Below are 46877 nucleotides of genomic sequence, written 5' to 3' on the forward strand. Positions count from 1 at the left end.
GGCAGCCTGAATTTATTGCACTGGGAGGAGACTTTGAAGGAACTCAAGCTGGACAAGGAAGTCAGGTCTCTTCTCACCACACAGATCCGGAACTACATGGACGAGGAACTCGAGATCGAAGTCGGCAACATGGATGCGGAGTTCCTGATCGACTTCCTGAGCGGCTCGCTCGGCGCACACTTCTACAATCTCGGCCTGAAGGACGCGCAGGCACTCTTCTCCCGCAAGGCCGACGACATCACCGACGAAATTTACGCTTTGGAACGCAAGGTCGAAGACCGGCAGTGAGACATCAGGCGGCGGCCTGCTTTCTTTTCTGCTTCGGAGGATAGCCGAAGCGTCTGGAAAAGGCCCTTGAAAACGCTGCCGGGCTCGAAAAGCCGCAAATCGTTGCGACCGATTTGACCTGACGGCCCCCTTCAAGTTCCGCTCGGGCAATGTCCAGCCGCCAGTTTGACAGGTATCCCATCGGAGTTGCGCCAACCAGGTCCTTGAATGTCACGGCGAACTGGGTCCGGGACATGCCTGCCGTTTCCGCCAGCCTTTCAAGTGTCCAGGCCTCGCCCGGCGCTTCATGGATTGCCACCAGGGCTGCGGCCACCCGCGGATGCGCCAGCCCGTTCAACAGTCCCGAATTGGCCTTGCCCTCTTCCATGGCGTGCCGCAACAACCGGATCACCACCACCTCGCACAGGCGTTGGAAAGCCGCCTGTCCACCGCAGCGGGGCATGGTGGCTTCTTCGATCAAGGGCGTCACTACGGCTGTCAGATAAGGCTCTTCCGATAGGGGAACGGAAATACAGGCCGGCAGCGCGTTGATCAGTTGCTTGCCGATCCCCGATATCGCGATGTTGGCGGCCACCAAGGGTGCTTCGCCCATAACGGGCGCGGTTTCGGGAAAATGCTGTGTTTCCTCTTCTTCCAGCAAGGGGCAATACACCAGCCTGTGTTCGCCTGAAGGGTCTGCATAGATGACCAGATTGGCCATGCCCCCACCCGGTTCGTCCGTCATTGCATTGGCGACCTGCACCCGCAGTCTGTCGATGAGGGAGGACAACCGGTCGAGTTTACCGCTGAATGACGTTCGATAGGCAACCGGCACTTCCGTACTCCTGATCATCTTTTCGGGATGTTTCTTCTTCGTTCGTTCGCTATTTTAAGCGCATCGAAAGGCAAAAGTGAAGCCTTGCTCCAATCAGTATGAGGAAAAAGATGCTAGTCCCACGCCAGCAGGTTCCCGGCCTGACCGTTGAAACCCTTGATTCAGGCACATTTGATCTCGCACAGGACGGCGCGGAGTTTGCCACGCTCGTCGTGTTTTATCGCGGCCTGCATTGCCCGATCTGTGCCACATACCTGAAAGAACTCGGCCGGCTGACACCGGATTTTGCAGCCAAGGGTGTCAAGACGGTCGCAATTTCTTCCGACACCAAGGATCGCGCCCAGCAGATGGCCGAGAAGGTCGGACACGAAGCGCTGCGCTTCGGATATGGTCTGTCCCTTTCGGCCGCCAAGGAATGGGGCCTTTACATTTCGACGAGCCGTGGCACCACGTCCATCGGTATCGAGGAACCTGCCCTCTTCTCAGAACCGGGTGTTTTCCTGGTGAGGGGTGACGGCACTCTTTACTTCGCTTCCGTACAAACGATGCCTTTCGTCCGCCCGCATTTCCAGGAAATGATCGGTGCGCTCGACTTCGTCCAAAAGAACGACTACCCGGCCCGCGGCGAATATACCGGCGCGGTCTGAGTATCGTATCCCGGACCGGGATCCCACTCCCGGTCCGGGAAATGAAAATACCGGCTTGAAGCAGATTTTTTGCAGAGATCAGAACATTTCCGGCCTTGGCACACCACCGACACAGGTCAGCGGCTACTGTCCCAGAACGGCCGGCAGCCTTCCCGGCGCGCTGCCTCCAGTGTCAGATTGAGATCATCCAGTTCCCTGTCCGTCAATTCCAGCAGTTGCCTGCGCGTCCGGTACAATTGTGCCCAGGACACCAGCTTGTTCCAGACAATCCGGCCAAATCGGCGCCGCCGCCGCTGCACAGGAAACTCGCTGACTCGTATTGTCACCATTGAATTCATTTTGACACCTGATTTTCGGGTACAATTTGCTTAAATTGAAGAATTGTTGCGGCTCAATTATATGAATTGACTCTTGAACGGGTGCAATATACTAAATTGTCACCATGACAAATTGGTTGCCGAGCATCCCCGAGGGCCACGGCCCGCTCTACATTCGTCTTGCCGACTGCATCGCCGAGGAAATCGCGACAGGTAAACTCGCTGCAGGTGCAAAGCTGCCGCCCCAGCGAAACCTGGCGTATGATCTTGGTGTAACCGTCGGCACAGTCGGCCGCGCCTATGCGGTCGTTCGTCAACGTGGACTGGTCAGCGGAGAAGTCGGCCGGGGTACATACGTCCTCGGCACCCATGAAGGTGAAGCGCTCGCAGAAGAGACCAAGCCTGCGGTCAACTCCCTTTCAAACCCGGGCAACGGCACCGGATCTGCCGTGCCGGCAGAGGTTTCCTGGGTTCAGGGCGCGATGAAAACTCCCAAGGACATTGCGTTCGCAGGTACACGTGTTTCGGTGCCGTCCCCAGAAGCCATCCGTTTTGACAGTACATCCGCACCGGAGGTCGGTCAGGCACGGGCGATCCGTGAACTGACTGCCGAGATCACCCGCGATGCGCCTTATGATATTGCCAGTTACACGCGGTCCGTACCTGAACGCTGGCGGGAGGCTGGACGTGTCTGGTTGTCCCGGGGCGACTGGCAGCCACCGGAAGGCTCTATCGTGCCGACAACGGGCGCCCAGGCGGCGATCATGGCGATCATAACGGCCACAACAGCACCTGGAGACCAGGTCGCCTTCGAAGACCTTACCTACAGCTCGATTGCCCGTGGTTCGGCACTTACCGGACGCAGACCCGTGCAGATCACAAGTGATGAGGAGGGTCCTCTTCCGGATGATCTCGCCAGCGTCTGCGCACAGCGCCACCCGAAGATACTGTTCGTCATGCCGACAATGCACAATCCGACAACCAGGCTGATGGGCGTTGAAAGACGCATCGAACTGGTGGAGGTCGCCCGCCGGCACAATCTCTGGATCATCGAGGACGAAGTCTACGGATCATTGCGCAATACCGGACTGGCTCCATTTGCGGAACTCGCTCCGGAGCGCACTTTTCATGTCGGGTCCCTGTCCAAGGCCGTCACGGCAGGAGTGCGCGGCGGCTGGGTCTCCAGTCCCGTTTCTCACGCCCAGCGGATCTACACGGCGCACAAGATGCTGACAGGCGGCATATCGTTTCTGCTCTCGGAACTGTCAGCGCGCCTTGTCCTCAGCGGAACCGCCGACACCTTGCGCAAGGGCGTGCTGGAGGAAATTGCCGCCCGTCACGGTCTGGTTCAGCAACTACTTGATCCATTCGAGCATGCTTCGGCGGCCGATGCCCCGTTTTTCTGGCTCAAGGTTCCCGAGCCCTGGCTTTCGGGTACCTTCAAGGCTGCGGCCGCAGCCTTCAACACGCTTGTTGACGACGAGGACGAATTCAAGTCGGGACGCTCCGGCAGGGTCTATCATCGTGTGCGGGTCGGCATTACAAATCCACTCACTCGGGAAGAAACGGCCAAGGGCCTTGAAATACTGAGAAATCTTCTGGAAGACAGCGGTGCCGGTTACGACAGTTTTGAATAGACAGGCCCTTCACCGCGTCCTGGTCGCATTCAGCTCTTCGCTGTTCTTGAGCCGCAGACGCGTCTGATTTCCGATCAAACTACATCGCCGTCAAACCCCGAATATCCGGTCATTGGACAATTCCCGGAGCCAACCGACTACCGCTACGTGCCCCTGTTCTTAAGCATAGTTAAACTTTTAGTTATTTTGACAATGATTACCTTTACAACCCAGATACAACCAATTACTCTACGCCAAGTTAATTTTGAAAAACTTATTTCGACAAACTTATCAAAACAGCGCCATGTGAATACAATGGAACCCCATGATGAAGTCATTGTTTTATTTAAGAAAATACTCAGCTCTCAAGGCAAGAATTTAGAGAAACGAAGTTCTCCTATGCAACCGAATGATCAAATTTCAGCATCAAAAGAATTGACGGCGGAACGGTTACTGCTGCGCATCATGAAGCTTGAGCACACCGTTCAGGAACTCAGGCAGCAAAGCACCTTCAAGGACAAGGAAATCAGGCGACTTGAAAGCCGCGTCCGCGAATGGCAGCAGATCACCTTGAAAATCCAGTCGCGGGTTTCCAATCAACCCTGACATACCTCGACGAAAGCGGTTTTCACCGTTGGCTGGCTGCTCGGAAGATCGAAGCGGCCTGTTCGCGTATTCTTTGAGACAAACTTTCCCCGTTCCTCTCCCAATTCGGCACGCAATCTGCTAAACGGCGGCAACATTGCCCGACCGCGGCTGCTCGGCCCTGAGACAGCAGCCCAAAACACTGGAACGTCATGATCCCGAACGACATCAAGATCACGCCCGACCTGATTGCTTCCCATGGCCTGAAACCGGATGAATACGAGCGCATTCTGGAATTGATCGGCAGGGAGCCGACCTTTACCGAACTCGGTATATTCTCCGCCATGTGGAACGAGCACTGCTCGTATAAATCTTCCAAGAAATGGCTGAAAACCTTGCCTACTGAGGGACCGCGCGTGCTGCAGGGACCGGGCGAGAATGCCGGTGTCGTCGACATCGGAGACGGCCAGGCAGTCGTCTTCAAGATGGAGAGCCACAACCACCCGTCCTATATCGAGCCATACCAGGGTGCAGCGACCGGTGTCGGTGGCATCCTTCGCGATGTCTTCACAATGGGCGCCAGACCGGTTGCGGCAATGAACGCTTTGCGATTCGGCGAGCCGGATCATCCTCGCACACGGCATCTCGTTTCCGGCGTCGTTTCCGGCGTCGGTGGTTATGGCAATTCCTTTGGTGTTCCGACCGTCGGCGGCGAAGTCGAGTTTCATGCCCGCTACAACGGCAACTGCCTGGTGAATGCCTTTGCTGCCGGACTTGCCAAATCGGACGCCATCTTCCTGTCGGAGGCAAAGGGCATCGGCCTGCCGGTGGTTTACCTCGGCGCAAAGACCGGCCGTGATGGTGTCGGCGGCGCGACCATGGCCTCCGCCGAATTCGACGACACGATCGAGGAAAAACGCCCCACGGTTCAGGTTGGCGATCCTTTCACGGAAAAATGCCTTCTTGAAGCCTGCCTGGAACTGATGGAGACAGGCGCCGTAATCGCGATCCAGGACATGGGTGCTGCCGGCCTCACCTGCTCCGCTGTCGAGATGGGTGCAAAGGGTGGCCTTGGCATAGAGCTCGACCTCGACAAGGTCCCGGTCCGCGAGGATCACATGAGCGCCTACGAGATGATGCTGTCCGAAAGCCAGGAACGCATGCTGATGGTGCTGCGTCCGGCCATGGAAAACGAGGCGGAAGCAATCTTCAGGAAATGGGGCCTCGACTTCGCCATCGTCGGCGTGACCACGGACACACTTCAGTTCGTCGTCAAACATCAGGGCGATGTCGTCGCCGACCTGCCGATCAAGAAACTCGGAGACGAGGCGCCCGAATACGACCGGCCGTGGACAGAACCCCGGAAATTGCCCGTTCTTGCTGCGAGCGACGTTGAAGAGCCTGCCGACTACGCCAATGCGCTGAAAACGCTTGTCAGCAGCGCAAATGGCGCGTCCCGCCGCTGGGTCTATGAACAATATGACACGCTGATCCAGGGTAACTCCGCAGCGACACCAGGCGGCGACGCCGGTGTCATTCGCGTTGACGGCACGCGCAAGGGCCTCGCCTTTTCCGTTGACGTGACACCGCGTTACTGCGAAGCAGATCCGTTCGAGGGCGGCAAACAGGCGGTTGCCGAGGTTTGGCGCAACCTGACAGCCGTGGGATCGGAACCGCTTGCGGCAACCGACAACCTCAACTTCGGCAACCCTGAAAAACCCGAGATCATGGGTCAGTTCGTCGGCTGTATCAAAGGCATCGGTGAAGCCTGCAGCGCGCTCGATTTCCCGATCGTGTCAGGCAATGTGTCGCTTTACAATGAGACACACGGCGAAGCGATCCTGCCGACCCCTGCGATCGGCGGCGTCGGGTTGCTTCCGGATGTGACGGTGCGCGCGGGCGCGGCCTTTGCACAGGAAGGTGATGCGATCTTGCTGATCGGCGGTCCTGGTACACATCTGGGTGCGTCCCAGTATCTTGTCGATATCCTCGGCCGCGAGGAAGGTGCCCCGCCGCCGGTTGATCTGGCTGCCGAAAAACGCCGGGGAACAATCGTGCGTCAGTTGATCGGCGCAGCCCGGCTAACCGGTGTCCACGACATATCCTCCGGTGGTCTGGGCGTTGCCCTGGCTGAAATGGCAATGGCAGGCGATATCGGCGCGCATGTCGCAATCGACGGCCCGGCCCATGCAGCTCTCTTCGGCGAAGATCAGGGCCGCTATGTTCTGACCGTTTCTCCGGACAAGGTCGATGCCGTGATGGAAGACGTTCTGGATGCCGGAATCGACGTTCAACAAATTGGCAAAACGGGCGGCAAGGATTTGAATGTTGAAGGCATTCTCACCATATCCGTTGCAAACTTGCGCAAAGCACACGAAGATTGGTTCCCGAGTTATATGGCTGTTGCCTGAGGCAGGTGCCTTCGAGGAACTTGAAATGAGGACTGACGTACAATGCCAATGAACGCGAACGAGATCGAGACCCTGATCAAGGAGGCGCTGCCCGACGCTCAGGTGGAGATCCGGGATTTGGCTGGCGACGGCGATCACTATGCGGCGAATGTCGTCTCGGAATCCTTCCGTGGCAAAAGCCGCGTGCAGCAGCATCAGATGGTTTATGAAGCCTTGAAGGGCAACATGGGTGGCGCCCTGCACGCGCTTGCCCTGCAGACAAAGGCCCCTGACTGATCTGACACGATTGTCACATTGCCGCGCATATCGCACGGCCTCTTGAACTTCCGCCGCTTTGAAACACATATGCGGTCAAAGAAACAGGAAATTGGATGGTTTGGCTTCTCTTCACGGTTTTGGTGATCATGCTGGTCATGGAACTGCGCATCTGGAGGGCTGTGGCAAACCTGATTTATCGCACCGGCCGCAACTCACTCGCGCCCGCGAAACACAAGGACAGAAATCCATGAGCATCCAGGACTGGATCAAGAACGAAGTCGACACCAACGACGTGGTGCTGTTCATGAAGGGCACACCGAATTTTCCGCAATGCGGGTTCTCCGGACAGGTAATCCAGATACTCGACTATGTCGGCGCGCCCTATAAGGGTATCAACGTCCTGGAAGACGACGAGTTGCGCAATGGCATCAAGGAATTCACCAACTGGCCGACCATTCCCCAGCTATACGTGAAGGGCGAGTTTGTCGGCGGCTGTGACATCATCCGCGAAATGTTCCAGAACAAGGAATTGCAGGGCCTGCTCACCGACAAGGGTATCGAGACCGCTCAGCAATCCGCCTGACGCGCGGACTCAATTTCTGAACTTTTGACGTTAAGGGGCGGTTTTTCCGCCCCTTTTCGGTTTTCAGATGAACATCTTCACAACAGCAGGCATGCAGCAATCCCAAACAGGTGTTCCAAAGGAACAGATTTCAAAGTCCTGCCCCCAGGCCCGGGATACGCGTGGCCGGCACAGCAGTCGAAAACAGGCACGGGATATTTGAATGCTGTGGCTGATTTGACCCGAACCGAAGATCAAATGCCTCGTTCCCGCCCTGCCTCGTGGTCCTGGGCACCCGGACTTTGACACTCTCTGTTTCCGCGTGATCACGAGCGAACGAGATACTCGCGATGTCAAAATCGGCCAGAATTTGCGGTTATCCAACGCTAAGCCGAATCAATTCTGGCTGAAATGGGGCACGGGCTCGGCAATTCACTGCGAATCGCCTAACATGAATAGCAGGTGAATGCGGATTTCAGAGTCAGTACAGGTGCGTTCCGCCATTCTCCGACCATATCGCAGGGCCCGACATGAAGACGGGCCGGGAAATGGGACCGGGGACAATGAACAAGTTTGCTATTGCAACCACCTCTACTTTCGCTCTGGCTCTGGCCGGTTTTGGAATCGTCGTATCCGGCGGCCCCGGAACCGACAGCGAATTGCGCCGCGTCGATTGTCAGGCGATCACCATGTTCACACCAGCCCAGAGAAAGAGTGCCGAAGAGCTTTGCGCCAACTATGGCGGCGTGGCCGAAACCGGAGCTGAGCCGAGCAAGTCCGGCCTGGTGATTCTGGTTCGAAATCAGCCCATGGGTGGTTTTCTGGGAGAAAAAACTGTTCGCTAGGCTTGCTGTCTTGCCAGCGCTTATTGACGCTCGGTCGTTTCCGGAGTGATTGCGAACGCTTCGACCGGCTCCGATACATTGCGCAGACTTAAACTGCCGAGGCTCTCCGCGGGAAAATCGGTAACCTTTGCCACCTCTTCGGAGACGACAATTGATTTGCCGTTGATCTTGCCGTGGTCGCCCAGACGGGCGGCAACGTTGGCGGCACTGCCGATCACCGTAAAATCCAGCCTCTCCTTAGAGCCGACATTGCCGTAGGTCACGTCGCCGTAAGCAACGCCGATCGCGCAGGAGAGCGACGTGTCCTCCATTTCCGGGTCAGGCTCCGCCAGCGCAGCGACAATTTCCTCCGCGCTCGCAACCGCCTGACTGCAGGCCTGCGCATGCCCTGCACTGGCAGGGAATATGGCGAGCACCGCATCACCGATAAATTTCAGGACTTCACCATCGTGAGCATTGACGATATCGGTCGAAGTTTCAAAGAAGCGGTTGAGCACGGCGACATACCTGTCCCGCCCGAGTTCGGTTTCCAGCCGCGTTGAATGGCGCAGATCGCAAAACAGGATCGCCGCATCGATGACATCCCCGTCACCGCGACGGATTTCGCCGCCCAGGACACGTGCGCCGGTGCGCTTGCCAAGATAGGTCTCCAGCAGCGTCGTTGCGTTGGAGGTCAGCGCGAAAACCTCAAACAATCGGCTGATCAGCGCGGAGCATTCGAATATCAGGCCGAGATTGGCCGTGGTAAACCCGTTGGGGTGATCGGAGGCCAGCGTCAATACGTTAATGCGTCCGTCGGAAAAGGGCAGCGGCATCGCTACATAGTCGGTGACACCCTGCTCCTTCAGATCTTCCATGATCGGGAAATTGAACTCATCCGGATTGGTATCGAGTTTCTGCCGCACACCTCCCAGTCCGTCGGCAACATGCTGGAATGGGCTTTCCTTGAAGATCGGGCTTTCCAGGATTTCATAAGAGGGGTAGCGGCTGGTTACCTCGTCCTCGTCCCGGAGCCAGAGGCAGTTCTGTCCGGCAATCATCGGATGAAGGGACCAGATGAGAATGCTCATCCGGCTGACCGCAATGCCGTCTTCAACCAGCTTGCTCCCCAGAGCGGCCAAAAGCTCTTCGGGAGATTTTGCCAACCAGGCTTCCCGAAGCAGCCAGTCGACGACCGGTCCGGAAATATTGCCGGCGGGAAGATCATCGATCGCGGCGCCCTGATGCTCGATCCGCGTCGCGACCCCCGGCATGAAAGCAAAGCACCCATCAACGGCCTGCCCTTCCGGCAAGGCCTTGGGATAATGCCAGGCGCCGTTTTCCGACAGGTCTTCGCCAAGGCGAACATGGCTATAAGAAGCCGTCCCCTTGAACGGGCAGAAGGTTTTGTGCGCCGGGGCCGGTTCAAGTTCGGCCAGAATGTCTTCTACTGGAAAATAGACCACAGGGGAGAGCCGGGTCTCGTACATGACACGCGCTCTCGTTGAGCGTGCAATCATCTGGTCGCCCCGCCAGGCGATCACTTCGCCCGACAGTGGCTCCACCACGATCCCGTAGTCGTTCGAGGTCTGTTGTACGCGCACGGTCATGGCGAAGAGATAGGTAAACGGACGGCAACTGTCCAGCCGATTGACATCGATGCCGGATCGAAAGGCTTTCGGCGGTTGAAGGGCCTATTCGGAAAACCAGCCGTCCCAAGCCTCCCAGTTATTGACAAGATTGGCAATCATCGCATACCCGGTTCCGTCGCAGTGCATCCGGTCGCCCCGGGTCAGACTGCTCATGTAATCCCGATTGGCCAGCAGCGGCGCCTGAAGATCGAAATAGGGAACATTCAGTTTTTCGGCACATGTCTTGAACCGTTCGTTCAGTGCTGTGGCGGCATCTTGCGAAAACGAAATCTCCAGCCCCTCACTCGGTTTCATGGGCGAACAAGCCTCGTTTGCCGGAGGCAGACCGACCCACAGGACCGGATAGAGATCTGAAACTTCCTTCAAGAAGGCTTCCGCTTCTTCCACCGTTTCATCTTCCTCGATCTGACGGCCTTCCCCGGTCACAACACCAATATCGTTTATGCCGAACTGGACGACGACCCGGTTGTCGGCAGTCTCGGGAAAGCGGGCTTCACATTCTGCTTTCCAGCGGGCGCGAACCTCCGCCGTCGTTTCTCCGCGGATGCCGAGATCATAGAAGGACAATCGGTAGTCCCAGGAAAACCGTCGCTCGCACAGGCGGCCGGTCCATCCAAGACAGCGTTCATCCCCTGTTCCATTGATGTAGCTGTCGCCAACGAAGCAGATGCGAAGATCCCGCATGAAGTTCTCCCAGAATTCATTCGGTCTAACCTCACCTGATATGAGCGGCAGGTCCAGTCTGCGTGCAAAATTATTGTGTTAGCGCGGCTTTAAAATTTCTGGCAGCATATCTCCTGCAACGCATTCGTTACTCATTTCATCCTGTGATGGACTTCAGTTCGAGGAAGTCCTCCAGGCCGAATTCGCCATATTCGCGTCCATTGCCAGATTGCTTGTATCCGCCGAAGGGAACATCCCAGTCCGGAGCTGCCCCGTTGATGTAAACACTGCCCGCGCGCAGTTTCCGGGAGACGCGTTTGGCACGCTCGGGACTTCCGGTCTGAATATAGGCAGCCAGGCCGTAAGGTGTGTCGTTGGCCATTTCAATGGCCTCATCTTCCGTTTCGAACGGGATCATCACCAGCACTGGTCCGAAGATTTCATTGCGAGCCACGGACATCTGGTTGGTGACATCCGCAAAGACCGTCGGCTTGACGAAGTAACCCTTTTCAAATCCCGCCGGCCTGCCGGGTCCTCCGGCCACAAGACGCGCACCGTCGGCGATGCCTCGTTCGATATGCCCCTGGATACGCTCATATTGCAGGTTGCTGATCACCGGGCCGATATGATCTCCCTCCTCGGCCGGATCGCCGACCGTGGTTTCCGCTGCAATCCGCTCCGCTGCCGTAACCGCGCCCTCATAAGCACTCCTTTCGACCAGCAACCGGGTCGGTGCATCGCAGGATTGGCCGGAATTGGAAAAGCAGCTTTCCAGAGAAAACCGGATCGCCGTTTCAAGATCCGCATCGGCAAAGAGCAGGTTGGGTGACTTGCCTCCAAGTTCCAGCGCCACTCGCTTGACAGTCGCAGCCGCGTTCTGCGTCACTGCAACACCCGCCCGCGTCGACCCGGTAAAGGACATCATGTCAATGCCCGGATGAGCGGACATCGCCGCCCCGACGCCCGGGCCATCACCATTGACCAGATTGAAAACACCCGCGGGGCATCCCGCCTTGTGCAGTATCTCGGCAAAGAGCAACGCTGAAAGAGGAGCGATCTCGCTCGGTTTCAGCACCATGGTGCATCCGGCGGCAAGCGCAGGTGCGACCTTTGCGGCAACCTGGTTGATCGGCCAGTTCCATGGGGTGATCAGACCGCAAACCCCGATAGGCTCGTGCCGGAGCAGACTTCCTCCGCGCGGACTCGGACGCTCGAATTCATGCGTTTTCAATGCTTCAAGTGTCGCCTGCAGATGGCCGGTTCCCGAGGGGGTCTGCTGTTCCCTTGCGAAATCGACAGGCGCCCCCATTTCCAACCGGATGGCTTCGTCCATCTCATCCGAACGGCGTTCGTAGATTTCGATAATCCGCTCAAGCAACGTGGCCCGCTCGTCGACACACGTTTCCGACCACGAGCGAAACGCAGCTGTCGCCGCGTCGACTGCCCTGTCCACATCGGCGGCACTTCCAAGAGAAATGACTGCGACAGGTTCCTCCGTCGCCGGATTGATCACCTGGTGGTCCCGCGCTTCCACCGGATCGACCCAATGTCCGCCGATATGGAATTTGCGTTTTTCGATCATCGGCCTGTCGCTTCCCGAATCCCCGACACGATGTCGTCATCGCGCTTCGGGACGACTTCATATCCGGCTTCTTCCGGTTCGTCGTCAGACATTTCCGGCGGGAAACCGGGCGCACGGACAAGCAGACCGGTCGCTTCCTCAAGCCTTCGGATAATGTTTGGAGACAGCTCACGCGGACCGTAACGCCCGATGGCGTCCGCAAACAGCTTGTTGAGCAAGGGCGATAGTTCCAGCGGAACGTCATGCGCTTCGGCGATTGACTGGAACAGGCCGATGTCCTTGGCGACCAGATCCATCGTGAAGGATATGTCGCGCGAACCGTTGAGGATCACCTGGCTTTCGGTTTCATGGACGAAGGAATTCCCCGACGAAATGCGGATCGCCTCGTAGGAAGTGTTGAGATCCATACCCGCAGCCTTGCAGGTAACCAGCGCTTCGGCGAGCGAAACCAGGTTTGCTGTCGCAAGATAGTTGGTCACCACTTTCAAGACAGAAGCGGAGCCGATTTCCCCGGTGTGCAATACGCGGCGCCCGAGAACCGTCAGCAGTGGCAGGGCCTTTTCGAACGTGCCGCGGGTGCAGCCGGCAAAAATGGAGATGTTGCCGGTTGCCGCGCGATGACAACCGCCCGATACCGGGCATTCGATCGCCTCGCCGCCCCGTGCGATGACAAGCTCGGCCAGCCGCCGCGTTTCGTTTGAATCGGTGGTCGACATTTCAGCCCAGATCTTGCCGGGACCCATGCCTTCCAGGATCCCGTCGTGTCCCTCGACCACGGTCGAACAGGCCGCCGGGCTGGGCAGGCAGGTTATGACGATGTCACAGACCTGCGTCAATTGCCTCGGGCTCTGGCCACGATTGGCACCTGAGGCCACGAATTGGTCCATCAAACCCGGATCGAGATCCAGAACTGTCAGGTCGTAGCCGTTGCGCAGGATGCTGCCCGCCAGTTTTCCGCCGACATTTCCAAGACCGATGAATCCGATATGCATCGCAAGCTCCTCCCGAGACGCGAATTGTTTCACTCACATCACCTTGCGCCTCACTGAAAGAGAAGAGAAACGATATAATTAGTGGACATTACGTAGTTTTTTTTATTAATTGGAGCAATGCAAGCTCTACCCAACCTGCTCTGGCTCAGAAGCTTCGAAGCCTCCAGCCGATTGGGCAGCTTCACCGCTGCCGGCAACGAGCTCGGACTGACCCAGGCAGCCGTCAGCAATCACATCAGCGCACTCGAACAACAACTTGGCCATCAGCTCTTTGAACGAACCACGCGCAAGGTGGATCTGACAGCAAGCGGGCGTGCCTATCTGCCCGCCGTCAGAAAGGCGCTCCAGGACCTGGCTGTCTCGACGGAGGGACTGTTCGGCAACCGCAGCTCAGGATCGGTCACAATCCGCGCACCGATCTCCGAAGGGACGTTGATCATTGGTCCTGCCCTCGCCGATTTTCAGCGGGAGCATCCGGGGGTCAATGTCAGGCTGCTCTCCGCTATCTGGGCCGACACGGTTTTGGAAACAGGGATCGATATCGAAATCCGGCTTGGGTCGGGCAACTGGCCTGGCGCTCGCGCCGAATCTCTCGGATCGGAGTTCATTGTGCCGGTGTGCCATCCCGCTCTCGCGAAGAAACTCAAGAAGCCGAAAGACCTGACTGACGTTGCCCGTATTCACACGCTCGGTTTTGACGACCATTGGGCAAGGTATTTTGAAGCGCTCGGTCTCGATACACCACGCCTGTCCACCAGCATCACTGTTGACACTTCCCTCGCGGCAGTGGAATGGGCATCCTCGCAAGGTGGCGTTGCCTTGCTGCTTGAGCGTGTTGCCTCGAGGCTGGTCTCAAATGGACGCCTGACCATCCCGTTTGAGACGAAAATTCCATCCACCCAGACACACTTTCTTCTGCACCGGGAAGCTTCGGGGCCTCAGAAACCGGCGGCACAGACGGTTGAGGTGTGGCTGAGACAGCTGTTTGCAACCCCCGAATAGCGTTTTGAAGGCGAACCAGTCTCATTCCGCCGCGAACAGCTTCGCCGTCATCGCAAGGCTAGCGCCGCAGGGCTCCTCTGCCTCCCCGCCAGGGTCTTCTGCCGCGCTTTCCGAAGGCCGCAGCTTGGCGAAGTCGTAAAGTGACCTGTCCATGAGATGAGAAGGTCTCGTATGGCCGAGAGCACGCGCCATGACGCCGAGACGTCCGGGCGAAGCCTTTTCCCAGCCCTGGAGCATGCGCTTGACCTCCTCACGCTGCAGCCCGTCCTGGGAACCGCAGAGATTGCAGGGAATGATCGGAAACTGCATACCACTGGCAAAGCGGGCGATGTCACTCTCGGCGCAATAGGCCAGCGGACGCAGCACCAGAAGATCGCCTTCGTCATTGATCAGCTTCGGCGGCATCGACGCCAGACGGCCGCCGTGGAAGAGGTTCATGAAGAAGGTTTCCAGAATGTCTTCCCGGTGATGGCCGAGCACGATCGCCTCGCAGCCCTGCTCCCGGGCAATCCGGTAGAGAATTCCCCGGCGCAACCGAGAACATAGCGAACAATAGGTCCGGTGCTCCGGGATCTTGTCGGTGACGATGGAATAGGTGTCCTCGCGCACAATGATGTGCTCGATGCCGTTGTCTTCGAAGAATTTCGGCAGAATGTCGGTCGGAAAACCCGGTTGTGCCTGGTCCAGATTGCAGGCGATCAGTTCAACCGGCAGAAGCCCGCGCCATTTCAGCTCGATCAGGACCGACAGAAGTGTGTAGCTGTCCTTGCCTCCGGACAGACAGACCAGCCATTTCGGCCTGCTTTCAGGCGACGCATCACCGGGCATCATGCCGTAGTCGCCAATCGCCTCGCGAGATTGCCGCAAAAGACGCTTGCGCAGCTTCTTGAATTCGACGCTGGAAGGCGCATTGCGCAGGAGAGTCGGTACGTCCGTATCGGTGCTGTCGGCGATATCGTTCACACAATTAACCCAGTTCAAATTGTCTTCGCATCGACGCGAGGGTTTAAAGGAACCTAAAGGGTTTGAAAAGGTCTGCCGCCGCACCGGGAACGCACCGTACATCCACCGATCAAACAAATTCGGATGTTTAGCACGGCCACCTGCGGAAACCGGGGCAATACCAAAATCACACGAAGTTGCCCGCAGCGACACAATTAAACCAACCACACATCCAACCATGCACCTTATGATATTGCCAGCTTACATAGGTGCGCTCGTTTTATTGATTGCAATATGATCTGCTTTTCGGAAATCGGCACGAACAGATCAAGCGCCCTTATCTGTTGCTTCACATTGATGGAAGGGGCTGGGATCACCACTGGAGTTTCCTGTCCCTGAACTTCGTTGAGCACGAAGATCCGTGGCTTTTTCGACAAGCGCGAACCTTAAATCGCGATCCGGATACAGATTTCAGATGCGGTTCCGGCTGATCGGCAAGGGGCCACGTCAATCCCCGTCGGTCAACTCAGCCTGCAGCGTGTTGCTGTCTTTGCCGCCCGACAAACACACCAGCTATTTGTGCCTGATTTCGTGTGTCGCACTTTCCGGCAGCATGCCGAAATCTTCAATTGCCTCATGCGCCTGGCACAACAATCGACCAAGCAGTTTCCTGAACTCGACGCTGGAGAATACATTGCGCGGGAGCGCCGGAACATCCCTATCGGTACTGTCGGCAATGTCGTTCACTCGGCGGGTCCGGGTTCGAGAGGTGCTGGTGATTGCCTGCAGCTGAACGGGCCGGAATTGAAAAGACCTGACAGTTTCAGGCGTCCGGTATTTGCTGAAATCTACACCCCCACGCCTTCCCCTTTTACACGACCAAATTTACTGCCTTTCCGCACGCAAGAATCCGGAAATCGGTAGGAACATCGCAAACGCTGAATTTCTTGAACTTTGCTGCTCCAGCAAGACTCGTGACATCTTCACTCGTCAGGGTCGCAAAAGAAGCAATTGTTCACCGTTGGTCATCCCGGACGACCATTGGGAGATCCTGGAACCAGCAAACACTGATGTTTCCACTTGATCTATAGCGCTTGTGTTTCGCCGATCCCGTCCAGGCTCCGCCAAACCGGGATGACAATTCACAATCAGTTCCGAGCCTTTTTCACCAGCCCAGAGCGAAGTTCCAATGAGAGGGGGCGAGCAAAAAAAATGCATTGCGGCTTGCGGCTTGAACCGTATCTTGCACAGGCGCGGCGCGAGTTTCTGGCTTGACAGGTCACCTCGCGCCGCTCCCTTTGCTCAGACCGCGCGATATCGTTGTGCGACCGTGTCAAATGCGAACCGCGTATCGACTCCCCTGATTTCCGCAATCAGATCGAAATTGTCGCTGCCGGTTGAGGAATAGCCTTCATCGACGTAAAGCTGGCCAAGTCCGTCCGCCGCGATGCTGCCCCACCAGCGATATCGTGAGCCGCCAACCGGGCCGGCAATCTCGATTGCCTGACCGGCAAGCGACGAGATGCGGAACATGATCGCCATTTTCGACAAGATCCCGTCCGCATCGGACCTTACCGGCTGCGCCGATACCAGGGCCTGCTGCAAGGTAAATGTCGAATGAGAGGCGACCAGCTCAGGACTGATATCAATGAGTGCCCTGACTTCGAGCGGCCGCCACCGTTCCACTTCGCGCCGGAAGGCAACAGACCGCCTGTTGCCGCCCACTCCGAACAATGCCCCTGACAAAGCCGGTAAGTCCGGCCGATTCCCGATGCGCTGTGTTGCCGGACGACCCGGAGCATCCTGCTGAGGAGAACCGGTCGTTCTGAGCGCGTTGCGCAACTCATCCGGTGTGAAGACAGGCAGGTTGCGGGCGCGCGCCATGCCTTGAAGACAAGCAAGGGCGCCGGTCACGATCGGTGATGCGCTCGAGGTTCCTGAAAAGGTGTCCGTGTACCACAGGTCCTCGTCACCACCTCCCTGCAGGTCGCCGTAGCCGCACGTCGTGACTTCGCGCCCCCACCCCTGGGCATCGACGATCGACCCGTAGTTGGAAAAGCCTAGCCTGGATCTGTCAGGACCGTGGTTGCGCCCGTGTGTGCCGGGAGGAGGTGCACCGGCTCCTACCACAATCGCTCCCGAATCACGATTGGCCCGCCGGAAAGGATTGGTCCATGCTGCCGGAAAACCGAAGCCGGGCGTTTCATAAAGCGCGTCGTCAAGATCTTCGGCCCCGTTCCCGGCCGCTTCCACAATGATGATGCCACGCCTGGAGGCATTCAAAATGGCAGCGAAATCATCCGGCCACCACTCGACCGCGATGTAACCTCGCTGATCAGGCCTCAGCCGGAAATTGTGCCGTGGTCCCGGCCTGTGCATTTCCAGAAGCAGGATATCCCCGGCGTTCAACCGGGCAGCAGCATGATTGATCGCACCCGCCGATCCCAGTGTTCTGTGCGACACCGCCGTACAGATCGCCTCCGGTGAAATGCCTGTCACGCCGAAGGGATTGACGTCACCTCCGTATTCGCCCAGAACTGCCGTCCCGTGGTTACGCCAGCCAACGTCGTTGAATTCCACACCGCCAACAACCCCGCCCTGCCGTTCGATCAGGTCCTCATGGCTGAAGCGCCAGGCGCCTTCGATATCCGTAATGTGAATGCCGGTTCCACGTCCGCCAGCCTGATTCCAGGCCCAGCGCGCATCGATACCCGCAGGTGCGGGATCCAGATAGATCTGCCTTGCGACGAAGTCCGGTGTTGCAGGTGGTGGAACATCCGGCACCGCCACCATCTCATTCAGCGAGGCAACATCGACAGCCTCTTCCGGCAACTCGACCGGGGGTTTCACGAACACACCGTCAAAAAGATCGTTGTCCAGAAGCTCCTTTTGAAGATCTTCAATATCTGCGTCCGGCGCCGACAGCTTGTAAAAACCGGAGAGGTTTTCCAGAGGAGCCATCGCAAAGGGAGCCTGAGCGGCTACTGCTGCTTCCACCCTTTCTTCCGAAGGGCCGAACAGAGGTGTAGCGATGCAATTGTGCTTCTTCAGGGCTTTTTCAGCCTTTGTGGTTTTTGCCCCGGCAAGCGAGCGCATCGCAACGCCTGCCATGCGCAAACCCACATCGGATTTCGCGACAGCGATGAGTTCCGGCTGACGTGATTGTGGTGCAGTTACTTTCCTGGTCTTCCGGGCCATTGGCTTTCCTCCTGAATAGGAGACGCGCCGACCGGTAATATTATGGAAGCCCGAGTTCCGGCTTCACATCAACGGATAAAACTCCATCGATTGACTTAACACTCTCAGCAAATTCACCGGCCCGCTCGTCTAAAATGAACGTCACAAAAAAACTGCCGCTCGCATCGGAATTGGGCGTTGCCAGATCAATATTGGAACGCGCGTTAAAATCCCGGCTTTTTGCTGCCAGCACCGAGCCCGTGCTTTCTGACGGATCGCTTTTTTGCAAGTCGGAAAAAAGCAGGGCAGACATGAGGACAACGACTTCAGTCAATGAAGAAACTTTCTGAAATCAACGAACGACAAGCGCTCAAGTCGGCGTCAACTTTGTGGCGGAAGTTCGATCAACAAGGCAGAAAAATGGCAAAAAAATCAAATTCAACCTAAACAACAACCGGAAGATGACGCAGAGGAATATTAGTTTAATCATCTAAACTTTATAAAACGATAGCCAAAACGTCAATAATAGGAATAACTAGATGGTGTAATAGAAATTCAAATTCGAATTAAACAACGACAGATTGCATAATAAGTTGCAACATTTTTTATCCAGTCAGGACAATGCGGTCTTTAGATAGTCCACCTCGAACTCATATCCGAGGTCGGTCGCGCACAAGAGGACGTTCGCAATGACGGTTACACTGGACATACAGCAGCCCCAGCCTTTCGATCTGGTCGGGTCGACAATCATGATGGCCGGAAACGCTGCAGCATTCGAAGGAACATTGAGCATTCGCGTTTCTGAAGGTCACGATGAATACGCTTCCTTTACAAATGTCGGATCCCTTGGATTGAAGCAATTTCAGGCCTCAATAGATATTCCGGAAACCAACACATTCCAGCTGAATCGGCTATTCCTGACACTGGCAGACGATTCAGGCAACGAGAACGGTCCATCCGTCGTGATCCCGGTTCTCTTTGGTCCCCGGATCCTGTCAGGTTACGGTGGCTGGCAGCCCTACACGGTCAAGTCCGGCGATACTTTGAGCCAGATTGCGCAACAACAATACGGCAACTCAGACTATCAGCCGATTTTCGAGGCCAACCGGCATATCCTGAGTGATCCGAACGTGATCTTCCCCGGCCAACTGCTTCGCATCCCGCGAAACGACATCTGACCTGCTGTTGCGACAGCAACCCGACCGATCTCTATCGGTCGGGCTTCGTCCGTCCGCGTCAGCCGCAGCAGCCACCGCTCTTCGAATTTGAAGCGTCTGCATCTTCCTCGTCTTCATTCGCTCCCCGTCCGAGCCAGGTTCGCTCCGAGAGGTAGAAATCGGAAAACCTTTCGACGAAATCCTCAGGAACGGACTTTTCTGCGATGCCAGTCTTCAGCAGCGCTGTTTGCCAGGCCTTGACCTTCGGAAAACCTTCCAGCATGTCGTAACCGCTGGCCTTTTCCACGATTGCCGAACGGTGCAGCAACGGCAGCCAGGCCAGATCGGCATTTCCCACAGTGTCGCCGGCGAAATAAGGGCCGTCGCTTAACCGCTTTTCCGCACGATCGAATGATTTGTCGAGTTTCGAAATCCGGTCATTCAACACATTCCGGTCGGCGCTCTGCATTGTGCTGCACTGGACCAGATAGTGCTTGGAAGCCTGATAACTCCACGCCCGGTGGATCGCCCGCGTTTCCGGGGAAAGGCCATCCTGCAGCGCTTCGGAGATTTCGTCGATATATTCTACGATTGCATCGGATTCAAAAAGGGGTATCCCCTCCTCCGTAATCAGGAGCGGGACCTGCCCGACCGGCGAAATTTCCAGGAACCAGTCCGGTTTGTTTTTGAGATCTATATATTCAATCTCGTAAGGCATTTCTTTCGCTTCGAGCATGGCAGTGACCCGCTGCACAAAGGGACAGATTTTGAAACTGACAATCTTGATCATGGTGTCGATCCTTTTCTTGAGGTGTTCGACCTGTTAGACGTTGAGAGTGGGAAAAAGACGAAGCTGCCAGGCAAAAAACTTACAACACATTGGAAAACAAAATTAAAATTTGACTTCGGAGATGATCATGACGGCAGTCACGGACCGCGCTGACCCGGAATCCTCCCCGGATTTCAATGCCGTGTGGACCGATTATCGTTCAGTAATTTCCGCATTTCTTCACTCTAGGATTTCAAATCCCTCTGATGCGGAAGAAGTGCTCCAGGAGATCCTTCTCAAGACCCACGGCAGCCTGGGCACACTCAAGGACGGAAGCAGCCTGAAATCCTGGCTGTTCCAGATCGCCAACAACGCCATCATCGATTTTTATCGCATGAAGAAGAACGATCGATCATTGCCGACTGTAGACCTCTGGTACGAAGCCATGGAGGATGACGAACGGCACATTCTTGAAGATTGTGTGGCGCCCTTCATCGACGCGCTGCCCAAAGAGGCGGGACAGCTGCTGCGCAAGATCGAACTGGAAGGCGTTTCCCAGAAGGACACCGCCGAACGGCTCGGGATCAGCTATTCCACTCTCAAGTCCCGCGTTCAAAGCAGCCGTGCCAAGCTTTTGGCATTGTTTCAGAATTGCTGCGACTTTTCACTTGATAGCCGTGGAAACATTGTCGGCTATCAGAGCAAAGCGTCTGTGTGTGGCGATTGTAACTCTGACTGAGACACCGCGTCATCATATTCCAGGAAAACATGATCCTATGCCCCTGCCCCGGATATCTGCCCTGTCCCTCAATGTTTCCGACCCATCAGGTCTTTCCCGGTTCTATTGTGATGTCCTCGGCATGAACTTGCTCGCGAATGCCGGAGGAGCTGTCTCACTTGGATACGCAGGCGAAGACGCTCGACTGGAATTGGTGCGCCGCGACCAGTCCACTCCCTATCAACCGGACCGGAACGACCGCTATTGGAAGATTGCCATCACGCTGCCGGACCTTGACGTTGCATTTGCCCAGCTGCGCAGCGCCGGTATCGACGTCACTGAACCAGCGCAGTTTCGCGACATCGCCTATATGAGCCATCTCGCCGATCCTGAGGGTCATGTCATCGAGCTGATCCAGCACACCTTTCACGGAAAACCAAAGACGAAACAAGGCAATGTGGAACTTCCCCTCGGCGGAGGGGCCCGCATTGGACTGATCACTCTGCGGACTGATGACATCGAGACGGAGCTCATGAACTGCCACGACACTCTCGGCATGAGGTATCTGTCCCGGCAGGACCTGGCCGATCTTGGATTTTGCCTCTATTTCCTTGCCTATACCGAAGACACACCACCGGACACAGACGTCAATGCTGTCGAAAACCGCGAATGGCTCTGGCAACGCCCCTATACGGTTCTTGAATTCCAGCACCTGTTCACTGGCGAAATTCAGCAAAAGAAAGCCGGAGAACGCGGCGCCTCTTCTGTCCTGATTGATGAACCGGGTGGAGAGAGAAAAACAGTTCGCTAGTTGCAAAAAATGACCAGGTGCAAGAAAGTCGGATAGTCGTCTGACCTGAAATGGCGCAGCATTCGCTTACAAAAATACGTGTAACTATCTTTTTTGCAACTTTTCATTCCGGCTGCAGATCCTTTGCAATGCGGAAATGCGCACGTGCCTGAGTACTCTTGATCTCACTCTGTTGAAGGATTTCGCTGCCGCTGATGAGCCTTAATGGTCTGCGCATGCGGTCGGACGAGCTCGGCAACCGTCATCTTCTCAAGCTCGGTATTGAAGACCAGCTTTGCTGCCTCGAGCGCATTGCCGGTTGCCTTGTTGGCCGCCCGTTCCAGCAGACATGACGGATTGTCGGACGACGGCCCGACCGCGAAAAGCTGCGGTGAACCGAGAGCTGCGTAAACATCCGCCAGGGATATCTCCGTGAGCGACCTGACCAGATACCAGCCGCCACCATGTCCCTTGCTTGATGAAACGAGACCGGCCTTTCTGAGCCCTCCCATGACCCGCCGGACCAGTGCTGGATTGGTCATGAGCATCTGTCCGATCTGATCGGAGGTCACTGGGTCTTCGGTCTGGTCAAGGTGCAGAAGGACATGAAGCACTCTTGGCAGGCGGCTGTCGGTCGGCAACGGTTTCTCCTTTTGATCAGCATACACGACACTACAATTTGCAACAAACAAAGTTACAAGATATTGACATTTCATTTCATGAAACTTACCAAGTTACATGAAATGACTCCCATTCCCGTTTTTGGAGTTCCCGATGTCACTTGTTCTCGCAAATCCCGGACATGGCGCGCAGCCTCGGCTCGCGGTCGCTTCCCTGTTTCTGGGAGCTTTCATGAACATACTGGACGTAACTATTGTAAACCTCGCCCTGCCCTCAATCCGAAACGAGTTTGATGCCACAACGTCTCAACTGGAATGGGTATTGATCGCCTACATACTTATGTTTGCATCAGGCCTGTTACCCTTCGGCCGGTTCGGAGATTCCTTTGGCCGCAAGCGAATTTTCAACTTCGGCGTTGCAGGGTTTTTGGTAAGTTCGCTTGCCTGCGGCCTTGCACCTGATATCGAATTGCTAATTGCCGCCCGGGCCCTCCAGGGCCTGACCGCCTCGATGATGGTCCCGCAAGTTCTCGCAATTGTGCACGTAATGTTTGCGCCACAAGAAAAGGCAAAACTCATCGGGTTGTACGGTACGGTCAGTGCCCTCGGCGCGGTTGCGGGTCCCCTGATTGGCGGCACAATGATCTCGGCCAATGTAGCCGGATTGGAGTGGCGACCGATCTTTCTGATGAACGTTCCCTTGGGGCTCGTGTGTCTCGCGGGTGCGTTGCGTTTCGTCCCTGACATCGAACCTTGCGGCTACATCAAACCGGACTGGAGCGGATCACTCCTGTTCGCACTTGCCGTCGCTGCCCTCACATTTCCCCTGACCGAGGGGCGGCAATTTGGATGGCCCTGATGGTGTTTCGCCCTTCTAGGCTTGTCGGTCGTTCTTGCACTGATTTTCATCCAACTGCAATTGCATCGTACCCGCTGTGGGCTTCCGCAAATATTGCCGGCAAACCTCATGAAGGACCGGTTTTTTGTGCGCAGTCTTGTCATTGTCACCATCTTTTTCTCCGGCATAGCCGGAGTTCACTTCATGCTTGCGATATTTCTGCAGTCCGGGGTCGGACTTTCGGCACTCCAATCCGGACTGGCGACGGCACCCCACCCGGTTGGCGTTATGGTCGCCTCCACACTCACCAGCCGGTTAGGTCAAAGATGGCTTGGGGCCCGCATCGCCTTCGGCACCTTCGTGTTGCTCGCAGGCATGATGATGGCAAGAACCGTTCTGGGCACCAATTCGATGTCGATCACAGCCGTTGATCTTTTATTGCCCATGTTGACCGTCGGACTGGGAACGGGCACGGCCATTGCCGCGATGTTCCAAAGTACACTGTCCCGTGTCTCCCCATCTGATGCAGGCGCAGGATCCGGTGTTTTGCAGGCGTTTCAGCAAGTGGGCATCGCAATCGGCATCGGCGCCGTCGGGCAGATCTTCTTTGCGGGTCTCGAGCAGGCCCAGGATCCGGCAGACTATGTCCACGCCGCACAAAACGCCCTCCTGTTCCCGATCGGCATCTACCTGTTGCTTGCCGCCACCTGTCTCTGCATTAAGGAAGACAATACATGATGAAGCCGCAAAACCATCAAACCCCCCAGGACTTCTGGGAAGACCTCTACAAGAGGTCATCCGCCGATACGAAGGGAAATCCGTCTGCGGCGCTGGCCAGATTTGCCGTGGATCGACACCCGGGTACCGCCCTCGATCTCGGCTGCGCCAGGGGAGACGACGCTGTATGGCTGGCAAAACGTGGCTGGAAGGTCATTGCGGTTGATATTTCGGAAACCGTATTGTCTTACGCACGGACGAACGCGAATTCTCAGCAGGTTGGTGACCGGATCGAACTACAGCGTCATGATCTTGCAGTTTCTTTCCCGGAAAACAGGTATGATCTCGTTTCGGCAATGTTTCTGCAGGCGCCATTCGACTTTCCACGAGAACGGGTTCTGAAACACGCGGCACTTTGCTTGAATTCCGGCGGTCTTTTCATCGCTGCCACTCACGGCTCGCGACCATCATGGTCATGGGACAAATCAACCGCGCCCTTCCCCAACCCGCACCAGTGCCTGAAGACACTTGGCCTGAATATGTCCGGTTGGAAGGAGATTTTCGTCGGCAATGAAGACCGCATCGCAACAGGCCCTGAAGGTCAGAAGGGCACAGTAACAGACACGATCGTTTGCCTGGAACGGCGATGAAGGAGAAAGGATGCTCGTCAATCACCAAAGAAAAGGCCCGCCGAATGGCGGGCCTTCCTTGAACAATATTCGACGCTGATTAGCGCGAATAGAACTCGACAACCAGGTTCGGTTCCATCTGTACCGGATAGGGCACATCGGAAAAACCCGGGATACGGTTGTAGGTCGCGGACATTTTGGAATGATCGGCGTCGACATAGTCCGGCACGTCACGTTCTGCTGACTGGATAGCTTCCAGCACCAGTCCGAGCTGCTTGGACTTTTCGCGAACTTCGATGACATCGCCCGGGCGCAACTGGTAGCTCGGGATGTTCACGCGCTTGCCGTTGACCTTGATGTGGCCGTGGTTGATGAACTGACGGGCCGCAAACACGGTCGGAACGAACTTGGCACGGTAGATAACCGCGTCGAGGCGACGCTCCAGCAGGCCGATCAGGTTTTCGGAAGTATCACCTTTCAGGCGCGATGCTTCGGAATAAACCTTGCGGAACTGCTTTTCGGAGATGTTGCCGTAATAACCCTTCAGCTTCTGCTTGGCGCGGAGCTGAACACCGAAGTCGGACAGTTTACCCTTGCGGCGCTGGCCATGCTGGCCCGGGCCGTATTCACGCTTGTTGGCCGGGCTCTTCGGACGACCCCAGATATTTTCGCCCATCCGGCGGTCGATTTTGTACTTAACGCTGTGGCGCTTTGACATCGCGGTTTCCTTTGAATTCGCGTTGTTGTTCTAAAAGGAAACGCGCCCTCCTTTATCGTTGCAGAAGTGATTAAGCTCCTGCTCGGATCGACAGGGACCCAGCTAGACGGCGCCGGCTGAATACCCACGGGTGCGTAGACCCGGAAGGCCTGAGCCTGCCGGATCGCGCGGAGATACAGCGTGCACTTCAGAATGTCAACGCCGGCATCTCCTTTTGCGCCGGCGTCAGCAATAGAAACCAGCCATTTCAGGCAACCGGACGACACAACCAGGTGCCGGACAACTCGTGACGGATCTTATCAGAAACGGGTTTCCGGCAACTCCGCGTGTGTGGCAGTTGCGATTCGGGCTGCTGCGTTTTGCTCGGCACCAGCCCCGTAGCCTAAGTGAAAACACGTAAGAATTGGCTGAAATTCGCCAAATTTGCACGAGATTTGGCGGACTCACTACACGAATTGCTTCAAAAATTCACATTTGCGGAAAAACAATGCATACATTTAGAGAATGTTAATTGCAGCTTTTCACTATGCAATCCGCGCCACAACTATGGATAATAATACCAGTGGCCATAGTGAGCATTATTCCCATCCATTCAGCATCAAAATGGAAGCCCGACTTGGACTAAGGATCAAGCATGTCATCACAACGCAATTCAGAACCAGAGACTGGCAAGGACAGTGTGAAACCGTTTCCGCGGTCTCGCGACGCCATTCTTGAAGGTCTGGATTATGCGCTTCAGCCGATTACCGACATTGGTACAGGCGTCGTCTATGGTTATGAAGCACAGCTTGATAATGGCGACTGTGAAGACGCACCCACGATTGATGAACTGCTTGATGATGCATATGAGGAAGGATTCCTTCCCGATCTCGAAGCAAGTCTGTTCGCAAAGGCTCTGAGCCGTTTCGGGAAGCTCCGCACGGCACAGGGCACCAAGCTTTTTTTCAGAATTGACGGACGCGATCTCGGACTGCAGGCGGATCCACGCATGCACCTGACAGAGCTCGTTGCAGCGGCCGGTTTGCAGAACAACCAGGTCTGCATCGAATTTTCCGAACGCCATCAGCACTCCATCGCCGACGCAACGCAGCACGCCATCAGCGATCTGCGCCAGATGGGTTTTCTCGTCGCATTGGACAATTTCGGACGAGGATCGTCGGAGCTGCGCCTGTTGCACGACGTCTCTCCGGACTACGTCAAGATCGGCCGGTTTTTCCTGAACGGCGTCGACAGCGATCCGCGCCGGAACCTGTTCGTCACAACCGTTGCCAATCTTGCGCATGTTCTTGGTGCACGCGTGATTGCTTCAGGGGTGGAGACCGAGCGGGAATTCAAGGCCTGCAGGAATATTGGCTGTGACCTGGTCCAGGGCTCCTTCGTTGCCCGGCCCTTTCACAAGGCGGCGTCGGCAAAGCTGTTCTACGATCATGTCCGGGAGCCGGGCGCCGGACACAAACGGCGCGCGGAACAGGACAGGATTCGGAACGAATTGCTGCAGCTCCCCACCATCGGGTTCGGCGCAACCATGACCGAACTGCTCGACATGGTCGTTCACAACCAGGAAGGAAACGTCATTCCCGTCCTGGACGAAAACCAGGAACCGCGCGGCCTGATCCACGAACGCGATCTGAAGGCGTATCTTTATGCCGGTGGCAAGGATGACGACACCGATACGCGGATCGCACTCGATTTCCCCCTGCGCTCATTCGTACGCGCCTGCCCGATCGCCGACATAGATTCCAACGCCGACATGCTACTGGTAACCTTTGCCTCCTCGATCAACTCCGATGGCATCATCATCACGGAGAATTTCCGCTACGCCGGTTTCCTTTCAGCCACGTCTCTGCTGAAGATCATTCACGAAAAACGCCTTCAGGAAGCCCAGGACCAGAACCCGCTGACCCGTATGCCGGGCAACGGCGCAATCTCGCGTTATATTTCGGAAACCGCCCGGAAAGGCACACACGACCGTCATCTGTGTTACCTGGACTTCGACAACTTCAAGCCGTTCAACGATACCTACGGCTATCGCCAGGGGGACCGGGCGATTATCCTGTTCAGTGAATTGCTGCAGCGCCATGTCTCCGGGTCCGGAACATTTCACGGGCATATCGGTGGCGACGATTTCTTCGCCGGATTTCAAAACACCGACCAGACGGATGTGGCCACCCGCATGCTCGCCCTCAAACGTGCCTTTCGTGTCGATGTGGAGAGCTTTTACGAAACGGGGCACAGGGAACTGGGTTACATCGAGGCGCAGGACCGCTTCGGAACGACCCGCCAGTTTCCACTGTTGCAATGCTCTATTTCGATCCTGAGCCTGCCAAGAGGCATGGTCATTCACCCCGACACGCTGAACGACGAGATCAGCGAATTGAAACTGGAAGCAAAGCGGGCCGACGACGGAATAGTCGTCAAAAAACTGGCCGCCTAAGCTCCGTTTGCCGCGCTGAGCATCAGGCCGAAACCTGCCAGCAACCGCGAAAGCCCCGGATCATCGGGATTTGATGTGAACAGAGCGCGATCCGGATCACTCGACGGGCTGCTTGCAGCCTTTGCTCCAAGCACACGAACAAGCTGACGCGCGATTGCTTCTGCGGGATCAAGCCAGTCGACCGGCCAGGGCGCGATCCTGCGGAAACGGTTTGCCAGAAACGGATAATGCGTGCAGGCCAGCACGACAATGTCGGTCCGCCGCCCGTCGCGTTCCAGGAAACAACCCGAAATCTCGGTGAGCAGCTCCTCGTTGCAAACAGTCTCGCCGCGCAAATGGCGTTCAGAAAGTTCCGCAAGGTTATCCGAACCGACAAGACGCACGTGGCATTGCTTGGCAAAGCTGTCGATCAGGCTCCTGGTATACGTCCTGCGCACGGTTCCAGGTGTTGCCAGCACCGAAATGAGACCTGAAGACGTTCGTTCTGCCGCCGGCTTGATCGCAGGCACTGTGCCGACAAAGGGCACATCCGGGTAGGCTTTGCGAAGCGCATCACCTGCCAGCGTAAAGGCCGTATTGCAGGCAATGACGATCGCCTTGGGCCGGTGGATGGCGATAAGCTCACCGAAAAGCGACAGCATGCGGTCCCTGAGGTCCGCTTCCGGCCAGCGGCCGATCGGAAAAGCCGCGTCATCGGCGACATAAAGCAGGGTTTCGTAGGGAAGCAGGTAGCGTGCTTCGCGCAGCACCGTGAGCCCGCCAAGGCCGGAATCGAAAATCAGAACCGGACCGTTCGAGCCCAAATGCCTTCTCCTACTCTTCGCCGCCGTCAGTGCTGCGCTCCTTGCGCACCCGGGTTTGCCGTTTTTCCAGGGACGCGACAACACCTCGCAACGCCCGGACCTCCTGTTCCGTCAGCTCCGCCTTCTGGAAAATGTTTCGAAGCGTGCGAACCATATGCGGGCGCCGCTCCGGTGGACGAAAAAATGTCGCTTCGTCGAGCGCACCTTCCAGATGTTCGAAAAACCTCAGGAGATCGTCTTTTTTCGCCGGCGGATGTTCATCCTCCGACAGGATGAAAGGCAACGCACCGGACGTTGCCGTCTTGCGCCATTCGTAGGCGCACACCAGCACAGCCTGGGCAATGTTCAGAGACGCGAAATCGGGGTCAACGGGCAGTGTGACAATCTCGTCGGCCAGCGCAACTTCCTCATTGTTGAGACCCCAACGCTCGCGTCCGAAGAGATAGCCTGTAGCGTGACCCTTTTCTCCGAACTCAACCGATTTCCTTGCAGATTCGTCAGGGCCGCGAACGGGTTTCGGCACTTCGCGAGACCGCGCGGTCGTTGCAAAGACGAACTGCAGGTCCGCGATCGCCGCCTCAACGCTGTCAAACACCTGCACCTTGTCGATCACATGGTCTGCCCGGCTTGCCGCAGCACGCGCCTTTTCACTCGGCCAGCCGTCGCGCGGGTTGACAATCCGAAGGTCGACCAGACCGAAATTTGCCATTGCCCGCGCTGCGGTTCCGATGTTTTCACCCAGCTGCGGCTCGCACAGGATCACTGCAGGCGGCCGGGCAGTCACCGTCCTGGCCTCGTCCCTGATTTTTGCGTTTTTGCTCATAATGCCGGGGTTTAGCCCGTCTTCCTGAAAATGAAAAGCTGGCCGCGTTCGATTTCAACGCCGGAATGAACGCCTTGCCACATCCCGAAACGCTTTCGTCTTGCGCCCCGTCCGGCTTTCCGGCGCAAAGACAAACCAGACAGGTGCTTCGGGAGAATGAAGGCATCCGGGCAGAATTTCGACCAGGATACCCTTGTCGAGTTCGTCCTTGACGGCCATGCGGGATTTGATCGCAAGACCGAGTCCTTCGACCGCACCGGCTGTCAGCATGTCTGAATTGGAAACGGCAACACTCCGGCCAACCGAAAAGGAACGCTTTCGGCCTCTTGCGTCGTTGACATCGAAACGTGTCTGCCAGGGAAGGCAGACCCAGGGTGCATCTTTGAGGTCCTCCACGGATTTCGGGTCTCCCGAACTCGACAAAAGATCCGGGGATGCGCAGATGATCCGCTCGTTGTCGCTGAGCTTCTGGGCAACCAGGGAACTGTCATCCAGCTGGCCAACCCTGATTGCGCAATCCTGACCCTCCTCAACCAGCGGCACAAAACGATCGACCGCCAGGAACTCGATTGTGAGATCAGGATGGTGCTCACGAAATTCGCGCATCTCCGGCATGATGAAGCGCGACAGGATCCAGGGCGACATCGTCACACGCAGATGGCCGCGTAAGGATGCAGTTCCACTGCCGACATCGAGTTCCGCCTGTTGCAGGTCCTCCAATACGGTATCCACGCGCTCCAGGAATACCTGTCCCTCGTCCGTCAGGCGAAACGTGCGGCTGTTGCGGTGAAAGAGGGTCACTTTCAGAACCCGTTCCAGCTTTGCGATCCGGTGACTGGTCGTTGCTGTCGAGATACCGAGATGTCTTGCGGCGGACGTGATGCCACCGGTTTTGGCAACAGAGACAAAGGTCTGCAGATCCGGAATACTGTACATTCGAATTTTTCTAACGCTGCTTTCGAATTTCAGGGAGTTCTGTTCGAAATCTAGAACAACTAAACCCTCCTGATCAACATCCGGAGGACCCCATGAAACGCTTTTTGGCTGCAGTCGGCATCAGCACCGCGCTCGCTTTTCCAGCAACCGCAGACGGACTGGAAACCTATCTCCGCTTTGACAAGTCAATGCCGCCGGGAAACCTGGCGATTGCTCCGGACGGACGCATGTTCATGTCCGTCCATGAATTCTATGGCCCAGAACTGCGCGTCGTCGAAGTCCTGAAGGATGGGTCGACCCGGCCCTATCCAAATGAAAGCTGGGCACATGCGCCAAAGGAAGACGGCAATGGCCTCAACGGGGTTCTCGGCCTGCGTGCGGACCGTGACGGCATTTTATGGATGCTCGACGGTCAGGGCGAGAACCAGACGGGCCGCATCGTCGGCTGGAACACGAAGACTGAACAGCTGCATGCAATCCACTATATCGGTGCACCGGTTTCCCGGCCGACCTCCTTCCTGAACGATCTGGCCGTCGACCGGGATCATGAGGCGATCTACATTTCCGACACCGGAGACGGCGTGAATTCCGCGCTCATCGTCGTCGACCTTGAAACGGGCCGCGCCCGTCGTGTTCTGGAGGGCTCCGAATTCACGACGCCTGAAGACACACCCATGGTGATCGACGGACGTGAAATCCTGCTCGGCGGCAGTCCGGCAAAGATCGGCGTAAATCCGATCACGGTCGACCCGACCAATACCTGGGTCTATTTCGCGCCGATGACCGCAAGTGCGATGTACCGGGTCAGGACATCCGATCTTCTCAATGAAGAGTTGGACGATGAGGAACTTGCCACGCGCGTCGAACGTTATGGTGACAAGCCGATCTCCGATGGCTCCACGGTCGACACCGGAGGCAATGTTTACATCACGGCTATGACCGACAACGCTATCGGCGTGACCAAGCCGGATGGCAGCTACGAGGTACTGTTCCAGTCCGACGAAGACCTGCCCTGGCCGGACGGGTTCTCGATCGGTGCGGACGGCTATGTCTATGCGACCATCAACGAACTGCACCGCTCGCCGGTATTGAACGGCGGCGAGGACGCCTCGCTCGGGACCTACCGGATTGTCCGTTTCCCAGCCCTGAGCGACGCCGTCAGCGGGCGCTAGAACCGGCCGCTTTCCGAACCTTTTGACCGTCCGGCAAGACACCCATACGTCTTGCCGGGCTCGGCTTTCATGATTTCGGCATCTCCCGGACCGGCACGATCACCTGCGTCCTGTCGAAACCCTTTAGTTCGAAGGACGGCACTCCGGCCTTTGATAGTCCGGCCAGATCCGCAACCCGCTCAGAGACAACTGTTTGACCATCGACAAGGACCGCAGAGGCGAGCAAGCGCGCGGCAAGGTTCACCGTCGGCCCTATGGCCGTGAAATCCAGCCGGTCGGACGCTCCGATATTGCCGTATTGCAGCGGTCCGATATGGACGGCAGCCCGGAAAGGAGGAACGGTCTCGGAAAAGACCGGCGTCCACGCACCGCCAGAGGCAACGCTGAGCGCCTCCAGGGCACGTTCGCAAGCCGTTCTCTCGTCAACCTCATCGGAAATCGGAAAAATCGCGAGCAGGCCGTCGCCCATGAATTTCAGGATCTCGCCACCACCTTCGACAATCGGCGGTACAAGACAGTCGTAGAAGAGATTGAGACGTGCAAGGACCTCTTCGGCAGACGCATCGTTGGAGAAACGCGTGAACGAGACCAGGTCGGCAAAGACGACGCAGGCGGAAATCTCCTCTATGTCGCCGCGATGCACGCGGCCCGACAGGATCCTGTTGCCGCTGTCCCGGCCCACATAGGCGGACAGGAGGTTGGCGGCGTTGAGACGCAGCATGTAGGTTTCGGCCAGACGGGCGAGTGGCAGGCGGACCTTTTCGAGCGCCGCTATCATCTCTTCGTCAAAGCCGCCATCGGCCTTCGTCGCCCAGCTGACCAGATGCGTTTCACCGGTCGTGAAGAAGAGCGGCTGAACGACATAGTCGGTAACGCCTTCCTCGCGGAACTGCTTCAGAATGAGAAAATCATCCGGACTGCCCGGATCGCAGAGTTTTCGCCGCAAGGGCTTTCCCGTTCGCAGAACTGTCGGTAGCGGGTTGTCGTGGTATTCGGCCCCGTCAAAGGCCTTGAGGTCCGCATCGGACTGGTCAACCCCCTCGCCTTTCAGCCATCGGAACCGGCGTCCCTGAAGGTTGGGATGGAGCGTATAGATAAAAAGCGCAAACCGCTCGACGGGTACACCGGCCGCCAGCAACCCTTCACAGATCCCGGAGACGATCTCCCGCGCATCCGCACTCGGTCGCGCACCATCGAGCATCCACAAGAACAGATCTTCGAGTTTTTGTGTGTTTGGCACCGACCGCTCCAGGTGACGCAACCTCCGCGAAACTCATTTAGTCATCCCGGCGCAGCGATGCCAAGGCCGAAAACCGAAACGCGCAGCACCCGCCTCTGGCCGCCGACACCGGTATTTCCCGGACCAAGCATCACTGCACTGCTGTGCCCGAAGGGAAAAGGGTCGGCAATTTTGTCTTCAGTTTGATAAAATAACCTTCACCAAGCTTGTCTTCGCCGCGAAGGCTAGGGTCAACTAAATACGGATCCACCGTTTCAATCCGAAACCCCACGGAATACTGGTTCCCGGCTCGCGCTGCGCTTGGCCGGGATGACAACAATCGCGAGGTCGAAATACTCCAGCAAAAAAACAAGATCCTGTCTTGTCACCCCTGCGAAGGCAGGGGTCCAGTAGACGCAGAACCTCCTTTTCAGACCGAAACCTCACGGGTCACTGGTTCCCGGCTTGCGTTGTGATTGGCCAGGACGACCGGGGAAAAAGCCGTTTCCTTGAGTTCAGGAATGCCCCAAGACCCAATCTTGTCACCCCTGCAAAAGCAGGAATCCAGAAGACATGGACCCTTCGTTTCGAACCAAATCCCGTCGATTTACTGGTTCGCACTGCGCCTGGCCCGGATGACAACCCGGGAAGGAGCCGTTCCCTTGAGTTCAGGAATGCCCCAGGACCCAATCTTGTCATCCCTGCGCAGGCAGGGATCCAGTAGACACCAACCTCAAGGCTCATCAAGGATTTGGCCCGATAAAGGACCGCGTCTAAAAAACACTGTTCCCGGTATGACAAGGACTTTCACGAAAGCCCTAATGAAAGATCATCCCAGTTGGGATTGCGTTCTTCGATCAGGCTTATCTTCCAAGCCCGTTTCCAGCGCTTGATCTGCTTTTCACGCTTGATCGCCTGCTCGATCTCCTCATGGATTTCGAAATAAACGAGCCTATGGACACCGTATTTCGCGGTAAACGCGCTGCCTCTTCCTTCACGATGCTCGTAAAGGCGCTTTAACAAGGCATTGGCAACACCAACATAAAGCGTTCCGCCAAGGCCGCTCGCCAGAATGTAAACGTAGTACTGCTGATCGACATGCAAGCCCGCCTCGCCTCTTCGATGGGATGTCTCAGAATACCCAGATTTATCATCCCTGCGAAAGCAGGCATCGAGTGAACACAAATCGCTTCGAACCAAAACTCTGCGGGTTACTGATTACTGGTTCCCGGCTCGCGCTACGCTTGGCCGGGATGACAACAATCGAAAAGACCATTTGCTCCCATTCCAGAGAACAATACTCTCCAATTTGTCATCCCTGCGCAGGCAGGGATCCAGTAGACGCCAAACCATGAAGTTGGCATTGAAAAATCGCGTCCGGAGTTTGGCGCTTTCATTCTGTAAATGCTGTGGGAAGACTATCTAAGCAAATTGACGGCAAAACCATTTTGGATTCGTTCCACGAGACCGTAACGCACAATTAAAACTTGGAGCTTATATGGCACATCGACCACAATCGCCCCAACATGAACTCCGAAACTGCAAATTGATCCCAGCGAGACCATCAAGATCAGACGTTCAGTCAGATATCTCTTACTTGGCTTTGTAATATCGTTGCCTTTATCAATACTGTGTGCGTTTGCTTGTTATCACTCAATTGCAACAGGAGAATTTCTAACCAAAGGAGGACTGTCTACGGCGTTTGGAACTCTCTTTTTTGGTGCGATTGCTTATTTCAGTATTACGCAACTGTGGAATGCGGACAGACCAGTCATCATGATCGGGCCGGACGGTTTTTTCGATAAGCGTGTATTCGAGAAAGCAGTTCCCTGGCGCGAAATAACTGAAATACGTGTTGATGAGTTTGGATTTTTTGGTGCCCTTTTTATCGAAGTAACCGATAGGATTTATCTTCTTCCGCGCTACCGGATACTGTTCAAAACGTGGTTCAATCAAGGGCCTGGTGCCCGTGGTTCTTATCCGCTCGACGGGTTGGCCTTTGATCGCGAAAAGTTAGGTTTTCTTCTTGATCAATATTCATCCGCTTGGCGCCACCCGCCAGACAACATGCAGCCATCCGCTCTGAACGTTGTCGATAGACATTTCCCGCCCGTTTGCTAGAACGTGCCCGATCAACGGCCTTTGTCTTTAGAAGGGCTGGCTTTTGATTGCGTACAATTGTATACGCTGGTCGAAATTCCGTCCGGGGACGCCGAAAAGTCCTCGCCGACCCCACTTCGAACACTGGGAAATGTGAGCACCATGGCCGATATCATCTACACAAAGGTCGACGAAGCGCCCGAACTGGCAAGCGCCTCGTTCCTGCCCATCATCCGCACCTTCACCAAGGCGGCGGGGCTCACCATCGGCACCCGGGACATTTCTCTCGCAGGCCGCATCCTGGCGAATTTCCCCGAGTATCTGACCGACACTCAGAAACAGTCCGATGCTCTTGCGGAACTTGGCCAGATGGTGAAGCAGCCGGACGCCAACGTCATCAAGCTGCCGAACATCTCCGCTTCCCAGCCTCAGCTGAATGCGGCGATCGCCGAACTCCAGTCGCAAGGCTATAAGCTGCCCGATTATCCGTCTGACCCGGCGAACGAGGAAGAAAAGACGATCAAGTCGAAATACGACGCCATCAAGGGCTCCGCCGTAAACCCGGTTCTGCGCGAAGGCAATTCCGACCGCCGCGCACCCAAGGCAGTCAAGGAATATGCCAAGAAGAACCCCCACCGCATGGGGGCATGGGCGACATCTTCAAAAACACATGTCGCCACGATGGGCGAAAATGACTTCCGCTCGAATGAAAAGTCGGTCACGGTCCCGGCCGTTTCCACCGGTGCCGCCAAGATCGAATTCGACGCAAAAGGTGGCGACCTGACGGTACTGAAAACAGACTGGCCGCTGGAAGAAGGCGACGTCATCGACGCGACCTACATGAGCGTCAAGGCGCTGAAAGCGTTTCTTGAAAAGGAAATCCAGGACGCCCGGGACCAGGGTGTCCTGTTCTCGCTGCACCTCAAGGCCACCATGATGAAGGTCTCCGACCCGATCCTCTTTGGCCATTGCGTCAAGGCCTTCCTGAAGGACGTCTTTGAAAAGCACGCCGCCACCTTTGCCGAACTCGGTGTCAACCCGGATCTCGGTGTCGGCGACCTGGAAGCCAAGGTCGCGACACTGCCGGCGGACAAGCGCGCCGAGGTTGAAGCCGATATCAAGGCAGCACTCGACAATGGCCCGGACCTCTACATGGTGAACTCCGACAAGGGCATCACCAACCTGCATGTGTCTTCTGACGTCATCATCGACGCTTCCATGCCGGCGCTGATCCGCGCCGGTGGCAAGGGCTGGGGCCCGGACGGCAAGGAACAAGACGCCAAATGCGTCATTCCGGACAGCTCTTACGCCGGCGTCTATTCCGCCGTCATCGATTTCTGCCGTGAAAACGGTGCGCTGGATCCATCCAAGATGGGGACAGTGCCGAATGTCGGCCTGATGGCCCAGAAGGCCGAGGAATACGGTTCTCACCCGCAGACCTTCAAGGCGCCTGCCGACGGGACCATCCGCATTGTTGATGAAGCCGGCAACACGCTGATTTCACACGAAGTCGAGGAAGGTGATGTCTGGCGCGCGTGCCGCACAAAGGATGCGCCGATCCGTGACTGGGTCAAGCTCGGCGTCTCCCGCTCGCGTCTTTCCGGCATGCCGGGCATCTTCTGGCTCAACGAGAACCGCGCCCATGACGCGGAGCTGATCAAGAAGGTCAACACCTACCTGCCGGAGCACGACACGTCCGGTCTGGACCTGAAAATCATGGCTCCGACGGAAGCGGCAAAATACACCACCGAACGCATTGCCCGCGGCGAGGACACGATTGCAATTACCGGCAATGTCCTGCGCGATTACCTGACCGACCTTTATCCGATCCTGGAAGTCGGCACGTCGGCGAAGATGTTGTCGATCGTCCCGCTGATGAACGGTGGTGGCCTGTTCGAGACCGGTGCCGGTGGCTCCGCACCCAAGCACGTCCAGCAGCTTCAGGAGGAAAATTACCTCCGCTGGGATTCACTCGGTGAATTCTGTGCCCTTGGCGCGTCGCTCGAACATCTCGCCAATGCCAAGGACAACGCCAAGGCACAGGTCCTGGCAGATGCTCTCGATACGGCGATTGAAGGCCTGCTCGACAACGGCAAGTCGCCCGCGCGCCGCGTCGGCGGCCTCGACAACCGGGGCAGCCATTTCTACATCGCGCTCTATTGGGCAAAGGCGCTTGCCGCCCAGGACAAGGACGCGGAGCTGAAGGCTCACTTCACACCGATTGCCGAGGCGCTATCCTCCAACGAAGACAAGATCGTCGGCGAACTCAACAGCGTCCAGGGCTCTTCGGCAGACACCGGCGGCTACTACCACGCGCCGCAGGCGAAGGTCGACGCAGTGATGCGCCCGAGCGCAACGCTGAACGGCATTATCGGCTAAGCAACAAAACATGATTGCGATCTCGAGGGGCGGAATTTTCCGCCCCTTTGTCTTGTAGGATGAAGTTTGAAAATCCTGCACATCGTGGACAGTCACAACTCGCGTCGTCCCGGATCTTCGCTCCGCCGCGTCCGGGGTCACCCCTGAAGGACAAGGTGAACAACGGTGTTTCTGCGCGTCCCCGGGGATTGGTGACAGCACTGTCTCGAAGGATGAGCTCAATATCGGGAAGACTACAGCCGTTTGTCGACTGCCGGACATGGGTTGGCGGCCATCAGCACGAAACCATCATATTCGCTCCGCAGCCACGTCCGCCCCCATGCGCCGCATCTGGCCCGGTGTCTGGTTGAACTGGCGCTTGAAGGCGCGGTTGAAGGCAGCTTCCGAGGCGTAGCCGATATTCTCCGCGATATCGATCAGCGGCAGGTCGGTGTCGTGGATGTCCCGGCGGGCCTTTTCCATGCGCCAATGCGTGACATAGGCAAGCGGCGTCATGCCGACGAGATCGGTAAAGCGCTCGGCAAACACGGTGCGTGACATACCCGCCTCACGCGCCAGCGTTTCCACGGTCCAGGGCTGTTCGGGAGCCAGGTGGATCTGGGACATCGACCGCCCCAGCTTCGGGTTGAGCACTGCGGCGAGGCACCCTGCCCTGTCACCCTGCTGGTCGACAAATGTACGCACAACCTGGATGAAGATGATCTCCGTCAGCCTGTGGACGATGGCGTCGGAGCCGGGCATGGTCGCGCGAACCTCGCTTGCAACGAAGCGCATCACCGTTTCCAGCCAGAAGGCGTTCATCGTCTGCGTATTGGGAACATGAATGACCTGCGGCAGCGCTTCCAGAATCGGATGAACCGAGCCGTCCTCGAACTCGAAGTGCCCGCAAAAAAGCTTGCAGCTCTGCTCTTCTTCCGGGCCACCGAAATACAGCGCACCTTCCCCCGCATAGCCGGTCTCCTCAAGCACCCGGTCGACGGAAGTGGGTTCCCGGCCAAGCTCGTCGCACAGGACATGGGCTGCACCGTGCGGAATGACCACCAGGTCTCCGGTCGCAAGATAGATGGGCGAAGCATAGCCCTCAACCTTGAGCCAACAGGCTCCACGCATGGCCATGTGGAACCGGGCAACATTGCCGAATGCCGGTACCTGCACTGCCCAGGGCGGTGAGAAGTTGGTGTGAAAATAGATCGATCCACGCAGCTTCAGCGCGTCAAGGATCTGGCTAAGGGCGTCATGTCTCATGCGTTTCCATCTTCGGTAATGTCTCCCCCTGTTGTGCGGGATTTACCTATCTACCGCAAGTGTCCCGGACGATCAGTCAATTTTCAGGGACTTTCGTGCATGGATCAATCGGATGGTGCGGATCATCTTAAGCCACGAGAGGCACACGCCTCCAACCAGCCTTTATCCAGGAGCTTGACATGAACATTCGCTTTGTCACCAAAAACATCCATGCCTATCTGGACTATCCGGTCGCGCTCGGCCTGATTGGTTTGCCGGTGGTCCTCAATCTCGGCCAGTCCAACCCGCTCGCTTTCTGGCTGTCGGTTGTCACCGGCGTCGCGGCATTGATCCTGACCATGTTGACCGATCACGAAACCGGCCTGATCCGGGTCGTACCCTATTCGTTTCACCTGATCGTCGATTTTGCGGTCGGTGTCGTCTTCCTGGCCGCTCCGTTCGTCCTCGGCTTCAAGGGCATCGACTTCGCCTACTACGTCGTCAACGCCCTCGCCGTTCTGACCGTCGTCTCCCTTCACAAGCCGGAAGCCGCCGAACCGCAGGCCGCGTAAAATGTGATGACCTCACCTGCGATCAACGCCTTCCCGGCATCTGAACCTGAAAAGCACCGGCTCCCCGCCGGTGTTTTCTTTTTGCGCACAAGCCGGACGATCAGCAAATTCTGGAGGGGTTTTGAGCATGGATCAATCAAATTTCTGAACGCAAAGTACACATGGCTGGTGCAAAGACCGGCCGAACGACTTACAGATCCAGATTAGGAGAATTCAATATGTCCCTGTCCAAGACGCTTGTCGCCGCAACGCTTCTGAGCATTGCGAACCTGTCCAGCCCGGCCTTTTCGGCCGACGAATACAACACATCCAGCGGCCTTACGGCTGCAGGTGCCCCGCTTGGCATGCATGGTGTAGATCCCGTCACCTTCGTCAATCTCGGCAACCGGATTGACGGCGCGGCCCGTCACACGGCGGTTCACGACGGTGTTGCCTATTATTTCTCCTCCAAGGAGACCATGGACAAGTTCACCGCAAAGCCGGCTGCGTACTTGCCGCAAAACGGCGGCTTCTGCACGTTCGGCGTTTCGGTTGGCAAGAAGTTCGACGGCGATCCCCAGTTTGCGGCCATCGTCGACGACAAGCTCTATCTCTTCCTGAACGAGGAGATCTTTCGTGAATTCCAGAAGGACGAGGCAGGGACCATCGCCAAGGCCGACGAAAACTGGAAAAAGATCCGCACAACCGCCGCCAAGGATCTTTGATCGGTTTTGATCCCGACGGCAAGAAACAGAGTCACTCCCTGACGATTTCAGGCGCGCCCAGTGGTGCGCCTGATCTTTTTCGTCCCCGGGCATGTCCGGCCGGCCTGACCTCGTTGCACAACCACAACACCCACCAGCGAACTGTCCGCTCTGAAGGCTGGCGGGTTGTGGTTTGCGTGGCCAAGGCTTATGTGACTGCCACCGCGCCAAGCGGCACAATGACTTTTGAAGACGGGACAGAAAGACATGACGATCATGTTGCGCGCGCCCAGGACGGCGGCAAACCTGTACTGATCCGCGCTCGCGGTGCGGTGGAGGCAATCCGGTGCAAGACTGACTTGCACCCGATGTATTTCCTGTTTTCAAAAGGGTTCCCAAATGGGCACTTCTCAAAAGGAAGGGCTAGCGTCTTCAAGTGATGCTGCGCCCATCCATCGTTTCTATTCCAGGACCACCTGGATCGAAGGCGCGGCTGAAGAACAGCTCGATCTTGTCTCCAGGTTGGCCGGTGTGTCGCATGTCGCCGCGTTTCCGGACCTCCACCCAGGCAAATACGGCCCGGTCGGCAGCGCAATTCTGGCTGACCGCATCTATCCTCAACTGATCGGCAACGATATCGGCTGTGGCATGAGCCTGTTTGCGCTCGACCTGCCGGCCCGCAAACTGCGGCTCGACAAGGCCGCACAGAAAATCCGTGTGCTGGAAGAACCGTGGCATGGAGACCCCGGCGCTTGTCTTGCAGCTGATGGCCTGCCGACTGATCTTCATCCGGTCGCGCTTGGGACCATTGGCGGCGGCAACCATTTCTGTGAATTGCAGGAGCTCGGCAGCTTGTCCGATGATTGCCTGCTTGCGGGCACGGATATCAGGAAAGGCGACCTGATGCTGCTGGTGCACTCCGGGTCCAGATCACTTGGCATGGCCGTGTTCGGTACGGTTCTGGAAAGTTTTTCCGGACTGGACCTCGACAGCACCGTCGGACGGACCTACCTGGCAGCGCACAACGACGCGGTTCGCTGGGCGAGCCTCAATAGAAGGCTGATCGCCGAAAGAGCCGCGCGTGCGCTCCGCTCGGACCTTCGGCTGGTTGCCGACGCACCCCACAACCTGATTGAGGAGCACGATGACGGGCTTCTGCACAGGAAGGGCGCGGCAAAAGCCGACATTCCGCTGGTTCCGCTCGCCGGATCCCGGGATGCCCTTAGCTATCTGCTGGTGCCAAAGGCCGACAGGCCGGAGGCACTCGCCTCGCTTGCCCACGGCTCGGGCCGAAAATATGATCGCCGGTCGATGGCCGGTCGCGCCGGAACGACCCGTTCCGACCGGGACGGATTGATCCGGACATCGTTTGGTGGACACGTCATCTGCGAGGATCGCCAGTTCCTCATCGAGGAAGCACCGAACGCGTACAAGGATCCTAACCAGGTGCTGGACGACCTGCGGACGTCCGATTTGGCACAATCTGTTGCAACGCTGAAACCGCTGTTGACGTTCAAGAAGGCGGTGAACCGGGAACTTGCAGCCGCGCGGCGGGACAAACACGGTCGCCTGAAGGATAGGAGGGCAAAGCGATGAACACTTCCAGTCGAAAGCACCTCCTGGTGACAAGCGGTGACGGTCCCCGTGAGTGCCGCAGGGCCGTCGCCCACGTTCTTCGTCAAATGGAACACGAGGCAAGGCGAGCCGGCTTGCGGTTCAGTTCAGATATGTCAGGTGGCTGCGACGGCGCGGATCCGTCATCCGCGCTGGTTACACTGTCCGGAAGCCAGATGCCGGAATTCACGAACACCTGGATCGGCACCGTCCAATGGATCTGTAAAAGCCCCTTCCGCGCACATCACAGACGGCAGAACTGGTATGTCGGCGTGTTTTCGGTCGACAATTCGGACCTGCCGGAGATCGATCTGGAGACCGGTGCGCTCAGGATCGAGACCTTCCGCTCCGGTGGTCCCGGTGGTCAGCACCAGAACACCACCGACAGTGGAGTCCGGGTCACACACCTGCCGACCGGACTGGTTGCCGTCTCCACCGACGAACGCTCTCAACACAGAAACCGTAGAGTTGCCCTTGACCGGCTGGTGGCACGGTTCATCCTCAAGCGAGAGGAGAGCCTTGCGCGGGACCGGTCGGCGCAGAACCAGTTGCACAGGTTGCTGGAGCGCGGCAATCCCGTCAGGGTCTTCAAGGGTGAACGTTTTGCCGAAATGAAAAATCAGGCTGGAGGCCGCGGATGACGTTAGCAGCAAAGGAACGCCTGGCTTTCGACGCCCTGCTTCTGGCAATTGCATCGGCTTTCAGCGCGGAAGGAAGACCGGGCGGTGACGCAGCCGCAGTCAGGCTTAGAGCTGCGTCGAAGCGGCCTTTTTACGCAAGGCCTGCACGAGACCACCCCGGTGCACTGCTTCGGCAGGTATGTGCACTCGACAACGCCATCGACTGCGCAAGGCTTGTGCTCGGATGCGCGGCCAGTCTCGACTGGGAACACTGGCAAGGCACCGGGCTTGCCGACGACGTTTCAAACAGCCTCTACACCACGGAGTTGCTCGGTCCGGACGGGCATGTCCGGGACAACGAGGTTCGCGTTGGCCTGCTCGTCTCCGAGGCCGGGACCGACTACCCGCCTTCCAGCCACGCCGCGGAAGAAACATACTTCGTGATCGCCGGGAAGGCCGAGTGGGTTCTCGAAGGCGCGCCATATTGGCAGGTGCCGCCCGGGTCTTTTGTTCATCATCCGGCCTGGGCAGTACACGGACGCAGGACATTGTCCGAACCGTTTCTCGGTGCATGGCGCTGGAGTGGAAATCTTGATCTGGCGAGCTTTGGGGTTGCTCGCCGGTAGAATTGCCGTTGTTGTCGCAGCCGCTGATTTTTTCACATCTGAAAATGCCGCTTTTGCGATCTCCCTGCAGGGAGAAAATCGAATAGAGTGCCGTTGTCACCCAAAGAGTCAAAGCACACATCAGAGGCCCGCATGACGTCCGAAGAACTGCGAAGAAAAAAAGCCGCAACAAAAGCGATCCTCTTCGACAAGGACGGCACCCTGCTCGACTTCGACGCAACATGGACCCCTGCCTACGAGGAAGCGGCGAGGCTGGCTTCAAGAGGTGTGACAACCGATGCAGAGCGGTTTCTTGAGCTGACCGGACTGGATCTTGCAACGCGCAGATCGGAGGCCGGGTCGCTGCTTGCTGCGGGCAATTCTGAAGAAATCGCCGAGGCCTGGATAGCCGGAGGTGCGGACTTTGGCCTCGCGGATCTGACCACTGAGCTCGACCGCATATTTGTTTCCAAAATGCATGATGCCGCCCCTCTGCAAGGCATTCGAGAGGCAGTGGATGCGCTCCTGGTGCGTGGCTTCAGGCTGGGGGTCGCTTCAAGTGACAGCGAAGCTGCAATCCGCGCCTTTCTGGAGGGCACGAACCTTGCACCGAAATTCGACTTCGTGACGGGATATGACACAGGTCACGGTCCCAAACCTGAACCCGGCATGGTGCATGGATTTGCCGACGCGATCGGCGTTCCCACGTCTGGAATCGCGGTCATCGGCGACAACACCCACGACATCGAAATGGCTCATGCCGCCGGTGCCGGCCTGACGATCGGGGTTCTGACGGGAACGAGCGCACGGCAGGAACTTGCACCGCATGCGGATGTTGTTCTGGAAAGTGCAGCCGACCTGATCGGGTTTTTCCCCTGAACCGATACCACCAGTGCCATCGCCAAAAAAAAGGGCGGCCCGTTGCCGCCCTTTCCCGAATTTGAAAACAGCCCGCGTTTCAGGCAGCAGGTTGGTGAAGACGGCTGTTGAACGCCATCGTTCTCGTAAATGGTGCCAATGTCTTGGCTCCCGCAAGAACGGCCAGGTCCAGAAGGGGCTCACCCAGAACGACCAGCATGTAGGCAATTCCGAAGGTCCCGACTGACGCCAGGTTTTCTGCGCCGAAACCCTGTCCGTAAAATGCCCAGAAGGCGACCCAGGCGACAACCCCGCCCTGATAAGTCGTCGACAGCGCCAGGGCCTGCGCATAGGAGACATCCACATAGGCCGTTTTTTCGGGGATGATTTTCTTTGCCAGCAGGCTCACGGCCCAGAGCGGCACGATCAGAGTTGTCACGTTGATGCCGTATTGCGGCAGATCGAACGGAGCGATGAGGAAACCCTGCAGGGCAAGGCCGGCGGCCAGGCCGATCGCCGCAGGTCCCGCACCGAACATCAGGAACAGGGTTGCGCCGAGAATGAAGTGCACCTCGGACACTCCAACCGGGTAATGCGGCAGCAGCTCGAAAAAGCTGAAGACCAGAAGCGAGGTAATCAGGGAACGGACGGCAAGACCGGAAACACCACTTTTGCGCACCGTATCAAGCGCGAGTTTTCCGAGTAGACCGAAGGAAGCGGCAGCCGTGCCATAGCTGAGTACGATTTTGGCACCATCAACGATGCCAGGTTCGATATGCATGTTTTTCTCCTTTGCGCACCCTCCGTGCGCGATAGGTTTCCTGAATTGGTCGGAGCGACCGTTTGGATGGCAGGTTTCCTGGCTTACGGGTCCTTGCGCAGCCCGCCTTCCCGGCCTTATCGGCCAGTGGCATGTCGGGCTTTGCTCGCCGCTCACAGTTGCGGGGGCAGCCACGGTCTAGGCCCCTGTTGGGTACGCCTCACCGTGTTCCCATTTCATCCGCCTTCACGTTCGTATCGGCGGAACCATCCATAAGCGAGGATTGCCTCTTTCCAGGAACAGGTGCAAGCGCATTTTTGCCGTGAGCCGTCGAAATGCGGCATCGTCACATATTTTCCACGGGCGTTGCCCGGTCATGTCTTGTACGAAGCCGGCTGATGCAAATTTGACGCATGACGGAAGTCACGGGAGCCGACCTGGCCACCCTTCCATCACGCAAAAAGGCAGACAGGAGATCCACCTGTCTGCCCGGTCCACGGTATCGCAGTGCCGATAAACGGATCAAACCATAAGGGTCATATCGTCAAGTATGACGCCATAATTGGACGTTACAACGACCTCATCAACTTCATCGAAGATCTCATCGGACAGGGAAAGCGTCTTTTCTTTGTTTGCGCGAATGCGGAAATCTTCCACACCGACGAGTTCGCCATCCAGATAACCTTCTACGGTGACAGTCGCCTTGCGCCAGCCCAAAGCCGTGAAGGTTGCCTCTTCGAAATCGAAGCTTTCGCCGTCGGCACGCGCAAATGACAGGCTGTCACCATAGCTGCGTCCTGCGTAATCTCCTTCCGAGACACCCCGAGTGCGGGCCGTCACGTAGGTGTTGGTGAAGACGAATTCATCTTCTTCGTCAAACCAGCGACACGGAGAGCCGCCTTCGAAACCGATGTGGGTCTCCACCGGTGACGTTCCCTCGCCATTGAGGGTTATTTCCACTTCGGCCGTGTCGGTTCCGCCATTGCCGTCTGCAACGTCATAGACAAAGATATCGGTTGCCGTTTCACCGTCGGAAAGATGGTCAAATGCACCATTCGGATCATAGCTGAACGTGCCGTCGCTCGCGAATGTGACAATGGCGCCTGAAGCGAGAACTGCCGTGCCGTCGGATCGGCCGGCAACGGTCTGCAAGGACATTTCGCCACCGTCCGGATCATTGTCGTTGCCCAGAAGGTTACCGCTCACAACACCAGATTCGTTCGTCGCGAAACTGTCATCGAACGCGACGGGCCCCTGATTGCCTCCGGACGGTCCTTCCGTCTGCGTCACCAGTGAGATGTTGTCGACATAAAAGGGTTTGTCCCTTCGGCTGCTCACCACCACTTCATCGACGCTGTCGAACCTTTCATCCAGTTCAAGTTCGTAAGTGCCTTTTGAGTTGATGCGAACCTTCATCGATCCGACAAGAACACCGTCATCATAGGCTTCAACAGTCACGCGCGCCCTGCGGGTCACGGATTGAAGCAAAATGCCGTCAAGATCGAAATCCGAGCCACCTGCCGAAATCGTGAAGCCTGATGTCGCCCCGGACAGGGAGCCTGCCAATTGGCCATCTGTCGTGACGTTGATCCCCTCGAGCGAGAATCCTGCCTCGCCCATGTATTCACCAGGCGCCAGACCTTCGAAATCGATGACCACCGGCTTGTCGGTGCCCGGAACCGGATCTGGAATCGGGTCCTCATCGGGTGTTGTCTCACCGTCAATGGTAAGGTTCACCGTCGCCGTATCAAGGCCGCCGTTACCGTCCGAGACCTGATAGGTGAAGCTGTCGGCGCCCTTTTCACCGGCGTCGAGTTCGTCAAACGCGCCATTCGGATCATAGTCAAATGTTCCGTCGGCATTCACCGTCAGCAGTGCGCCGGAATCCAGCACGATCTGGGAACCGACCGAAGCGGAAGAGCCGTTGACGGAGGCAACCGACAGGCCGTCTCCGTCGGCATCCGTATCATTGGCAAGAAGGTTCTGGCCGGAAAGCAGGCCATCCTCACCGACAGTGTAGCTGTCGTCGACCGAGACCGGTGCCGTGTTGTCATGCGATCCTTCAATGGTGATCGTCACCGTTGCCGGTTCGGAGTTCCCCTCGCCGTCGCTGGCAACATAAGAGAATGTCTCCGTTGCGGTCTCTTCATCGCCCAGGTGATCGAATGCACCGTTCTGGTCATAGGAGAACGTGCCGTCGGCATTCACCGTCAGCAGTGCACCGGAATCCAGCACGATCTGCGAGCCGACCGACGCAGGAGAGCCATTGACCGAGGCAACCGACAGGCCGTCTCCGTCGGCATCCGTATCATTGGCAAGAAGGTTCTGGCCGGAAAGCAGGCCATCCTCACCGACAGTGTAGCTGTCGTCGACCGAGACCGGTGCCGTGTTGTCATGCGATCCTTCAATGGTGATCGTCACCGTTGCCGGTTCGGAGTTCCCCTCGCCGTCACTGGCAACATAGCTGAAGGTCTCCGTTGCAGTCTCTTCATCGCCCAGGTGATCGAATGCACCGTTCTGGTCATAGTCAAATGTTCCGTCGGCATTCACCGTCAGCAGCGCACCGGAATCCAGCACGATCTGCGAGCCGACCGAAGCGGAAGAGCCATTGACCGAGGCAACCGACAGGCCGTCGCCATCGGCATCCGTATCATTGGCAAGAAGGTTCTGGCCGGAAAGCAGGCCATCCTCACCGACAGTGTAGCTGTCGTCGACCGAGACCGGTGCCGTGTTGTCATGCGATCCTTCAATGGTGATCGTCACCGTTGCCGGTTCGGAGTTCCCCTC

General features: G+C 57.1%; 48 protein-coding genes and 1 riboswitch (1 of these 49 running past the window's edge). Of the genes, 27 read left to right on the forward strand and 21 right to left on the reverse strand.

From position 1 onward, the window contains the following. Positions 1-10 carry the 3' portion of a phosphoribosylformylglycinamidine synthase subunit PurQ gene (gene purQ, locus LA5095_RS15445; protein WP_055116387.1) on the forward strand. The gene continues 659 nt to the left of window position 1, outside the view, so the window shows 10 of its 669 coding nt (coding positions 660-669); the start codon falls outside the window, past its left edge; it ends in the stop codon at positions 8-10. Between the two features lie 23 nt (positions 11-33). After that, positions 34-288 (forward strand): DUF2164 domain-containing protein, encoded by a 255-nt coding sequence (locus LA5095_RS15450; RefSeq protein ID WP_055116936.1) that lies wholly within the window; start codon positions 34-36, stop codon positions 286-288. A 4-nt stretch (positions 289-292) separates the two neighbouring features. On the opposite strand, the gene LA5095_RS15455 is transcribed toward LA5095_RS15450, so the two are convergent. Further along, a complete protein-coding gene (locus tag LA5095_RS15455) occupies positions 293-1120 on the reverse strand; it encodes an AraC family transcriptional regulator (protein ID WP_208992707.1) in 828 nt (275 codons plus the stop codon). Between the two features lie 92 nt (positions 1121-1212). Between LA5095_RS15455 and LA5095_RS15460 the strand changes: the two genes are divergently transcribed. Then, a complete protein-coding gene (locus tag LA5095_RS15460; protein ID WP_055116940.1) occupies positions 1213-1749 on the forward strand; it encodes a peroxiredoxin-like family protein in 537 nt (178 codons plus the stop codon). Between the two features lie 116 nt (positions 1750-1865). On the opposite strand, the gene LA5095_RS15465 is transcribed toward LA5095_RS15460, so the two are convergent. Then, a complete protein-coding gene (locus LA5095_RS15465) occupies positions 1866-2087 on the reverse strand; it encodes a DUF1127 domain-containing protein (protein ID WP_055404288.1) in 222 nt (73 codons plus the stop codon). Positions 2088-2191: 104 nt separating this feature from the next. Between LA5095_RS15465 and LA5095_RS15470 the strand changes: the two genes are divergently transcribed. From LA5095_RS15470 to LA5095_RS15495, 7 genes are all read left to right on the forward strand, one after another. Next, a complete protein-coding gene (locus LA5095_RS15470; RefSeq protein WP_055116391.1) occupies positions 2192-3703 on the forward strand; it encodes an aminotransferase-like domain-containing protein in 1512 nt (503 codons plus the stop codon). 294 nt (positions 3704-3997) lie between these two features. Beyond that, positions 3998-4288, forward strand: coding sequence for a hypothetical protein (locus LA5095_RS15475; protein ID WP_144436006.1), 291 nt, complete (start codon positions 3998-4000; stop codon positions 4286-4288). A 191-nt stretch (positions 4289-4479) separates the two neighbouring features. After that, positions 4480-6678, forward strand: coding sequence for a phosphoribosylformylglycinamidine synthase subunit PurL (gene purL / locus LA5095_RS15480; protein WP_055116393.1), 2199 nt, complete (start codon positions 4480-4482; stop codon positions 6676-6678). A gap of 42 nt (positions 6679-6720) precedes the next feature. Next, on the forward strand, positions 6721-6954 hold the full coding sequence (locus LA5095_RS15485; protein ID WP_008196307.1) for a BolA family protein: 234 nt from the start codon (positions 6721-6723) through the stop codon (positions 6952-6954). Positions 6955-7049: 95 nt separating this feature from the next. Continuing rightward, positions 7050-7187, forward strand: coding sequence for a hypothetical protein (locus LA5095_RS32715; protein ID WP_156958871.1), 138 nt, complete (start codon positions 7050-7052; stop codon positions 7185-7187). Then, a complete protein-coding gene (gene grxD, locus LA5095_RS15490) occupies positions 7184-7519 on the forward strand; it encodes a Grx4 family monothiol glutaredoxin (RefSeq protein ID WP_055116396.1) in 336 nt (111 codons plus the stop codon). Before LA5095_RS32715 ends, grxD begins: the two co-directional genes overlap by 4 nt. A gap of 542 nt (positions 7520-8061) precedes the next feature. After that, positions 8062-8343, forward strand: a complete 282-nt coding sequence (locus tag LA5095_RS15495; protein ID WP_055116942.1) for a hypothetical protein — start codon at positions 8062-8064, stop codon at positions 8341-8343. 20 nt (positions 8344-8363) lie between these two features. On the opposite strand, the gene LA5095_RS15500 is transcribed toward LA5095_RS15495, so the two are convergent. From LA5095_RS15500 to LA5095_RS15515, 4 genes are all read right to left on the reverse strand, one after another. After that, positions 8364-9932 (reverse strand): DUF427 domain-containing protein, encoded by a 1569-nt coding sequence (locus LA5095_RS15500; RefSeq protein WP_055116397.1) that lies wholly within the window; start codon positions 9930-9932, stop codon positions 8364-8366. Between the two features lie 84 nt (positions 9933-10016). After that, the gene (locus LA5095_RS15505) at positions 10017-10658 is read right to left on the reverse strand and encodes a GDSL-type esterase/lipase family protein (protein WP_055116399.1); all 642 of its coding nucleotides are present in this window, start codon (positions 10656-10658) and stop codon (positions 10017-10019) included. A gap of 136 nt (positions 10659-10794) precedes the next feature. After that, positions 10795-12219, reverse strand: coding sequence for an aldehyde dehydrogenase family protein (locus LA5095_RS15510; protein WP_055116401.1), 1425 nt, complete (start codon positions 12217-12219; stop codon positions 10795-10797). Then, a complete protein-coding gene (locus LA5095_RS15515) occupies positions 12216-13211 on the reverse strand; it encodes an NAD(P)-dependent oxidoreductase (protein ID WP_055116403.1) in 996 nt (331 codons plus the stop codon). The genes LA5095_RS15510 and LA5095_RS15515 overlap by 4 nt, the downstream gene beginning before the upstream one ends. A gap of 117 nt (positions 13212-13328) precedes the next feature. On the opposite strand from LA5095_RS15515, the gene LA5095_RS15520 reads away from it, so the two are divergent. Then, positions 13329-14213, forward strand: a complete 885-nt coding sequence (locus tag LA5095_RS15520; RefSeq protein ID WP_055116405.1) for a LysR substrate-binding domain-containing protein — start codon at positions 13329-13331, stop codon at positions 14211-14213. Between the two features lie 21 nt (positions 14214-14234). On the opposite strand, the gene ttcA is transcribed toward LA5095_RS15520, so the two are convergent. From ttcA to LA5095_RS15540, 4 genes are all read right to left on the reverse strand, one after another. Beyond that, positions 14235-15176 (reverse strand): tRNA 2-thiocytidine(32) synthetase TtcA, encoded by a 942-nt coding sequence (gene ttcA / locus LA5095_RS15525; RefSeq protein WP_144436007.1) that lies wholly within the window; start codon positions 15174-15176, stop codon positions 14235-14237. Between the two features lie 552 nt (positions 15177-15728). Next, a complete protein-coding gene (locus tag LA5095_RS32720; protein ID WP_158510385.1) occupies positions 15729-15902 on the reverse strand; it encodes a hypothetical protein in 174 nt (57 codons plus the stop codon). 555 nt (positions 15903-16457) lie between these two features. After that, positions 16458-18353 (reverse strand): S8 family peptidase, encoded by a 1896-nt coding sequence (locus LA5095_RS15535; RefSeq protein ID WP_082442426.1) that lies wholly within the window; start codon positions 18351-18353, stop codon positions 16458-16460. Positions 18354-18393: 40 nt separating this feature from the next. Then, complete coding sequence (locus tag LA5095_RS15540) at positions 18394-18645, reverse strand: hypothetical protein (protein ID WP_108873866.1); 252 nt, start codon at positions 18643-18645, stop codon at positions 18394-18396. Positions 18646-19021: 376 nt separating this feature from the next. Here LA5095_RS15540 and LA5095_RS33460 point away from each other — a divergent pair, with 376 nt between their 5' ends. After that, positions 19022-19510 carry a LysM peptidoglycan-binding domain-containing protein gene (locus tag LA5095_RS33460; RefSeq protein ID WP_055116410.1) on the forward strand — a complete coding sequence of 163 codons (489 nt, stop codon included), beginning with the start codon at positions 19022-19024 and terminating at the stop codon, positions 19508-19510. 58 nt (positions 19511-19568) lie between these two features. Here LA5095_RS33460 and LA5095_RS15550 read toward each other — a convergent pair whose 3' ends face one another. Beyond that, positions 19569-20279 (reverse strand): glutathione S-transferase family protein, encoded by a 711-nt coding sequence (locus tag LA5095_RS15550; RefSeq protein WP_055116412.1) that lies wholly within the window; start codon positions 20277-20279, stop codon positions 19569-19571. A 127-nt stretch (positions 20280-20406) separates the two neighbouring features. Here LA5095_RS15550 and sigZ point away from each other — a divergent pair, with 127 nt between their 5' ends. Continuing rightward, positions 20407-20997, forward strand: a complete 591-nt coding sequence (sigZ, locus tag LA5095_RS15555) for an RNA polymerase sigma factor SigZ (protein WP_055116946.1) — start codon at positions 20407-20409, stop codon at positions 20995-20997. A gap of 37 nt (positions 20998-21034) precedes the next feature. Next, entirely contained in the window at positions 21035-21787 is a 753-nt protein-coding gene (locus tag LA5095_RS15560) for a VOC family protein (RefSeq protein ID WP_082442427.1), read from the forward strand. A gap of 164 nt (positions 21788-21951) precedes the next feature. On the opposite strand, the gene LA5095_RS15565 is transcribed toward LA5095_RS15560, so the two are convergent. Further along, positions 21952-22407 (reverse strand): RrF2 family transcriptional regulator, encoded by a 456-nt coding sequence (locus LA5095_RS15565; RefSeq protein ID WP_055116948.1) that lies wholly within the window; start codon positions 22405-22407, stop codon positions 21952-21954. A 133-nt stretch (positions 22408-22540) separates the two neighbouring features. Between LA5095_RS15565 and LA5095_RS33065 the strand changes: the two genes are divergently transcribed. The 3 genes from LA5095_RS33065 to LA5095_RS15575 all read left to right on the forward strand — a co-directional run bounded on the left by LA5095_RS33065 (position 22541) and on the right by LA5095_RS15575 (position 24591). After that, positions 22541-23245, forward strand: coding sequence for an MFS transporter (locus LA5095_RS33065; protein WP_208992710.1), 705 nt, complete (start codon positions 22541-22543; stop codon positions 23243-23245). Between the two features lie 108 nt (positions 23246-23353). Continuing rightward, positions 23354-23962, forward strand: a complete 609-nt coding sequence (locus LA5095_RS33070; protein WP_208992711.1) for an MFS transporter — start codon at positions 23354-23356, stop codon at positions 23960-23962. Further along, on the forward strand, positions 23959-24591 hold the full coding sequence (locus LA5095_RS15575) for a class I SAM-dependent methyltransferase (RefSeq protein ID WP_082442428.1): 633 nt from the start codon (positions 23959-23961) through the stop codon (positions 24589-24591). Before LA5095_RS33070 ends, LA5095_RS15575 begins: the two co-directional genes overlap by 4 nt. Before the next feature lie 79 nt (positions 24592-24670). Here LA5095_RS15575 and rpsD read toward each other — a convergent pair whose 3' ends face one another. Further along, positions 24671-25288 carry a 30S ribosomal protein S4 gene (gene rpsD, locus LA5095_RS15580; protein WP_055116414.1) on the reverse strand — a complete coding sequence of 206 codons (618 nt, stop codon included), beginning with the start codon at positions 25286-25288 and terminating at the stop codon, positions 24671-24673. Between the two features lie 634 nt (positions 25289-25922). On the opposite strand from rpsD, the gene LA5095_RS15585 reads away from it, so the two are divergent. Next, on the forward strand, positions 25923-27722 hold the full coding sequence (locus LA5095_RS15585) for a bifunctional diguanylate cyclase/phosphodiesterase (RefSeq protein ID WP_055116415.1): 1800 nt from the start codon (positions 25923-25925) through the stop codon (positions 27720-27722). Here the strand turns inward: LA5095_RS15585 and murI are convergent. Genes murI through LA5095_RS15600 form a run of 3 tightly spaced genes read right to left on the reverse strand, consistent with a single transcriptional unit; the run spans position 27719 to position 30284 of the window. Continuing rightward, complete coding sequence (gene murI / locus LA5095_RS15590) at positions 27719-28525, reverse strand: glutamate racemase (protein ID WP_055116417.1); 807 nt, start codon at positions 28523-28525, stop codon at positions 27719-27721. The genes LA5095_RS15585 and murI overlap by 4 nt on opposite strands. Before the next feature lie 10 nt (positions 28526-28535). After that, positions 28536-29348 (reverse strand): RNA methyltransferase, encoded by an 813-nt coding sequence (locus LA5095_RS15595; protein ID WP_055116419.1) that lies wholly within the window; start codon positions 29346-29348, stop codon positions 28536-28538. A gap of 54 nt (positions 29349-29402) precedes the next feature. Next, complete coding sequence (locus LA5095_RS15600; RefSeq protein WP_055116420.1) at positions 29403-30284, reverse strand: LysR family transcriptional regulator; 882 nt, start codon at positions 30282-30284, stop codon at positions 29403-29405. A 92-nt stretch (positions 30285-30376) separates the two neighbouring features. Between LA5095_RS15600 and LA5095_RS15605 the strand changes: the two genes are divergently transcribed. After that, complete coding sequence (locus LA5095_RS15605; RefSeq protein WP_055116422.1) at positions 30377-31456, forward strand: L-dopachrome tautomerase-related protein; 1080 nt, start codon at positions 30377-30379, stop codon at positions 31454-31456. 67 nt (positions 31457-31523) lie between these two features. Here the strand turns inward: LA5095_RS15605 and LA5095_RS15610 are convergent, their stop codons facing one another. Further along, positions 31524-32696, reverse strand: coding sequence for an adenylate/guanylate cyclase domain-containing protein (locus LA5095_RS15610; RefSeq protein ID WP_055116423.1), 1173 nt, complete (start codon positions 32694-32696; stop codon positions 31524-31526). A 786-nt stretch (positions 32697-33482) separates the two neighbouring features. Beyond that, on the reverse strand, positions 33483-33779 hold the full coding sequence (locus LA5095_RS15615; RefSeq protein ID WP_055116425.1) for a GIY-YIG nuclease family protein: 297 nt from the start codon (positions 33777-33779) through the stop codon (positions 33483-33485). Between the two features lie 672 nt (positions 33780-34451). Here LA5095_RS15615 and LA5095_RS15620 point away from each other — a divergent pair. Together LA5095_RS15620 and LA5095_RS15625 are read left to right on the forward strand one after the other, a co-directional pair. Then, complete coding sequence (locus tag LA5095_RS15620) at positions 34452-34796, forward strand: hypothetical protein (RefSeq protein ID WP_055116427.1); 345 nt, start codon at positions 34452-34454, stop codon at positions 34794-34796. 141 nt (positions 34797-34937) lie between these two features. Further along, positions 34938-37154 (forward strand): NADP-dependent isocitrate dehydrogenase, encoded by a 2217-nt coding sequence (locus LA5095_RS15625; RefSeq protein WP_055116951.1) that lies wholly within the window; start codon positions 34938-34940, stop codon positions 37152-37154. 288 nt (positions 37155-37442) lie between these two features. Here LA5095_RS15625 and LA5095_RS15630 read toward each other — a convergent pair whose 3' ends face one another. Then, positions 37443-38399 (reverse strand): AraC family transcriptional regulator, encoded by a 957-nt coding sequence (locus LA5095_RS15630; protein ID WP_055116428.1) that lies wholly within the window; start codon positions 38397-38399, stop codon positions 37443-37445. A 179-nt stretch (positions 38400-38578) separates the two neighbouring features. Here LA5095_RS15630 and LA5095_RS15635 point away from each other — a divergent pair, with 179 nt between their 5' ends. From LA5095_RS15635 to LA5095_RS15670, 6 genes are all read left to right on the forward strand, one after another. Further along, complete coding sequence (locus LA5095_RS15635) at positions 38579-38950, forward strand: SPW repeat domain-containing protein (RefSeq protein ID WP_055116430.1); 372 nt, start codon at positions 38579-38581, stop codon at positions 38948-38950. Positions 38951-39168: 218 nt separating this feature from the next. Beyond that, positions 39169-39654 (forward strand): YHS domain-containing (seleno)protein, encoded by a 486-nt coding sequence (locus LA5095_RS15645; protein WP_055116433.1) that lies wholly within the window; start codon positions 39169-39171, stop codon positions 39652-39654. A gap of 378 nt (positions 39655-40032) precedes the next feature. Then, positions 40033-41229 carry an RNA ligase RtcB family protein gene (locus LA5095_RS15655; protein ID WP_055116437.1) on the forward strand — a complete coding sequence of 399 codons (1197 nt, stop codon included), beginning with the start codon at positions 40033-40035 and terminating at the stop codon, positions 41227-41229. Next, entirely contained in the window at positions 41226-41888 is a 663-nt protein-coding gene (gene prfH / locus LA5095_RS15660; RefSeq protein WP_055116439.1) for a peptide chain release factor H, read from the forward strand. Before LA5095_RS15655 ends, prfH begins: the two co-directional genes overlap by 4 nt. Continuing rightward, complete coding sequence (locus tag LA5095_RS15665; protein WP_055116440.1) at positions 41885-42493, forward strand: dimethylsulfonioproprionate lyase family protein; 609 nt, start codon at positions 41885-41887, stop codon at positions 42491-42493. Before prfH ends, LA5095_RS15665 begins: the two co-directional genes overlap by 4 nt. Positions 42494-42625: 132 nt before the next feature. Beyond that, positions 42626-43351 carry an HAD family hydrolase gene (locus tag LA5095_RS15670; RefSeq protein ID WP_055116953.1) on the forward strand — a complete coding sequence of 242 codons (726 nt, stop codon included), beginning with the start codon at positions 42626-42628 and terminating at the stop codon, positions 43349-43351. A gap of 79 nt (positions 43352-43430) precedes the next feature. On the opposite strand, the gene LA5095_RS15675 is transcribed toward LA5095_RS15670, so the two are convergent. Continuing rightward, positions 43431-44111, reverse strand: a complete 681-nt coding sequence (locus tag LA5095_RS15675; RefSeq protein ID WP_055116442.1) for an energy-coupling factor ABC transporter permease — start codon at positions 44109-44111, stop codon at positions 43431-43433. Positions 44112-44162: 51 nt separating this feature from the next. Continuing rightward, positions 44163-44376: riboswitch (cobalamin riboswitch) on the reverse strand. A gap of 236 nt (positions 44377-44612) precedes the next feature. Next, a partial coding sequence (locus LA5095_RS15680) for a cadherin-like domain-containing protein (RefSeq protein ID WP_158510386.1) occupies positions 44613-46877 on the reverse strand: 2265 nt, incomplete at its 5' end.

This window comes from Roseibium album (assembly GCF_001404515.1).
Classification (GTDB): domain Bacteria; phylum Pseudomonadota; class Alphaproteobacteria; order Rhizobiales; family Stappiaceae; genus Roseibium; species Roseibium album.

Excerpts from the sequence above, each read along its gene's own strand:
- LA5095_RS15575 (WP_082442428.1), top strand. The coding sequence starts at position 23,959 with ATGATGAAGCCGCAAAACCATCAAACCCCCCAGGACTTCTGGGAAGAC.
- LA5095_RS15470 (WP_055116391.1), top strand. The coding sequence starts at position 2,192 with ATGACAAATTGGTTGCCGAGCATCCCCGAGGGCCACGGCCCGCTCTAC.
- LA5095_RS15645 (WP_055116433.1), top strand. The coding sequence starts at position 39,169 with ATGTCCCTGTCCAAGACGCTTGTCGCCGCAACGCTTCTGAGCATTGCG.
- LA5095_RS15675 (WP_055116442.1), bottom strand. The coding sequence starts at position 44,111 with ATGCATATCGAACCTGGCATCGTTGATGGTGCCAAAATCGTACTCAGC.
- LA5095_RS33460 (WP_055116410.1), top strand. The coding sequence starts at position 19,022 with ATGACGGTTACACTGGACATACAGCAGCCCCAGCCTTTCGATCTGGTC.
- LA5095_RS15455 (WP_208992707.1), bottom strand. The coding sequence starts at position 1,120 with ATGATCAGGAGTACGGAAGTGCCGGTTGCCTATCGAACGTCATTCAGC.
- LA5095_RS33070 (WP_208992711.1), top strand. The coding sequence starts at position 23,354 with ATGAAGGACCGGTTTTTTGTGCGCAGTCTTGTCATTGTCACCATCTTT.
- LA5095_RS15605 (WP_055116422.1), top strand. The coding sequence starts at position 30,377 with ATGAAACGCTTTTTGGCTGCAGTCGGCATCAGCACCGCGCTCGCTTTT.
- LA5095_RS15620 (WP_055116427.1), top strand. The coding sequence starts at position 34,452 with ATGATCGGGCCGGACGGTTTTTTCGATAAGCGTGTATTCGAGAAAGCA.
- LA5095_RS15635 (WP_055116430.1), top strand. The coding sequence starts at position 38,579 with ATGAACATTCGCTTTGTCACCAAAAACATCCATGCCTATCTGGACTAT.
- LA5095_RS15600 (WP_055116420.1), bottom strand. The coding sequence starts at position 30,284 with ATGTACAGTATTCCGGATCTGCAGACCTTTGTCTCTGTTGCCAAAACC.
- LA5095_RS33065 (WP_208992710.1), top strand. The coding sequence starts at position 22,541 with ATGTCACTTGTTCTCGCAAATCCCGGACATGGCGCGCAGCCTCGGCTC.
- LA5095_RS15500 (WP_055116397.1), bottom strand. The coding sequence starts at position 9,932 with ATGACCGTGCGCGTACAACAGACCTCGAACGACTACGGGATCGTGGTG.
- LA5095_RS15485 (WP_008196307.1), top strand. The coding sequence starts at position 6,721 with ATGCCAATGAACGCGAACGAGATCGAGACCCTGATCAAGGAGGCGCTG.
- LA5095_RS15465 (WP_055404288.1), bottom strand. The coding sequence starts at position 2,087 with ATGAATTCAATGGTGACAATACGAGTCAGCGAGTTTCCTGTGCAGCGG.
- LA5095_RS15520 (WP_055116405.1), top strand. The coding sequence starts at position 13,329 with ATGCAAGCTCTACCCAACCTGCTCTGGCTCAGAAGCTTCGAAGCCTCC.
- LA5095_RS15505 (WP_055116399.1), bottom strand. The coding sequence starts at position 10,658 with ATGCGGGATCTTCGCATCTGCTTCGTTGGCGACAGCTACATCAATGGA.
- prfH (WP_055116439.1), top strand. The coding sequence starts at position 41,226 with ATGAACACTTCCAGTCGAAAGCACCTCCTGGTGACAAGCGGTGACGGT.
- LA5095_RS15665 (WP_055116440.1), top strand. The coding sequence starts at position 41,885 with ATGACGTTAGCAGCAAAGGAACGCCTGGCTTTCGACGCCCTGCTTCTG.
- LA5095_RS15510 (WP_055116401.1), bottom strand. The coding sequence starts at position 12,219 with ATGATCGAAAAACGCAAATTCCATATCGGCGGACATTGGGTCGATCCG.
- LA5095_RS15540 (WP_108873866.1), bottom strand. The coding sequence starts at position 18,645 with ATGTCTGCCCTGCTTTTTTCCGACTTGCAAAAAAGCGATCCGTCAGAA.
- LA5095_RS15460 (WP_055116940.1), top strand. The coding sequence starts at position 1,213 with ATGCTAGTCCCACGCCAGCAGGTTCCCGGCCTGACCGTTGAAACCCTT.
- purL (WP_055116393.1), top strand. The coding sequence starts at position 4,480 with ATGATCCCGAACGACATCAAGATCACGCCCGACCTGATTGCTTCCCAT.
- LA5095_RS32715 (WP_156958871.1), top strand. The coding sequence starts at position 7,050 with ATGGTTTGGCTTCTCTTCACGGTTTTGGTGATCATGCTGGTCATGGAA.
- LA5095_RS15515 (WP_055116403.1), bottom strand. The coding sequence starts at position 13,211 with ATGCATATCGGATTCATCGGTCTTGGAAATGTCGGCGGAAAACTGGCG.
- LA5095_RS15550 (WP_055116412.1), bottom strand. The coding sequence starts at position 20,279 with ATGATCAAGATTGTCAGTTTCAAAATCTGTCCCTTTGTGCAGCGGGTC.
- rpsD (WP_055116414.1), bottom strand. The coding sequence starts at position 25,288 with ATGTCAAAGCGCCACAGCGTTAAGTACAAAATCGACCGCCGGATGGGC.
- sigZ (WP_055116946.1), top strand. The coding sequence starts at position 20,407 with ATGACGGCAGTCACGGACCGCGCTGACCCGGAATCCTCCCCGGATTTC.
- grxD (WP_055116396.1), top strand. The coding sequence starts at position 7,184 with ATGAGCATCCAGGACTGGATCAAGAACGAAGTCGACACCAACGACGTG.
- LA5095_RS15625 (WP_055116951.1), top strand. The coding sequence starts at position 34,938 with ATGGCCGATATCATCTACACAAAGGTCGACGAAGCGCCCGAACTGGCA.
- LA5095_RS15655 (WP_055116437.1), top strand. The coding sequence starts at position 40,033 with ATGGGCACTTCTCAAAAGGAAGGGCTAGCGTCTTCAAGTGATGCTGCG.
- LA5095_RS15535 (WP_082442426.1), bottom strand. The coding sequence starts at position 18,353 with ATGGCCCGGAAGACCAGGAAAGTAACTGCACCACAATCACGTCAGCCG.
- LA5095_RS15670 (WP_055116953.1), top strand. The coding sequence starts at position 42,626 with ATGACGTCCGAAGAACTGCGAAGAAAAAAAGCCGCAACAAAAGCGATC.
- LA5095_RS15630 (WP_055116428.1), bottom strand. The coding sequence starts at position 38,399 with ATGAGACATGACGCCCTTAGCCAGATCCTTGACGCGCTGAAGCTGCGT.
- LA5095_RS15495 (WP_055116942.1), top strand. The coding sequence starts at position 8,062 with ATGAACAAGTTTGCTATTGCAACCACCTCTACTTTCGCTCTGGCTCTG.
- LA5095_RS15475 (WP_144436006.1), top strand. The coding sequence starts at position 3,998 with ATGGAACCCCATGATGAAGTCATTGTTTTATTTAAGAAAATACTCAGC.
- LA5095_RS15595 (WP_055116419.1), bottom strand. The coding sequence starts at position 29,348 with ATGAGCAAAAACGCAAAAATCAGGGACGAGGCCAGGACGGTGACTGCC.
- LA5095_RS15560 (WP_082442427.1), top strand. The coding sequence starts at position 21,035 with ATGCCCCTGCCCCGGATATCTGCCCTGTCCCTCAATGTTTCCGACCCA.
- LA5095_RS15585 (WP_055116415.1), top strand. The coding sequence starts at position 25,923 with ATGTCATCACAACGCAATTCAGAACCAGAGACTGGCAAGGACAGTGTG.